This is a genomic window from Prosthecobacter debontii (genome assembly GCF_900167535.1).
Classification (GTDB): domain Bacteria; phylum Verrucomicrobiota; class Verrucomicrobiia; order Verrucomicrobiales; family Verrucomicrobiaceae; genus Prosthecobacter; species Prosthecobacter debontii.
On the sequence record NZ_FUYE01000004.1, the window covers coordinates 1 to 57,671 of the forward strand.

Sequence of the window (57,671 nt, forward strand, 5' to 3'; positions counted from 1 at the left end):
AAGCGGCGAGCGATCTCGGGTTGAGTGCCCTCGCCTTGATCATAGGCTTTGACGATACGTTCACGTAAATCCAGAGAAAGAGTGGCCATGCTCAGACTATCTCACACTCCCTCTTGTTACGCTATAGAATTATTTAATATGCTCTAGCTCAGATTCAGCAGGCCTCCTTCGCAGAGTTCTGCTTTGCCAAAGGTCTTCAGGCCGGTGTGGCCCATGGAGTGGGCGACGGTCATCCAGAGGCGGTTGTGGGCGGCTTTGTCGAACTTCAGGTTGCGACCCATCTTGAAGCCACAACCACCGCCGACCATGACGTAAGGGATGTCGTCGAGGGTGTGGCTGTTGCCTTTGCCGAGTTCATTGGTCCAGACAAGCAGTGTGTTGTCTAACATGCTGCCTTCACCGGTGGCTTCCGGGGTTTCACTAAGGCGCTTGGCCAGGTAAGCGAATTCACCGGCGAACCAAGTGTTGATCTTCATCAGCTTGGCATAGCTGTCCTTGTTATCATCGGGATCGTGGGAGAGGGAGTGGTGGCCTTCTTCAATGCCCAGCCAGCGCATCTGGGCCATGCCGACGGATCGCATGAACTGGAGGGTGGCCACGCGGGCCATGTCATTGGCCAGCGCATTGACCAGGAGATCGATCTGAATGCGGCTGATCTCGGGTGTGTTGTCATTCACCAGCTCGATGCTGGGATCGATCTGCGGCACCGGGTGGGCCAGGGCGCCTTGTTTGTCGGCGTTTTCCAGGTCCTGCTCCAGGCTACGCACGAGGCTCATGTGCTGATCGAGCAGGGCTTTATCACGAGCACTGAGTTTGGAAGACACGCGCTTCAGGTCCTGGCGCACATCGTCCAGGATGCTGACGAGGCTCTCCTTGTCCTTCATGCGCCCATAGAGCTTGCTCAGCATCTGGTGTGGATCATCCACAGGAGCCACGGGTTGGTTGCCACCTGCGTAGCTCATGCGAGTCCAGGGATCGGCCCGATCTGGCACGGCCACACCGAATTCCAGAGAGCCAAAACGTGTACGAGTTTCGGGACGGCTCTGGAGAAAGTTTTTGATCTCCTGATCAATGGAGATGCTGCTGGCCCAGCCTGCGGGGTTGCCACCACCGCCCATGATGTTGCCTTTCAGCAGTTCATCACAGGTGAGCAGGCAGCTCATGCCGCGCATGTGGTTGTCGCCATCCCCACGCACCTTGTTGGCGATGCCGTGCAGGATCAGGGTCTTATCCTTAAAGGCTTCCAGCGGCTTCAGGATGGACTTGAGTTCAAAACCATCGCCCTCTTGATCCGGCCAAAACTCGCCAGGCACGGTGCCGTTCGGAGAGAACATGATGATGAGCCGCTGCCGCTTTTGCGGCGCCGGTGCACCGGTGATGCTCGGTAGGCCTGCCAGGAAGGGTAAGGCGGTGGCAGAGATCCCGAGGTCGCGGAGGAATTGACGGCGGTTCAGAGCTTTCATCAGGGATGATCAAATGGGGGGACAACGAGCTACGCACTGATAAAGGGTTTTCTTGCAGAGGGAAGGTGGGATGGCGGGATGTCGCTCCTAAAGATGCATTTTTATGTCGCCTGCTTGACGATTCAGTGGCCGAGCTTACTCCTCCGCCTCTCCTATGCGGCTCATCTCCCTGCCACTCCTCCTCGCCGTTTTTTCAGTCGTTACTTGGGCTTCCGCAGAGGAGATTCGAGTGAAGGCGACAGTGTCCTCTACGGTTCTCGCCGATGCAGTGGCTGTGGCTGAGGCAGGTGACACCGTGATTCTAGAGGCCGGGATTTATCGGGAGGCTGTGAAGCTCTCGAAAGCGATCATCCTGCGTGGGGAGCCAGGGGCCATATTAGAGGGAAGTGATCCTTTGAAAGCAGACTGGCAGCCTGTCGCGGGGATGAACGATGTTTTCTCGGTTGAGCTGAAAAAACAGCCGGAGGGCCTGTTGGCTGCGGGGGCGTTCATCGCCGAGATCCGCTGGGATCGGGCCCAGAAAGCAGGGGAATGGCACTGGCAAACTCTATTGGAGAAAGGAACGCCGTTGAGTGGGTTTAAGCAAGTTCAGGCGCTCTGGATGTATCACCCCCAGGAGAAGCGAGCCTATCTGCGCTGGAAGGAGGGTGCATCGCCAGCACAAGCGGAACTCGCGGTGGTGCGGTCTAACAAACCCTTGATTGAAATCGGAGCCTCAGGCGTGGTTGTGGAGGGGCTGACCTTTCAAGGTGGCAAAACCGCGATCGAATTGGGGAAAGGTGCGAAAGACTGCGTGGTCCGTAAGTGCCGAGTCGATTCGTATGAGGACACGGGCATTTTAATCACCGACGGCGCATCCCAATGCACGGTCGAGAACTGTGCTTTAACACGCGGGGCCTTGGAAGATTGGCGGGCGACGAATGAAATACGCCGTGAGAACTATGAGATCTGGCGCTTGCACAAAGACGTCGGCAAGTATGACCGAGTGGGCATTGATCTGATCGAGCCAGGCGTGGCCAATCGCATCTTGAACAACCGTTTTGATCGTGTGTTTGATGGCATCTGTTTGGGGGATTATCGCGCCGAGTCGCTGGATAAACCCTTGCCTGATGCCGAAAGCGGGCGCGGAACCGAGATCGCCTACAACGTGATCGAAAATACACGAGATTCGGGCATCGAGCTGGGCACGGGCTGCATCGAGGTGAATGTGCACCACAATACGCTGCGGCACACGCATGGTGGCTTCCGGTTCAAGGTGCCACGCATCGGTCCTGTCTTCGTGCATCACAACCATCTCATCGAAGGCACACCTTTCAATCTGTGGTTCAGCATGGATTCCTCACCTGCGGAGGGTTACATCTATCACAACACCTTCGAAGGCGGAGATGACGCGGCCATCGTTTACTCGTCCTTCAATGCCATGCGGAACTTTGCGACCCCCAAGTGGCATGTGCTGAATAACCTCGCTCTTAATGTGCGCGATGGATTCTTTGAGCAACGCAAAGGCACTCCGCCACGCGACTTCACGGAGTCCAACAATCTGATAACGAAAGATGCAAGCGCCGCTGAGGATAAAGGACTCGATCTCTCCACCTACCGGAATGGGAAGCCGCTACCTGGCTGTGAGAAGGGCTACTATCACGGGCGTGCTCCAGATGTGGGTGCTGCAGAGAAGGGGCGATGAAAGTAAACATTTTATGGGTTATGCATTTGGCGGATCCGCAGCTTATTGACCGCAATCGCAAGCGCCTTTGAACAGGTTGGTCGGGCGTTTCGGATAAGGTTTGGGAGAAGTGCCAACTTATGGGAACACTTATCCGAAGTGGCACTAGGTTGGGCTCCACAGCCTTCTCTGATGAAGAAGCTGAGCCGCCTGCTGTGGTGAAGCGTCTTGCCATACTATTGTGTGCAACTGGGGGTGGGTGAGCTGGCGCTGGCATGTCCAGTGCTGTGGCGGCGAATATGATGTTCCCCCCCCATCGTCTCCTATCAGCATTGTGTTTTCTAAGTGTTCTAATCTCAGGACTGACTGCGCAAACCGTCACTTACGATTGGGATGCGGATGCAAATGCCTCCAATGGCATCACCAATGGCACAGGTGACTGGAACACGACGGGATTAAACTGGCGTGACGAACTCAATGCTAATGGGACTTGGGCGAATACTTACACGTCGATTGCTCGATTTGGTAATGCCGCGCGCGTATCGGCTAATACCGTCACTATCTACGGCACGATGAAGCTCGGCGGGATTGATTTTGCTTCATTGATAACCACCGCCCAGTCAGTTAGCGGTCAGCAATACACGCTCAATGGAGGCACCGCAGGAGTGCTGGATTTCGGAACGAATGGCGTCATTACGATGGCCGACGGCTCTTCAGGGGGCTCCCCTTTCGTGACGATGGGATCGGCACTCTCGATTCAAGGGACCAATCTGACCGTGCGTAAATCGGGCGGCACTACCACGCAGTTCATCACTTTCTTGATGACGTCGAATCCGCAACTCACCGGAACACTCACGGTGGGGGGAGCGAACGGTGGCATCTTCCTGCGCGGCAATCCAAATACTTTCGGTGCCCTGGACAAAATCGTCGTGGAAGCCAATGGCACTTTTTCAATGACCAGTGCGGGGAACTACAACAAGCCTTTCGAAATCGCAGGCTTTGGCGGTGCCAACCAGTATGGCGCGATTCGTGTGGATGCGAGTAATACCACCCTGAGCGGATTGATCACTCTGACTGCTGATGCCGCTATCCAAACCAACACGGGAGGCATCACGGGAACCCTCATCACAGGCGGCATTACGGAGGCCTCTCCGGGGCTTGGTTTCGGCCGATACGCTCCAGGGGTGGGGACAGGAACCTTTACCTTGGCTGCCCCCAGCAACTATACCGGGGCTACCACCTTGGGTCGCAGTGGATTTGCCGGTGGTATCAACATTCTCGATTTCTCCGCTGCAGCAGCCCCCGTTAACGACTTGATTTACAACAATGTCCCGACGGCGGGTCCATTGAATCTGATCGGTGGCACCGGGTCCGTCACGGTGTTGCAGGTCAATGGCAAGGCCTCGACAGCTAACTCACAGCGCTTTGGGAATGTGACCGCTAGCGGTCTGCGCAGCACTATCAGTGCCACATCAGGAGCGGGCGGTAGTGTAAACCTGACGTTAGGGAGCCTTGCACGCACAGGTAACGGTTTGCTGACGCTCATCAAGCCGCAGTCGGGCTCGATTCAAGTCGGCAATGCTGATGGCTTTCTCGGGCCGTGGGCCACCGTGATCGATACCAACGGTGAATCTCACTGGGCAAGTGCCGTGGGTGGTGAGCTGGAGGCCTTCACGGGGGACACAGACTACACCACAGGTATGGATCTGAGCACGCTTCCTGCGGATAGTCACCTGCGGGTTACGGACGCTTCGAGCGGTGCGGTGGACTTGGCCGCAGGCACCACGGGATTGGGCACGCTGACACTGACGGATTCAGCCGCACGTGCCGTAGCTCTAGGAACGGGTAAAACGCTGCGGTTGGGGGTGGTCGGTGGCATCCAAATGGCTCCTGGGGCGGGTGACCTTACCTTTGGGGAATTAGGCGCTAGCGGCAGCCTGTCGGCGGGGGGCACAGTCGCCAATGCCACCGGTCATTTGATCCTGAGCAATCAAACGAAGAATAGTGTTTTAACCATCCACTCGCCTATCGTGAACAACGGCACAGGAAGCAATGGTGCGGTTACCCTCCAAATCAATGGCGTGCCGGGATCGCTGACAGTTCTGACAGCTGCGAGCACTTATACGGGTGGAACTTCCGTTGCGGGGGGTGCTTTGGAAATCCGGCATGCCAATGCGCTCGGAACTACAGGCACGATCACGGTCCTTGAGAATGCCTCGCTACGCCTCAATGGCGGATTGACAATGACACGCAGTTTTACGGTCGCAGGTTCGGGATTGGGTGGCGAAGGCGTCTTCCGTTCCATTGCGGGCAATAACACAATCACAGGGTCGATTACCCAAGCGTCTCCGTCGAAGCTGGTCGCGGATTCGGGTTCACTAACCATCGTAGGGGCCGCAGCCACCACGGTGGTGATTTCGGGCACCCATGCGCTGACTTTTGGCGGCGCAGGTAATATCACGGTGACTGGGCGTATTTCGACCTCGAGTGGCACGACCCTGAAAGAAGGATCCGGGGAGCTGACCCTCCAAGGAAGTAACATTTCCACGGGGGCCTTTACGTTGAATGGCGGCACCTTGAACCTGGACTTCTCACCGACCACGGCCCCGACGTCCAACATTCTTTACAACGGAGTCACCGCCGGGGCGATGACCCAGAACGCGGGCGTCCTGAAACTCACTGGTAAGAGCGGAGCTTCTGTATCCCAGGCTTTGGGGGCTTACACGGTCGGAGGACCGAATGCGATCCGTGTGGTGCAGAATGGAGCGACCCAAGTCAATCTGAGCTTCACAACCATCACCCGCAGTGCGGGAGGCACTCTCGCTCTTGAGTTGCCGACGACGGGTGCCATCACCACCACCAGTGGAACCAACAACGCTTTGCTGACAGGCACGGGCGGTGTTGCTTATGCCACAGTCGGGCTCAATGATTGGGCGGCGACGACCACTGCTGTGTCGAGCGTGCGTAATATCGTTGGTTTATCCAGCTTGAACCTCTACACAGCCAGCGCTGCGAGTTCACTAGCAGCGGCAGCCAACATTGATGCTATCGAGCCTTTGACGACTCTCAGTGCGGATACTTCGGTGGCGACACTGCGCTTCAACACGGCTCAGGCCACGACATTGACTCAGGATACAACGGGTGGGCGTTATCTCACCACTGGCGGCATTTTGGTGACACCTGCTGTCGGTGCTTTTGAGACAGTGATCTCCACGGCCTTCCTGCGTGCACCGGCCTCTGCCACGGATCTGGTGATCATTCAAAACAACACGGCAGCGCCATTGCGTATCACCTCTAAAATCACCAACAATGCTGCAGCATCACCCGGGGCTACGGGGCTGACAAAGACAGGGCCCGGCACACTGATCCTGGAGTCAACGACCACTTACACGACAGGCGGGACCTACACGGGCACCACACGCATTCGCGAAGGTATTCTGCAGCTTGTCTCGGGCACAGGCTCCGCGATTACCTACCCGCTTTATCCTTCTGCCGATTTCATTCTGGGTTCGAATGATGTCAGTGCTAAGCTGGTCATTGGCAGTGGCGCGGTAGCCATGAATCCATGGGGGGGGCTGCGTATCGAAGGCACAGGGACGGCGAATGCAGTAGTCGGAGGAGCGACGGCAATGTCCTCTTTTCACCATTATGCCGATGGTGTGCATGATTTTCGCCGTGGTTTCCTGGGCGGTAGCGGTCCCAATGAGAATAATCTCAGTCTGACTCTTTCTGCGGGCACGCTACAGCTCGGCCCAGTGAACACCTTCATCGGTAAAGTCACCCTGCTGAGAAATACCGTCGAGGTTGAGAAGTTGGCGAATATCGGTGAAGCCAGTTCGCTTGGCACAGGTAGCTACAATGCAGCGGCTGCGATCATCGACATGGGCACACAGACCACGAGTTCGGTCGGTTATACGGCCAACGCGACCATCCGTTACATTGGAAGCACGGACTCGGTGACCAACCGTCCCCTCTATCTTGCCAACAGTGATCCCGAGGGAGATGTCGCCTATGCCATTGCGACGCTTGAAAATACAGGCACAGGTACCGTCAAATTCACGGCTCCCTTCACGGTGGGCGGAAACAACAAGGCGCAACTTATCTTCCGGTTAGGTGGCACAAATACAGGCGCGAATGAGATCGTCAGCATTCCCGAATTAACCGTTGCCAACCCGAAAGCGGTTCAGCTGGAGAAGAATGGCACTGGCACCTGGATTCTCACGGGCACCAGCACCCACACGGGTGGCACGATAATCTCGAATGGCCTCCTGCAATTGGGGAACGGCGGCACAGGGGGCAGCATCAATGCAGGGCCGATTATGGTGCAATCCCCAGGCGTCCTCGGCCTGTCACGGAGTGATCGTCATGAGGTCAGCGCATTGATCAGTGGGAACGGTTCGCTGACCGTCACCAATGGTGTGAGTGGTGTCTCTGTGCTGAGCAATGATAACAATGCTCTGACTGGCGGCACGCGGGTGCTTTCAGGTAGCCTGCTGGTTAACAACCCCAACGGTGTCGGCTCCCCTGCCGGGTATGGCACCATCACCGTGGCGGCAAATGCCACTTTGGGCGGAAGTGGCCGTATCGCGCCAGCGACGGGGCAATCCATCACGCTTACTGGGGGCCGCCTCAGTGTGGGCTTGGATGGTATGGCGGCTGGCCTGCTGACACTTCAGACTTCCGGCTTGGGCAGCTTATCATTGTTGGAAGATGCGGTGTTGTCCTTGGATCTGTTTGGCGGTGTTGGTCTGGGCGATAACACCGGAGATGCTGCGGCTGCGGATCGTGTCAGCATAGGCGGTGCTGTGGTGCTGGGCACTGGAGCCACGCTTCAGGTGCTCAATCTTAGCAACGTCACCACCTTCGCGGCTGGCGATTCTTGGAAGTTATTTGATTGGTCGAATCTCTCCAGTCTCCAAGGCAGCTTTACCCAGTTCGATCTGCCAACCTTATCCTCAGAGTTGGAGTGGGATTTCAGCCAACTCTACACCCATGGCGTGTTGTCAGTCGCTATGGTGCCCGAGCCTGGACGGGCCATGCTGTTGGGCTTTGCTGTGGTTGGATTCGTGATGCGTCGCCGTCGTGCTTGAAAGATCGAGAGCTATTTATTTCCGAACACCGATCTTCTCTACGGGGATGGCTTTGAAGCCGAGCTTGAAGGCAGGGGACTCGGGCTTGAGGCGGAAGTCGTCTTGGGTCCAGTCCACGAACAAAGGATCGGCGACGAGGCTGTGCTTGTCCCAGCCTTCGGCTTGCCAGGAAGTCCATTCGTCGAGAGGTTCACATTCGGTGATGCGGACGTCGTCAATGAAGACCTGGCCTTTGGGTTCATGGACATCGATGCGTAGCCAGAAGTAGGTCATCCAAGGTTTCCAGGCTGCTTCGTTTTCGCGTGGCATGCGGCCCGTGCCTTCCACTTCCTGCCATTCAGAACTGGCTGTGACGCTGTTGCTGGTGGATTGCCAGTAGCCTTCACCATTTTTAAAAGAGGCCAGAGCTAGACTGAGCTTCGCGGTAGGTTCCGTGCTTTTGACGCGCAAACGAATGCGATAGGCGGCTCCGGGTTTGATTGGAATGTCGGGGCCGTGGAAGACGCTTTTGGGGTTCTTGGGGTCATCGCTCAAGGCACAGTCCACTCGCAGAGCGCCCTCTGCGGCGACAAGTTGAACCTGTGGGTTAGGCCGATGGTTGAAGCCCCAGCCTTTCGGCGTTTTGTCAGCGGCTGCGCTATCAAAGTCTTCGCTGTAGATTGGTGCGTCGGGTTTATCGGGACCCACCTTGTTGATGCCGGTCGTGATGGGATGGCCATTGGCCCAAGCGAGATTTTGATCGATGACATTCCACTCGGTCGAGACATTGCGCAGATCACCATACTTGATGCCGGGGGCATCACTGAACATGATGTTTCGGCGCACGACGTTTCCACTCATCATGGTGCCATCAGCGCGGATAGCGTCTTTCGGATGGAGATCCATGCCGCGCATGTCTTTCCAGGCCGACTGACCCTGCACGGATTCATAACCCTTGATCATGGTGCCGATGTGACTGCTGTAGAAGCGCTGTTGCTGAGTCCAGCCATGCAAGTCGAATTGGAACTTACCGCCGAGGGCAAAGATGTTGTTTTCCACCAGGCAATCACGCGAGTTGTGCATGTGGATCGGCGTATGTGCTACGCGGAAAACGATGTTGCCGATGATGTCCAAGCCGCCGCTGTTGTCGTCGGGATAGAGGCCGAAGGTAAACCAAGGATGCTTCAGGCCTCCGGCTTCCTGGCCGCACCCCACCACGTCATGAATGAGATTGTAGCGCCACTTGCTGCCACGGCTGCTGATCCAGTCTCGGCCCCCGGTGTAAATGGCCCCGCCATCCTGAGTCTCCAGGCAGAGGTGATGCAAATGGTTATACTCGACAATGAGATTGTTCCCACTCATCTGCACGCCCATGCGTGGGCCATCGTGAATGTGGCAATGGCGAACGGTGTTATCCACGCCGTAGAGACTCACCCCGCAGGCGTTCTTGTTAAAGACCCCCATGTGATGAATGTGGCAATCCTCGGCCACATGCCCTGGACCTGTGAGTGCCTTGCGATCTCCGCCACTCAGACTGATGCCGTTGCTGCCAGTGTAGCTGATTTCGCAGTGGCAGATGCGCACGTTTTTGCCATCGCTCACACCCACACCGCTGCCGTGAAAAGCTCCCACTTGAGTGATCACACACTTTTCCACCCGACAATCCTCGGCTCGCTCAAAGGTGATTGCGCTGCCGTAGCAGCCTGTCATCGTTAAACCTCGGATCGCGATGTTGTTGGCCCCTTTGATCTTGAAAAAAGACTCCAATACCGGCAGGCGGATGTCGCTCGTCGTTGTGGTTGGTGGCCAGAAATAAAGTAGGCCCGTGCGTTTGTCATAAAACCACTCTCCAGGCGCATCCAGCTCCTCCAGCGCATTTTGAAAGTGGTAGCGGTTATGCGGATGCAGATCATACGAGCAATCTTTCTTCAGCGTCAGTAAACGTGAGTCGGCGTCCAATGACAGGATGGGCTCCACAAAATTCCACCAGCCATATTGGGCAAAGATATCGATTTCCACCTCCTCAGGGTGCGCCCACTTCCGCACATCCTGCGGTTTGACATACAGCGTGCGTTTCCACAGATGTCCGTCCGGTGCCCCTGTGGGTCCAAATTCATCCACAAAGGCCCAGCCGCCATAGAGTGGATCTTTGGCGTCGAAGTTAGGGTAGCGAGCGAGGATTTGCCGTTCCCCTTGGAAGAGCAATTGACGTGGCAGAAAGTCCTTGGGCAGCAGCTTTGCGACATCTGCTTTTAAAATCTCTCCTGCATGCTTTTCCCAACCGGAGACCTCTGGGGCTCCCGTCAGCGTGCTATCGTTTCCTATCACGGTGAGATTCGAATCTCCGGCCTCTAGCAACAAGGGCTGCGTCAGCACGGTCCATCCCGTGGGGAAAACAATCGTCGCCGGGGAAGCATCTCCCGCTTTCCGTGCCTCACGCACCTGGTGTAGCGCCTGAGCAGGTGTCAAAGTTTCTGAAACACGGACTTCCAGAGCCCAGGACAACGAAGAGCCGAGGAACAGCAGCGGAAACAAAAGGCGGAGCATAGTCCCCCCAGACATACGCGGCGAAACCAGACGAGCAAATGATGACTCAGCCCAGCCGTCATCCTATGCAATGGCCCGATAGGACAGAGAAGGTAAGCCGGACAAACTTCGGAAAAAACTAGCCTGGATTTCAGACATCTCGCCCCTCTTGAAAAAACGAGACCCACGTTCGAAACAGCGTCGGCGAGGGAGCATTTCCCCTCGTGGACTTCGCTCAAGTTTCTAGGGTAGGTTCATCTTTCTGGCGGACCGGCAGAGGCCAGTCACGACGACGGATGATGGTGTTGGCTCTAGCGCCCTGTTGGGCTTTTCCATCATTCGATTACGGAAGTTGGCTTCACCGCGGACAGGTGACTGCCGACGATCGAAAGACGAGCCGTCATTCCGGCCGACAGCTCGTCGAGTGTATCCTGATAGGCTTCGATTCGCTGAACGACTAACGCACAGGGGACGCCATTCTCTCTTTTTTGCCATGCATCCACACTGGAGAAAGAACGGTTAAAGAGATGGCCGACTTTTAGGGGACCCTCGCAAAGCCGTCCGTCGACCAGCGCGACGCTATTGTTCGTTTTTACCGCGTGAACTATGAAGTAGGGACAGCTCATTTTGCCTAGCATCGAATTCCTTTCACACCTGCCCGAGAGCGAGGTTTCGACTGTGGGTTGACGGTGGAATGGTCATGGCGGATTGAACTCGAAGCGGGGCAGGTGTTGAGAACGACGACTTGTTATCTCTTGGTTTTCTGTTGGTAGTGGTCTTCCCAGTCCGTCATCGAAATAAATTTTGGCGAATCCTCGGAATCAGGCCAATGGAACCAGCCTTCAGCCCAAGAAGCAATCCATCCAATGTCACCCAGCGACGCCCGATCAACAGCCAAATATCGGTCATAATCCCGCTTGTATTCTGGGTCTTCGATCACCAATGCCCAAAGGTCGAACTCAATGTTCTGATTCCATTCCGAGCAGAGAGTCGATTGCGAGAAATCTCGGATCAGATCCTCAAGCAATTCAGTCGGCGAAGTCGGAATCTCGTCAATACACTGCGGTGTACTCCGGAGAATGGCGGCGGTCGCCGGAAAGTTCCCAGATGCGTAGGCTACCTGAGCAGGTGTCCGCCCACTCTCCGACTTCGTCCAAGCCGCCTTCGCGTCACTAGCCATCAACCTCCGCACCTCGGGAAGGTTCGAGTCAAGAATTGCGCGGATGATCGGCTCCATTTTTTGGATAACGTCGAAGTCCTCTCACACTTGCCCGAGAGCGAGGCTTCGACGGTGGGTTGCGGTTTGAATGGTCATGACAAGTTGAACTCGAAGCGGGGCAGGTGTTGAGAGCGACGCCTTGTTAGCCGTTGTCTTTTATGTGGGTGAACTCATTCCTGTTGGCATTCATCCAAGTGACAAGTGCGATGACGATACCCTTCTGAATCGCATCCAGTTGTCGAGTCTCCTGATCCAAGCTCGCCTTACCCTCAAGGATCGCAAGGCGCTCCCGATCATCGTCGTCATTGAATGGGTGCGTCCCGTAATATGCCTCGATTGCTGCTCTACGCGGTATGGTCTCCCGAGGTGGTTCCGAATCACCAAAAAGCTTTCGTGATGCGTTCACGAGGATCTCTGCTGCTGGGTCCTGTCCGATCTGCCTCAAATCCTCGATCGTGTCGGAGGCGAAATCCCCACTGCTGTTCCAAAAATACTGATCCAAGCCACCGTTGTTGAGTTCGGCCGTCAACCACCAGAAGCGGACTGCCATCTGCCGCCCCATGTTCAGTTGATAATATCCCTTCTTCCACTCCTTCTCCACGTCCTTGTCGAAGATGTAATGGAACTGCCCGAAGCCCTCCTTCTGGGATGCGACTTTCGCCCAAGTTGGTGTGAATGGGAGATTCATTTCTTGGGCTAACAGTATAAGTAGTGTGCTGCAATATCGATATCCGAGCGATAGGCAGCGGTTATTTCCGGCCAAGAATCCGTTAGAAGGTCCGTCAAACAAAGGGGTGGGGAAGGGGCGGGTGCTTGAGTCATGGCTTTAAACTTCCTGATCATTCAGCAATGGAATCAACCGATATGGCGTGAAAATATCCAATCGATTCGGATCATTCAAAGGGTTACTGAAGATGAATAGGGACAAGATTTAAATGCGAGTGGCGCTATCGATGAAGGGGCTCAGCGTTAAGTGCCTTGTTCTTCAGCATGTGCTCACGGGCGCGTCTTTCCCCGAGAAAGAAAGCGGCGACTTATTTTACAAGGTCGTTGGCGGGAGTCGCTGCAGAGGCCGGGGCTGCGGTGAGCTTGGGCTGAGGTGCTGCCGATGCGGGTGGTAATGCCTTGGGCGGTGCCGGTGGAGCTGGGAGGTCGGGCTTGGCTGCTGTGGGGGCTGCTGGCGCAGGTTTGGGTGATGAAGTCGCCGAAGGGGGATTGTCGGCTGGTGCAGGAGTGGGTTTAACTACGGACTGCGTGGGGGCTGGAAGAGAGGTGGGTTTCGCTGCGGGAGTTGGGGCGGGTTTCGCCGCTGTCGTTGCAGGTTTCGCCTGAGTTGGTGAAGGTTTCGGTTTGGAGGCGGGTGGCGATTCTGCAGGAACTCCATCCAGGGTGGCGGTGAGGACGATGTCCACCAGGAGCTGCTTGATGTTGCAGCCGGAGTTGGCAAAGCCACGCTGGAGTTCTTCCATAGCATGGAGGCCGTAGGCTGGGATCTGCTGCTTGACGGTGTGATGGAAGAGATTGCGGATGAAGGCGCGATGACCGGCGGGATTGTCAGCGACATAATTGACGATGTCGCGTGGGCCGGTGAGGCGAATGGTCTTGCCTTCTTCGGTGGCGAAGTCGGTGGTGGAGTTGACGGGCTTGTTGTTATCCTGGGTGCGCCAGCGGCCGATGGCATCGAAGTTCTCCAGGCTGAACCCCAGGGGATTGATGCTGGCATGGCAGGACATGCAGGTGTTGTTCTTCGTCAGTTCCGTGATCTTCTCCCGCATGGTCAGCGTGGGGTCGAAGTGGCTTTCATCGAAGGCCACCGCCATGGGGGGCGACTTCAAGGACATGCCGACGATGTTGCGAGTGAGGAAGACGCCACGGTGAATCGGAGAGGTCTGCTTGCTGTAGGCCATGGAGGCGAGCAGGTAAGGATGGGTGACGATGCCGGCGCGTTGTTTCGGATCGAAGCCGACCTTTTGAAATTCCTCGCCTTGCACATTCTGGCCATAGACTTTGGCGAGGCGTCCATTGAGCAGGATGTAATCGGCTCGCAGGAGCTCACGATAGTCGGATTTGTCACTCCAGACGACCTGATCGATGAATTGAAGGAGAGATTGGCGGAGGTCGGCGAGCACATCCTGAGTGAAGGCAGGGAAGGCCTTGGGATCTTTGGCTGTGTTTTCCGCGTGCTCCAGGTCTAACCAATGATGGAAGAAGCCATGCAGCTTGGCTTTGGTTCGGGGATCACTGACCATGCGCCATGCCTGAGTTTTGACTTGATCGCGAGTGTGCAGCTTCTTCTCGGCGGCTGCTTGAGTGAGCTTTTTGTCGGGGAGAGAATCCCAAAGCATGAGGGCCAGACGATTGGCCACGTCATAGTCATCGGGTTGATCGTTTTCACGCAGATCAGGATAAAGGAAGCGGGGGGACTTGAGCGCGAGAAGGACGATCCGCTTCACGGCAAGGTCAGGACTCTTGGCAAGTTCGAAATGGCTGTCCACGAAGAGCTTCTTTTGCTCTTCGGTGAGGGGGCGACGGAACGCGGTCTCGACGAAGGTCAGGGCGAATTTCTTGAGCTTGTCGTTTCGATCTTGAGCGTCGGGTTTGGTGCCTGCCAGGCGGTCCAGGTTTTCGGAAACATGCTCCGCAGTGGTGATGGCTGCTTCGGTGGTCGCACGATCCCAATCCTTGCTGATGCTGGAGCCGCGTTCATAGCCCACGCTGCGGTCATCGGCAGGGAAGTTGGTGCTGATGATCATCAGTGGCTGAGGGCGATCCGTGCGCAGCGCGTGCTGGGGAATGATCTCCGGGATACCGAAGGGCGGCTTCCACCAGAGTTCCACGGAGGCGGAGGCTTCTTTGAATTTGAAGTGCTCCAGGATGAGGCGGTAGGCGCGGCCCCCGATGAGGTAGATGCTCTTCTTTTCTTCCCGCACTTGAGGGCCGGCACTGACCCAGGCATCGATGAGAGCTTTCTTGTCGTCGTTCACCCAGAGACGGACACCGTTTTCGCTTTTGACGATGAATTCATAAACACCGGTTTCCTCGGCCACGACGCTGCCGTCCCAGCGGTTGTTAAACTGATCGGCCACCATCTTGCTCTTATCCGGGCTATCGGCGCCGAAGTGGAAGGCGATGTGACCATCCGTGCGTTCAAAGCGGAAGGTCTTGCGCTCTTTCAGCTTTTTCTCTTCGAGTTCGCGCTGCTCGCGGAGGCGTTTTTCCTCGGCTTTGCGTAAGGCATCACGGGCTTTGGCGATGAGCTTTTCCTCGGCTTTGGCGGCCTTGAGTTCTTCCAGCTTGGTCAGCTCGGGGAGTTTCGGCTCGGGCTTCTTTTCTTCGGGAGCTGGGATTTCAAATCCGCGATAAATAGCCTTGATGCCCGTCTCTGCGTTGATGGGGCGATCAAATCCAGGCCCCTGGCGAAAGCGCCCGATGAGGTCCATGACGCTGGTGCGATACTGGGAAATGGTCAGGCGGGTGAGATCCTTCTCGGGCGGGCGATTGCGGGCCTGGGCTGCGGGCGAGTAAAAGGCCTCATACATGTAGGTGGCGACCTGCTGAGCGTCAGCCCCGACACAGGCGTCTTCGTTGTCCTCGGGCATGGTGCGCTCGATTTTGCGCGCCAAAGCTTCCAGGCTGCGATCACCGATGAGCGGTTCATCATACTTACCGACGACCCCTTCTCCCTGATCGCCATGACACTCCAGGCAAAGCTTCTCATAGATCACACGTCCAGGGTGGGGTGCAGTCGCGGCCTCGGAGGCTGGGCTGAAAACCAGGCTCAGGGTGCTGATGAAAGAGAGGAGAAGGAGGGGGCGGGGGGGCATGAACGGAGAACGGCAGCGTCCTCGGGGGATCAAGCCGAAGGTGTGCCATGCCTAGAAATACCCGCGAGCCCGAGGGCTTCTTTCAGCCGTGAAACCCTGATCGGAAGCCTCGATAGCGCCGAACAAGCCCGTTTGTCCTCCGGAATTGCCCGCGATTCTGTCAGTACTGCCCACGATTCGGCGCCGTGGGGCTTGGGAAACGTGCGCAAAGTTCGTCGGGGCGAATGCCGCTAAAGCACTCCACGAGGGACAAACGGCTTCGCAAAGTTCAGCCAGCCGTCGGGAGAGGAGCGTGGAGACTCTTCTCCGCAAACCCAAACAAGATGCGGCGTAGCCGCCACTCCTCTCCATGAGGGCGGATTGGTCGCAGCGCTGTGACTGACCCACAGGCTTGATCCGTTAGGCGACTGCGTCGCATGGTTTAGACGGCGGAGAAGGGTCTCCGCGCTCCTATCGGCCTGTTCACCACCTGGCTGAATCACTTCAATTCCGCCTCGGTCCAGAAGGCAGTACGCTCGCTGGTGGCTGCGCGCACGGCTTTGACTTGATCGGCGGTAACGGCGGCCGCTTCGTTGCCGAAATTGGCTCGGATGTAGGTCAGGACATCGGCGGTTTGTTGATCATCCAGCCCCATGGGCGGCATGGGCAGGGGCGCGAGTTGTTTAAACTCCTGGCCATTCACCTGGATAGCACCATTCAGACCATGCAGCACGATCTTGATGATGCGGGCTGGATCGCCCTGAACCCAATCGCAGCCGACGAGGCTCGGATAGACTCCAGGGAGGCCTTTGCCTTCGGGCTGATGGCAGTTCAGGCACAAGGCGTCATAAATGGCCTTGCCTGGGTGAACGACGACCGGGGCGGCGTTGGCGATCTTTTTGACGAATTCAGCATGGGTGGCTTGGCCGCCGAAGCTGAGCTTGGCCAAGACGGGGTGCCACTGCGGCTGGAGCGCTTTGACGGCTTGTTTAAGGGCGTAATCGATAAACTTATCCATGGGATGATCGAGCACTTGCGTGGCGATTTCCACCGCTTCGGCTTTGGGCACGCGGGCACTCGCCACCACGGCCTCCAGGCGAACACGCGGATGCTCATCATTGGCGCTCTTCGCCAGTAGGACCAGTGCATCTGGCAGACGATCTGCCCAGGCGCCGATGACACGGGTGCCATAGGCACGCACGCGGAAGTCTTTGGCCTGAAGCAGGCGATTCAGCAGGGCGGCGTTGGCGGTTTCGTGGGCTTCATAGATGCCGCAAACGTCCATGAGCTGATGCTCGTCGGTGGTCTTGGCGATGAAGGCATCAGCAGCGGCGAGCACGTCCTGAGTCGGTCCATCAAAGAGCAGGCGCTTGGCTTGATAACGCGTCCAGCGCTCGGGGGAGGCGAGTTGTTCTAGAAGCTGCGCAGGTCTCATCTCCGCCAAAGCGGGTTGTTTCACGGCGGCGTGGCCTTTGGCCGTGATGCGCCAGATGCGGCCATGATGGCGGTCACGACGAGGATCGGCATAGCTGGCCTGATAGTGGCCGATGACGGGGTTGAACCAATCGCACAGATAGAGAGCGCCATCGGGACCCACGCTGACATCCACGGGACGGAAGGAGGTGTCGGAGCTTTTGAGCAGTTTGGGCAACTGCGTGGTTTTGAAACCGGAACCTGCATCTTCAAAGCGATGCAACTCGACCACATTGCCGAAGTAACCGCCGATGAGAGCCGTGCCTTGGATTTCTTTCGGCATGGCTTGAGTGCCGATGATGTCAATGGAGTTGGTCTTCGGGCTGGTATCGAAGAGCATTCCGGTGGGGTGATATTCATCGGGATCTCGGATGGCGATCAAACCGGGGGTGCTGAAGTAACCGGCAGGGCGATCTCCGCTTTTGTGGAAGACCTGATTGTAATCGTCAAAGGCCACGCCCCAGCAGTTATGCCCCGCTTTGCCGCCATTGAAGTAGGCGCTCATCTTTTGCGTGCGTTTGTTATACTGCCAGACCCCGGCTTTCTCCAAGACCGCGAGCCCATTGGGGGTCTCGACGCGGGAGTAAGCATGCAGGCCCTGGGTGAACCACAGGCTGCCATCGGGGCCGTGGCAGATGGAGTTGACGAGCTGGTGGGTGTCTCCGATGCCGAAGCCCGAGTAGAGCACGGTTTTCACATCGGCCTTGCCATCCCCATCGGTGTCTTTGAGGTGCAGGATTTGATCGAAGTCACAGACATACACACCGCCATCTCCAGGCTCGACGCCCTGGACCATGGTGAGGCCTTCGGCAAAGCGGGTGGACTTGTCTGCCTTACCATCGTGGTCCGTATCTTCCAGGATGAGGATATAGTCGGAAGGTTTGATCCCCGGCAGTGTCTGCGGATAGGTGGGGGAGCAGGCGACGTAAAGCCGACCCCGCTCATCCCATGAGAACTGAGTGGGCTTGGCCACATCCTCCGCTTCCGAAGCGAAGAGATTGATTTCATAACCTTCGGCCAAGGTAAAGCTGGCGAGCTGCTGCTCGGCCGTCAGCACCGACTCCATCGGCGGCAGGGGCGGGGGAGTCGGGACAGAAGGTGGTGTTTCACCGCGTGCAATGGCGTGAATGCGGGCATCCAGGTTGGCGACCAGAGGCTTGTGGCTTTCAAAGCTCTCGCGCAGTGACGGTGCATTTGCGGAGGGTTTGCCAAACATCTGCGTCACGCGGTCGCCATAAACGAAGGACCAGTTAGCTGGGCGCCAGCAGTCAAACCAGAGGCGATTTTTCTCGACGATGGCTTCCTTCAGAGCGGTGAGATCATCGGCATCGCTGCTGGAGACACCGAGCTGTGAGGCGATCAAACGTGCCACCACTTTGAGCCCCTCAGCATTCAGATGGAGGCCGTTGTCGGTGAGGCGCGGAGCGCTGCTGTTACGCTCGGACAACGGCGTGAACAGGTCCACGTAGATGGCACCTCGCTGACGGGCGATGTCGCGGACGGCATTGGCATACAGGGCCACATCGTCATTGCGCAGTGTCAGATCAGGAGCGTGCTGAGCGGTGGGTTTTTCAAAAGGCATGGGGCCGACCAGCACCAGACGTGGCGTAACGCTGCTGAATTGGTCTAACAAGCGATGATAAGCCGAAGTGAACTCCGCCAACTTGGCTTTGCCGTCGAAGGCTTCGACTTGACCAAACTGAGCGATGACGATGCCTGCATCGGTCGCTTGCAGTTGAGCTTTCCAATCTCCGAAGTTCAGATCGCGCCACTGCTCATAAACGGTATCGCCTTCCCAGGCCATGCTGCGGAAGCGCGGCTCCTTGGCCGAGAGAGATTGAGTGAGCACGCTTTCCAGGTCGCCGGACTTCTGTTCACGGACGAAGTTGGTCTGGCCTGTCATCACGATGACTTCGCTTTTTTCAGGAACGAACTGTCCGTCTTTAAAAGGCTGGTGGGCCGTCGTGCCTGCTTCGGGATTGCCAAAGCGATTCATGATTTCTTTCTCCCCCGGGACGAGGGCATCCGGCAGCTCTTCAATCGTGATGTTACGATAGGCGATTTCCGCTTTGCATTTGCCATGAATCTGGAGAGCGATGGAGCCCTTGGGGGCAATGTCGGGTGCACGCTCGGTGTAATCCACCGTCCTCACGCCATTGACGACGAGGCGAATGCGTTCGGCCTCAGCAATGATTTCATAGGTGTTCCACTCGCCGGGCTTCTCCGCGCGTTCGATGACTTCCTTCACGGCGGTGGCCAGCATCTTTTTGCGGCGGGATTCGTCATACAGACAACCGCTGTAACCGGCGCCGATGTCCGCTTGATAACCGATCATTTCGTTCGGTGGGTTCTCGATGCGTGTGCTACGGAACTGCACGCCGCCATTCACAAAGCCTTCTGTGCCGACCAGCTTGTATTCTAGTTTGAGATGGAAGTTGCGGTATTGCTTCCGAGTGGCGAGGAACTCGTTCTGTGGATTTCCTTCCAAAGAACCACCGACGATGGTGCCATCCACAATGCGCCAGACTTTGGAGGTCTCGCCTTCCCAACCTTTGAAGGTTTTGCCATCAAACAGGGAGACAGGCTCTGCCAAAGCGCAGGTGGCGAGCAGAGTGGTGGTGAGCAACAAACGGAACAGCATAAAAGGATGGAAACAACGCACGATTCCCACCCATGCTTGCGCCGATGTCTGGATGCAAAAGCGATTTCTGAAAAGGAGGTCATCAGAAATCGCTCTCGGCTCAAATTACTTTGAAACCGTCTTAAGCAGGGAGCATGGATTTGCTCGGCGAAGCGATTTCAACACCGTTCTCGCTGAGCAGGCGCTGCACCTCGGCAATGTGCTCACGATCTCTCGTTTCCACCGTGCAGAGTACATGGACGCGTGATAAATCAGGTCCTGAGAAAGTGCGGTTGTGGACGATCTCCGTCACATTGGCCCCGGCTGTTGCAAGCACCGAGGAAAGGTGCGCCAAGCCCCCAGGGCGGTCACTGATGAGCACATCAAAACGGTAGATGCGGCCATCGGCGGCAAGCCCACGCTCGATGACTCGGCTGTGGGCGAGGGGATCGATGTTGCCACCTGAGAGCAGCAAGACGACGCGTCTGCCTTTCAAGTCGGGCAAATGGTTGCCGAGCAATGCGGCGAGACCTGCGGCTCCGGCACCTTCGATGACGCATTTATCGAGCTCCGCCAACCGCAGCATGGCGAGCGCCAGTTCTTCTTCACCCACCAAGACCATGCGATCCACGAGAGGTGCGGCGATCTCCAAAGTGTGTTTTCCCACTTCCGCAACGGCAAGACCATCCGCCAACGTGTAACGTGTGGTGATGCGAGTGGGTTTGCCCTCCGCCTTACCTGCCGCGAAGCAGGCCGCATGGGCAGGCTCGACACCGATGATTTGCAGATCCGGTTTAAGCGCCTTGAGCACCGTCGCAACACCCGCCAGCAGGCCGCCCCCACCCACAGGCACAAGGATGGCTTCGGCATCGGGCACTTGCTCCAGGATTTCAAAAGCCATGGTGCCTTGACCTGCGATGACCTGCGGATTGTCAAAAGGATGAATGTAGGTCAGTTGATCCGCCTCCGCCAAGCGATTGGCCTCCGCACGTGCCTCGTCAAAGGTATCGCCATGCAGGATCACCTGGGCGCCGAATTGACGGCAGCGCGACACTTTGACCAAAGGGGCAAAGCGTGGCATCACGACGGTGACGGGGACTTTGAGGGATTGTCCATGCCAGGAGAGGCCAAGAGCGTGGTTTCCTGCGGAGGCGGCGATGACACCGCGTTTGGCTTGTTCATGCGTCAGTTGAGCCAGGGCATTGCGAGCCCCGCGTTCTTTAAAACTGCCTGTGCGTTGCAGATGCTCCTGTTTGCAGAAGATGCGCATGCCGGTCAGATCGCTGAGTGCAGAGGACTCGACACAGGGCGTCCGAATGATGGCTCCATTCAGACGCAGACGTGCGGTCATGATCTCGGAGAGCGAGACGGAGGATGGAGCGGCATGGGGATCTGGATTCATGGCATGTGGGGGGATAAACAAAAAAGCCCCGAGTCGGTGAAACTCAGGGCGGCGGATTGAAACGGCGTTTGGAGATCAATGATGCACGTTTAGGCCTGCCCTGATGAGGGCCCAATAATGATCGGAAGGATCGACATGGAGATGGCAGAAACGAAATTCATCGAACGCGGGGAATGTCTGCGATAAAAAAAGCCTGTCAAGGAGGCTGACAGGCTTTCATTGTTTTTGGTTATGCTGACCATGCTTCTGTTAAAGGTGGCCTTCATGGGCACGAAACAGAGGCCAATCCCGATGAGTCAACGCCCTACTGGAACGGCCCGTTGAACTTCGTTGGGCAATTCGGAGGTCTTTCCTGATTTAGGTTTTTTCTCGCTTGGGACGGAATACCAATTGAGCTGAGGCACGCTGGCCAGTTGGACCCACTGCTGAGTACCTAGTTTTACCCATTCCAGATCCACAATGGCCCAGACTTGCGCTCCCCAAGGGATACGATCCCGGAGATCGCGACCGAGTTGGGAGTCTTTTTCAACGAAGATGGTCGTGAGATAAGGGTTTGGTGGGGCAGGCCCGATGCGGAAAGCATCTTTATTATCCGTATTGGGCACCTTGTCCTCAAAGTAGTGGGTCCGTGTGATGCCCACATGGAATCGAGCCGTGCCTTCTTGATACCCTTCAAAGAACTTTTCCAATAGACGGTCTTTGAACTCCACGAAGGACAGCCAATCCACTTGGAAGCCTTTGCTAGTTTCTTCTAGCATGACTGGAACGGGGTATTCCCAACCACGACTCTCCACCCCGAAGACGGCATGGGCTCCCCCGCCGATCTGGGGTTTGGGATCAAAGCGAACGAGGCCGACGGCATCCACCCGCACGGGGCCGGAGGGCTGGGCCTGATAATAGCGCTCCATGAGGGGTTTCATCATGTCGGCGGCGAGGGTGTATTTCAGGCGCTCTTGCAGATCCTTCGCGGTGAGGAAGCGCATGAGGGCATCAGCTGCCGGTTTAGCTTCATCAGTGACTTCAATCTTTAACTCCCGAGTCGCGGATGAAGGTGGCGTCACGTTGGCTGTGGTTTCCGAGTCGTTTGCATTGTTTTGTAATGCTGATGACATGGCCTTGGGCGGAGTGCCTGCGAGCGGGCCGGAGGGTGTTGCGGGCTTCGGTAAAGTAGCGTTGGGGGGCTGCGTGGCGGCGGAGTTCCCTTGAAGAGCGGCGATCTCTTCAGGAGAGGCTGGTTCTGCACGAGGTGGCTTCGGCTGAGTGGGATCAAACGAAGACCTGGGAGCTGGGGCCGTATCGGCCGTTTTGGGATCTGAAACTGACGGGGACGGAGTGTCTGGGGAGGATGCGGTAACCGATTTAGGGGCGGGTTCTGCGGAACTGGCCGTCATAGGGCTCGGGTCCGGCGTTGGGAGCTTGATCTCCAGGGGCTTGTTCTTAGCCGGCATGTAGCGATTCACCACTTGCATGATCGGCTCCCGGAACATCCACCCTGCGGCGGCCACGAATCCTCCAAGAAAAAGAACAGCGAGAGCGAACATGAAGATGTTCGAACCGCGTTTAGGCCGCTTGATGGCTCGTGGCGTGAAAGAGGGCTGGCCTGAGGAGGATTCCGAGGGTGTCTCTGGCAGCTTGAGAGCTCCGGGGGCTGCGCTGGAAGATGGGGCCGCCGCAGGCACGTCGCGGGCCAAGAGGGAATTTTGCGGTGGATTTGCACCGCCATGCGCTCCGAGCGTAGGCAGGGTGGGGGAACCCGGAATCAGAGAACTGTGGGAAGGGGCACCACCTGTGCGCGAGGGGAAGAGTGGCGAGCCCTGTCCGCCTGGGCTGAGGCCAGCAAAGTCACCCCCTGGCGGCATGACGGAAGCGCCTCCAGGGGAGGATGGGAAGAGGGGGGACCCTACAGCAGGTGGCTGAGCGCCGAAGCCGGAGGGCGGCATGCCTGCGGGTGGGGTAACTGATGCTCCGCCGCCCCATGGCGTTGCGGACGGCTGTGAATTCCCGGTTTGAGGAGGCACTCCCTCAGCACGTCGCGGTGGTAAGAGGCCTGTGTTCCCTGAAGCTGTGGGTGCCGTCGAGAGACCATGCGTGGGAGGCATGGAGGGCAAGCCTCCAAGCAACGTCTGCCCGAGCCCTGGCTGTTGAGCGGGCGGTAAGGGAGGCTCCGGCGCCGTTGGTGCCGATCCGCCAAAAAAGCCACCCCCACTTATGGCGGGGGCAGGATTCTGACTTGGCGGCATACTCGCCGGCGGTGATGAGGGTGGTGTCATCCCTATGGGACTCAGATGCTGCGCAATCGAATGCGGCATCGGCATGACCGGATTCAAGCTGGCGAGAGACGGAGGCGTAGTGGCGGGGGATGACGAGCCGAGTGGAGAAGCCGGGGGCGGACTCTGGCGCGGGGTCGGGCTACTAAAGAGGGATGCAGGAACTGCCGTCGCGGATGGTGGCGCGCTGGGAGACGTGATGGTCTGTCCGCAGACGGGGCAGGGGCCCGTGACTCCTGCCATTTGGGCTGGCACGGTGAGCACGGTTTTGCACGCACTGCACTGGAACTGGAGCACATCCGGGGTCATGAAAGAATCAGAGGGAATTTCTCAGGAATAAGAAAAGTATCGCCGACCACGAGCCTCTCGACAAGTGAGGTTTAGTGATTGTTTAAAAAAACTAGAATTTCATGAACTGATGAGATGTCAGGCGGTACGACAATAAAAGTTATACCCCATAGTTCTACACATATAAACATCTTTGATTGTTAAAATGTTAACATTTGCTAAATAAATGCAAATTCTCCATGTCACAGAACACCTTCCGTGCCAGCACTAAAGAACGAGTGCAACGTCGGGCAGATCGCTCGGCGTTGACCACTTTGAAGAGGCACCCGAAAATCCAGAAGCATGAGAAAATCAAAAAACTGAAGCGATTGATCGCGGTGCTGTTGTTATTTCCCCTGGGACTGGTGACAGCGCTGACGCTGGTAGAAATGCTATCGCGTGCCGTGTTCCGACTGGAGTTCTGGCGTTCCGAGGAGGTGATATTTTTCATGATCGGAGCCGTGGCTTGGACGGTGGGGTATGTCACAGGTTGGCGTCCTGTTCGGAGTTATGTGTTCGGCCATGAAGTGAGTCATCTCTTGGTGGCACGCGCTTTCGGTGGAAAGATTTTGGATTGGGACTTCTCCGCGACCGGAGGCTATGTGGAGACGAATAAGTCGAACACCTGGATCACCCTGGCTCCTTACCTCTTGCCCTTTTATTCATTGGTCGTGCTCATCCTTTTTGGAGTCGCTGGGATGGTATGGAATCTCCACGGCATGCATCACCTCTCTCTGGGAGAAACGGCGCTGCGTTTTAAACCCGTCTGGTTTTTCTACATCTTACTCGGCCTGACGTGGTGCTTTCATGCCACCTTCACCTGGAAGACGGTGGTGATCGAGCAGAGTGACCTGCAGCGGAATGGCGAGTTCTTTTCTATGCTGCTCATCTTTCTCGTGAATGTGATGTTGATCATTGGGTTGTTCATTGCCGCCTCGCCGACGCCAGGATTGGGATTGATCGAAGTGGGGCGCTGCTGGCTCGGCACTGCAGGTGCGGTGTGGAGCTTTTTTATGGGGCGGTTTTAATCCAGCTATTTTCTTGCTGGCAGTGGAGCGGGGCCACGCTAGAGACACGAGAACATGACCGAACCTGAAGATGTCCTCTCCGTCACCCAGCTCACGCGTGAGATTCGCGATGTGTTGGAGGGCCGCATCGGCAGCGTGTGGGTGGAGGGGGAGATCAGCAATCATCGACTCCAGAGTAGCGGGCATCAGTATTTCACCCTGAAGGATGCCGGTGCTCAGCTTGCCTGTGTGATGTTTCGCGGATCGGCCCGTACAGGGGTGAGGCTGACGGAAGGGGCGCAGGTGCAGCTCTACGGAACTATCTCCGTCTATGAAGCACGTGGTCAGTATCAGATGGTGGTGAAGCAGGCCCAAATGAAGGGCCAGGGAAGCCTCCAGGCCCGGTTTGAGGCTTTGAAAAAGAGTCTCTATGAAGAGGGGCTCTTCGATGCCGAGCACAAGCAAGCCATCCCCAAATATCCGCGTGTGGTGGCGCTTGTAACCTCACCCACGGGGGCGGCGATTCAGGACATGCTGAATATCTTGACTCGCAGGGCTCCATGGATTCACGTCATGGTTTATCCGGTGCGGGTCCAAGGCCAAGGCGTGGAACGAGAAACGATTCAGGCATTGAGAGTCCTGAATGAAGCTGAGCGGCACGGGATACCACAACCGGACACGATCGTGATCGGACGGGGCGGCGGTAGCATAGAAGATCTCTGGGCCTACAATGAAGAGTCTCTCGCGCGGGCTATCTTTGACTCACGGATTCCTGTGATCTCAGCCGTGGGGCATGAAATTGATTTCACGATTGCCGATTTTGTCGCCGATCTGCGTGCGCCTACACCCAGTGCGGCAGCGGAGCTGTTGGCTCCAGATCGCGCGGAACTGATGAGGCATTTCGAGTCGCTGTCTCGACAGATCAGCTCGCGTATGGACTACACGCTCACGCATCATGAGCAGGTCTTGGATTTCATGGCTCGCGGTGCTTTGAAGACGGCACCCGAGCATCAGCTCCAAGCCGCTGAGCAGACGGCGGATGACATCGAGTATCGGATGAAAGATGCCTCGAGGCTGAGCTTGCAAGACCTACTGGATCAGCTCGTTGAGCGGCAGCAAGTGCTGATGGCTCATCATCCGCGCGTGCTTTTGAGTGAGTCTGAGCATCGGGTGGCGCAGCAAGCTCAACGGTTGCAACAGCAACTGATTCATCGGTTAGACCGACTCGAAGATCGAGTGAAAGCACGCACGGATGTGCTCCGCAATCTCGGTCCTGAATCGATCCTGGCTCGAGGCTTTTCCTACACAACCAATGAAGAGGGCAGGGTATTGCGCGACGCGGATGAAATTGCGGACGGGCAGGTGCTGATCACACGTCTTCAAAAAGGCGAGGTGAGAAGTATCGTTCAATGAGAGGACGATTTTTTTTGAAAGGTTGCGCAACCGATTTGAGCCTTCTGGGTTGGAGTGAGTGCTGTCGATAACACTCAGCCTATCCAACTATGAAATCATCCAAGACCCCTTTTTGTTTCCTGGGCCTACTCTCTCTGAGCGCCAGTCTTGCCTTCGCTCAAGAAGGTGCCCCCAAAGGTCCGCCTCCTGAAGGCGAAGGCCGCGGCGGTGGCCGTCTCGCCGAGTTTTTGAAGCGGGCGGATGCCAATGGTGACGGCAAGATCAGCAAGGAAGAATTTGGTGCGATGTCTCAGCGCGAAGGAAACGACGAGCGTTTCGCCCGCATGGACACGAATAGCGATGGCTACGTGGACCAGGCTGAAATGGCCTCCGTGGCAGAGAAGATGCGGGAAGGCATGCGCGGTGGGCGCCCAGGTGAAGGTGGCGGTTTTCGTCGGCCCGATGGGGAGGGCAAGGAAGGTGGTTTCCGCCGTCCACCGGGCGGCTCTCCCGAGGGAGGAGCAAGACCTGATGGAGAGCGCCCACAACCCCCCGAAGGCGGGCGTCGTCCAGAAGGTGGCCCTCCAGGAGGCCCCGGCGGCCCACCCATGGACGAAATCTTTGGCCGCATGGATAAAGACGCAGATGGTTCCGTCAGCAAAGAAGAGTATGTGGAATTCTCCAAACAGGAGATCGAAACTCGCTTTTCTCGGGTGGACGAAAATGCCGATGGCAAACTCACCAAAGACGAGATGCGAGCTGGAATGGAGCGGATCCGCAATATGATGCGTGGCCCAGGCGGGCAGGGGGGGCCAGGCTTCGGACGTGGTCCAGGTGACGGAGATCGGCGCCCTGGTGGTGAAGGTGGTCCCCGTCGAGGGCCCGATGGCGGTGGTGAAGGCGGCTTCCGCCGTCCCCCTTCACAAGATGGTGACAAAGCTCCAGGTAAGGAGCGCCCAGAATTCGAAGGAGAGTCTCCCAAGAAGGAGGCTGACGCGCCCAAGAAAGATGCGGCCTGATTTTGATTCAGTTAGGTGTTTGTAGCCAAAAGGCGGAACTCCCCAAGGGTTCCGCCTTTTTCTTTTTTGATTCCCTTTTTGGCAGGACCCGCTTTGATGGTCCTCGGTCTTTGCACCTATGATGCGCTTCATTTCCCTTTTGCTCGGTCTACCTCTCATCCTTCAGGCGGTAGATGTCGTTGTAACAAACCCGGCTGGATTGGAGGCTGCGATTAAAGCTGCGCAACCTGGAGATCGCATCGTGCTTAGAGAAGGCGAGTGGCCGGATACCGTGGTGAAGTTTAAAGGGAAAGGAACTGTGGATGCTCCGATCACCCTGCGGGCTAAGGTGCCAGGGAAAACCATTTTTACAGGTGCCTCGGCGTTACGCATCGGTGGGGAATATTTGATCGTGGAAGGACTTTGGTTTCAGGACCCGAATCCGTCGGTGGGTGACACCCTCGAGTTTCGCATTGATTCAAAGACTCTGGCATCGAACTGTCGCCTAACAGGATGTGCCGTGACTTTGAATTCAGATGTGGGGAGCAAAGAGGATAAGGAATCTCGCTGGGTCGGGCTCTATGGGGAAAGCAATCGTGTCGATCACTGCCTGTTTCAGGGCAAGTTAACCAAGGGCACGACCCTCGTTGTGTGGTTGGGGGATAAGAATGTGGGACGGCATGTGATCGAGGAAAACTATTTCGGTCCACGTGAGAAGTTGGGTAAAAACGGGGGTGAGACCATTCGTGTCGGCGATAGCAAAACATCCATGCAAAGAGCGGACTGCATTGTGCGGAGGAATCTCTTCGTGAAATGCAATGGCGAGGCTGAATGCATCTCGAACAAGTCCTGCAGCAATCTCTATCAGGACAACTCCTTTGTGGAAGTCAGCGGCACCTTGACGCTTCGTCATGGCAATGGTTGCACGGTGGATGGCAATGCTTTCTTTGGCAATGGAGCTAAAGGAACTGGCGGTATCCGGGTGATTGGAGAAGATCACGTGGTGAAGAACAACTACCTCGAGAGTCTGACGGGTGATGAAGTGCGTTGCGGGATCACTTTCATGATGGGGTTACCCGATTCTCCGGCCAATGGCTATTTCCAGGTGAAGCGGGCGCGCATTGAAAACAACACCCTGGTGGATTGTGAGCATCCGATCTTGATCGGATTGGAGGGGGATAAAGTGCCAGGAGTACCTAACCTCCCTCCCCTGGACACGACATTCGAGGCAAATCGAGTGTATTGCCCCAAAGCACAGGTGGTGGAGGTAAGGTGTGATCTGTCTGGCATCACGTGGAAGGATAACCAATTGTTCGGAAAGGAGCTGGGTATTCCTGAAACAGCTGGAATCGAGTGGGGACATGAGCCAACAGTTCAAAAGCGTCAACCCATCGCCCGAGATCAAATCGGCCCTACTTGGTGGACTGAATGAGGTGACTCAATTCACCGGTTTACGTATCTGCCACTGCTTGTTGCTCCACTGGAGGTTCTTGGCGGTGGCATTCGGGTAAGCCCAAGCCGCATCATCCGCAGAGTAGAGGATCACTCGAGTTTTGCTGGCGGCCATAGCGATCGCTTGCGGCACATCAAGGACCTTGAGCACATTCAGATAGGTTGGGCTCTGCTCATGGCTGGTGGGCACATCGTGCAGATCCAGTCGGGTGATGCCGTCTTCATACAGGGAAGCGTAAACGCCATGAACGGCCATATCGCGATGGGCTTGAAGCCAAAGCGGCGTCTTGTCCATACCAGGGATTTGCTTGAGGCCTTGAATGGCACAACGTACATCCCAGACACGCATGGAATCCAGCGTTTGACCGAGGAGATAAAAGCGTCTCAGGCGTTGGGTCTGAGCTTTGACACTGCCTATCCATTCCGTGGGACCGATGCCGCGTGGACATACATAGGCCATGCCCCACTTGAAGGCTTGGAACATTTTCTTCTCGCTTGCCAAGGCGGCCTCGTCGCTTTGTTCGGCTCGGGGGCCTTCAAATAAGGAGGCGAACTTGCTGCCGTAGGTTTTTTGAAAGTCCTGCCAGCCGTCTTGATCCAAGACATTGAGCGCGACGAGTTCGAGATCTTCAGCTCGCAGTCCGGCGCGATGCACGAGGTGGAGACGCAGACGGAAAGACGAATCTGGATTGAAGTCATAAGCTGTCATCTGAAGCCCTTCGTTTTCCAAACTGTTGTCTTTGGTAAGTGGGACTGCGGTGGAGGTTTGAGGCCATCCTGCAAAGACTTTTTCAGTCAGCGATTGCATCCAGCTTTGCCGTTGTTTGTCCCACGATTCGGCATTCGCGGGTGGTGTAGGGGGGGCGGCCTTCGCGACGAAGGTTTGGTCGATGGTTGTGTTTTTCTCGTCTTTGGGCAGTTCGGTAAAGACCTTCAAAACTTCAGGCTGCAGAGATTTTTTGGCTCCTTCGTCCAGCACGGCCATCGGGTCGGCTCCTTTGAGATGACACTCGAACCAATGGAAGGCGCCCGTGTTCAGCGGCTGGAGGTCTTTATGGGGACCTTCGGCGATCTGCAGGCCAATGTTCTTTTCTTGGCCTAACAAAGAATAGATTCGACGAACGTTTTGATAGATGTTGAAGACGCCGTCGATAGGAAAGATATCGTCCTTGTCGGTGTTGCAGATGAGCAACGGACGCGGCACTACTAACGCGACCATGCGATCATAGTCCCACCGGTAGGTGTTCACATAGAACATGCAGTCGCAGTGGCCTTCGATGCAACCATCCACCACATGATTGCGCATGGTAGTGACGCCTGCCGTGGGCGCGGCCGCTTTAATGCGCTCATCCAGAGCGGCCACCCACCAGGAGTAAGCTCCGCCACCACTGCGTCCTGTGACACCGAAGCGGGTTTTGTCCACTTCAGGGCGGGTTTCCAGATAATCTAACGCGCGAATACTGGCCCAAGCTTCCAAGCCCGCGGGCGTATAACCACGTGACATCCACCACCAGCGCCCTTTGCTATAGGTGCCATGATGTTCGCCACGGATCTCCCCGAGCTGGACGGTATCAATGATAAGGCAGGCATAACCGTGACGGGCAAACCAGATACCATGATGATGATAGCCCGTTTTGTTGCCTAAGCGCACGCCATCCTTTTCAACCACGGCATGGCCGCAGACATAGAGGATCGTGGGGAGTGGTTTTTCGACCTTATCAGGCAGGTAGAGATTGGCCGTGACATAGTAGCCGGGGACGGCCTGGAAATGCATCTTTTCGATGACATAACCATCCCCCTTCAGTTCCCCAGTTTTAGTTGCTTGAAGCGGTGTGCGTTCTGGCATCGGCTCCAGGCCGAGCATCTCCGCCAGTTGTTTCCGGTATTCAGGGGCTTTGCGCTGCCAGTCCTCGACGGTTTGAATGTCCTTGAGTCCGCCGGCTTCCTCAATCTCCGCGGTCTGTTGCCGCATGTAGCCATCCAGCATCCTGGCACCTGGAGAATCAGGCGTCTTTTCAGGAAAGCGACCCGCGTGGAGCGAGAGCGGAAGGAGAAGCAAACAAAGGAGCGACTTCATAACGGGCAGAGAAATTCAAAGCGACGACCTTGGACGAAGCTAAAACGTCGAAGGTAAGCAAGGCTTTGGAATTATACTGCTGACGAAGTGATGATCTTGTCGCTCGTCCCGATACCGTGATGATGTCTCTAGAGCAAAGCTGCACGCCTGGCCCTCACAGCTCGTTCAATGAGCGCGTGAATTCGACCTCAATAGAGGAGAGTACAGCTGTCTTAGACAATGAACGTGGGACAGGTTAATCCGCGTTATCGATCAGCTTGGCGAACTCATCGAAGAAATACTTCGCATCGTTCGGGCCAGGAGCAGCTTCGGGGTGATACTGCACGCTCATGACGGGGGCTTCGCGATGGCGCATGCCTTCGACGGTGCCGTCGTTGAGGTTGATGTGTGTCACCTCGACATTGGATGGCAAGCTAGCTGGATCGATAGCGAAGCCGTGGTTTTGGCTGGTGATGGAGACCTTACCGGTGCGGAGGTCTTTCACAGGCTGGTTGCCCCCCCGGTGACCAAACTTAAGTTTGAAGGTCTTACCACCGTAGGCGTGGCCGAGGATCTGGTGGCCGAGGCAAATGCCAAAGACAGGCTTCTTGCCGATCAGCTTGCGGACTTCCTCATGGATGTAGCCCAAAGCGCCTGGATCCCCAGGGCCGTTGGAAAGGAAAACGCCATCGGGATTGCGGGCCAGGACCTCTTCGGCCGAAGTGCCGGCTGGCACGACCGTGACATGGAAGCCGCTCTGGCGAAGACCGCGCAGGATGTTCCGCTTCATGCCGAAATCATAAGCCACGACGTGATACCGTGCGTCGGGCAGGGGATGGAAGGCTCCTTCAGCACCACCTTCGCGGTTCTGACTCGGGCTGGGGATATCCCATTGGCGGCTGAGTTGGCTCTCGGGGTCCCACTGATAGATGGAGGGGGTGGTGACTTCTTTGACGAAATCACTGCCCGACATTGGGGCGCTTTCCTGAGCCAGTTTGACGGCTTCCGCCACGGTGCCGACCTCGGTGGTGATGACGGAGCGCATGGCACCCAGGGTGCGCAGGTGCTTGGTGAGGGCGCGGGTATCGACGCCTTGAATCCCGGGAATGTTGTATTGCTTCAGGTAGGCATCGAGAGACTGGCTGCTGCGCCAGTTGCTGGGCACCTCGCAGAGTTCTTCGACGACGAACCCACGCACATGAGGCTCATTGCTCTCATCATCCAGCGGATTGACCCCGTAGTTACCGATCATCGGATACGTCATCGCCACGATCTGGCCACGGTAGGACGGGTCCGTCAGAACTTCCTGATACCCTGACATGGAGGTATTGAAGCAGATTTCGCCCGTGCGTGTGCCGGGTGCGCCAAAGGATTCGCCTTCAAAATACCGTCCGTCTTCGAGTGCCAGGATTGCTTTCATTAAATGGGAAACTTGGGCACCTAGCCTGATTGCGAGACGAATGCAAGAGGCGGTTGCAGGTTCATGTGAACTGCTCGGTGTTCGGATACACTTCGGTCTTGCAGAGTCACGGGCTTGGAGATTGAATTCGGCTAATGATTTCAGGCTTGATCGCTGGTTCTTTACGCCTCGCGACGGGGGCTCTCGCACGCTGGCACGGCTGTGGTCCGGAACTTCGCCAGCGCATCTATTTTGCCAATCACACCAGCAATCTGGACGGGCCGCTTCTCTGGGCAAGCCTGCCCCCCTTACTTCGGCAAAAAACCCGGATGGTCGCCGCTCATGACTACTGGAGTGTGGGGAAGCTCCGTCCCTGGTTGGCTCAGCAGGTCTTTCGAGCGGTCTTGATCGAGCGGAAACGACCTACGGCGGACTGCAATCCCCTGGATGTGATGCTGGAGGCGATGGGTGAGGATCACTCCCTGATTATTTTCCCCGAGGGCGGACGCCAGACCAGCCCTGACCCGCAGCCTTTCAAGGCGGGCCTTTATCACCTAGCGCGGCGGCGCCCTGAGGTGGAGTTGGTGCCGGTATTGATGGAGAATTTGAACCGCATCTTACCCAAGGGCGAGATCTTGCCCGCCCCCCTGCTGGGGAGTCTGGTTTTCGGTGCTCCGATTCGACTGGAAGCCGGAGAGACGAAACCGGACTTTTTAGAGCGGGCGAGGCAATCTGTGATCTGTTTGCGAGAGAATTGCCGCTGATATGAAGGAGGAGTCTGCATGGATTCCGAGTGATTTGATTGACTGACCTGAACCCTTATGAACTTGGATCGCGAACTTGTATGGCTCATCACCGGCGTGGTCGGTGTCCTGGTGGTGGCGTCGGTGCTCGGGCGCCTCTTAAAACGGCGCGCGCAGACGGAAGGTGCGAAGGCGACGCTGGAAAATGTGATGGCCCGCACGCGAGCCTGGTGGGGCATGGTGATCATTTTTACCTTGGCCGTTTTGATCGGTAAGACGGGGACGACCGTTTTATTTGGTCTTCTGTCCTTCATGGCGCTGAGGGAGTTCATCACGCTAACGCCGACCAAACCTGGTGATCACCGCACGCTGTTCTGGGTATTCTTCGTCATTACTCCCCTGCATTACTGGTATTTGCTGGATGGCTGGTATGGCATGTTTTCCATCTTCCTGCCGGTTTATGCCTTTCTCTTCGTGCCCATGCGCAGTGCACTGGCGGGGGATTGCGAACGCTTTCTAGAGCGCACGGCCAAGATCCAATGGGGCCTTCTCATCTGCGTGTATTTGGTGAGTCACGCGCCGGGACTGCTCATGCTGGATCTCAAAGACTATGCGGGCCAGAATGCCAAGTTGCTGTTCTGGTTCGTGATCGTGGTGGAGATCAGTGATGTGCTCCAATATGTATGGGGTAAGACCTGTGGACAGCGTAAGATCGCCCCAAGTGTGAGTCCGAATAAGACCTGGGAAGGTCTGCTGGGTGGTGGCCTCAGCACAGTGGCTATCGGTGCCCTCCTGCATTGGGCTACCCCTTACACCGCACTTCAGGCTGGTGGAATGGCGGCCCTAGTGGTGGTCATGGGGTTCCTCGGCGGTCTGGTCATGTCCGCCATCAAACGCGACGTCGGCGTGAAGGATTGGGGGCACGCCATTGCTGGGCACGGAGGGGTTTTGGATCGCCTGGATTCTCTCTGTTTTGCCGCCCCTGTGGTGTTTCACTTCACCCGGTATTTCTACAGCGTCCAGGAGGTGACGCAGGGGTTTTGAGCCCGATGAAATCAAAGAAAAAGGACTCGCCTGTGAGGCGAGTCCCTTTCGAAGCGACAAACGATTTTGTGGCCTAACTCATGGTTAGGTGGTTTCAAGGCCACGAGCCATCACCACTTTACCTGTGCGCACGGTCTCAACGATCTCGAATTTGCTCAGGAGGCGAACGGCGGCATCAAGCTTATCGGTGTTGCCGGTGATCATGGCGATGAGGCTGTCGTCCTGGAGATCCACGGTTTTGCCGGCGTAATGCTCCACGATCTGAAGGATCTCGGTGCGCTGCTCTGGACCGGCGGCGATTTTGATCAGCACCAGTTCCTTAGCCACGGCGTCGCGGTCGGTATGCTCTACGCAGTGAATCACGTCGATGAGCTTATTCACCTGCATGATGATCTGGTGCAGGCCTTCTGGATGACCGCTGATGCCGATGGTCATGCGGCTGAAACGTGGGTCCCGGGTTTGGGACACCACGAGGGATTCGATGTTGAAACCACGACGGCTGAAAACCGCGCAGATACGGCCGAGAACGCCGGGCTGGTTGTTCACATACACGCTCAGCGTGTGGATGTTGATGATATCGGCCTGGGGGGCGGGCTTTTTATCCGTGGTGGCTGGGATGCGGTCGCTCATGGGACTTTGCTGTGCTGTTTGTTTCTGAAATGGACGAAGGGAAGGGAACTGAAGGAATAACGCTAAGCTAGGCGGCTTTGACGCGGGCTTTGAGGCGCTGACGACTCATCTTGACGTAGGTCGGGCTGGCCTCGATGCCGAGCCAGCGGCGGCCTTGCATCTCTGCGGCGACGGCGGTGGTGCCACTGCCGAGAAAGGGGTCTAGCACGACATCATCGACCTCGGTGCTGCAGGCGACGAGCTTACGAATGAGACGAAGCGGCTTTTGACTGGGATGGCCGACCTTTTCCTTGCTCAAGCCTTTGAGACTGGGAACGCGCAGGATGTTGGTGGCAAACTTACCTTTGTTGAGATGCTTTTTACGCGCCTTGAGATCTTTGTAACGAGGATCCCGGAGGTAAGCGTGAATCGTCTCCGCATCATAAGGAATGCGCACGGCATCCTTGATGAATTTGGCCTCCTCACCTTTTCTCAGCACGAGGATCATCTCATACTGAGGGGTGAAGCTGTCCCGCCGCTCATTGTAGCCGACCGCACGATCCCAGATGATGAGATCATGAAACCGATGCTGTTGGGTGAGGCGGGACATGAGGTGGAGAAAGATGTGCTCGCGTTTACCTAGCTGGCCAAAGATGAAGCAGAGGCCGTCATCGCGGAGGACGCGCATGGACTCATCCACCCATTGCTCGCACCAGGCGAGGTAGGCTTCGGGAGTTTTCCATTGAGTGTCCCAGGCTTCATCTTCGAGGACGTTGTAGTAAGGCGGGTCGGCGATCACCGTCTGGGCAAACGCATCAGGGAGCTTCTTCAGCTGTTTGAGCGCGTCGCCTTTGATGACGGTGTTGAGCTTCATGTGGGGGAAAGGCGGGCAGGCGAGTGCCCGCCTCACTGAATCACGTGGAACCGGTAGGCTTTTCCATCTTATGCTTCGGTGCTTCGATGATCATGTCTTCCAGCGCAGCGCCGGCAGGGATCATTGGGAACACGTTTTCATACTTGATGCACTCAGCCTCGATGATGCAGGGACCATCGTTGTAGTCGAGGGCCTGCTGGAGCACGCGCTCCACATCAGCAGGACGGCGGATGTGCCAGCCCTTGATGCCGTAGGCTTCACCCAGCTTCACGAAGTCAGGGTTACCCACGAGGTCCACACCGCTTTCCCGGTTTTCAAAGAACAGTTCCTGCCACTGGCGCACCATGCCCAGGTAGCTGTTGTTCAGCACCAGGATCTTGATCGGCAGTTTGTGGATGGCTGCGGTGGCCAGTTCAAACAAGGTCATCTGGAAACCGCCGTCTCCGGAGATGGAGACCACGAGTTTATCCGGGCAAGCGAGCTGGGCACCGATGGCAGCAGGGAAACCAAAGCCCATGGTGCCAGCACCGCCGGAGCTGATCCAGTGGTAGCTCTCATCGTTCTTGTAGAACTGAGCGGCCCACATCTGGTGCTGACCCACGTCGGTGGTGACGATCGCCTTGCCTTTAGAAAGGGTGTAAAGCTCATCGATGACCTGCTGCATGCGCAGACCACCCTGCTTTTTGTAGCTGAGCGGGAACTTCTTCTTGTAGCCTTCCAGAGTCTCCAACCAGCTTGTGGTTTCCAGCTTCTCGATGTGAGGAAGCAGAGCGCTGATCGCTGCCTTGGCATCACCTTTGATGGCCACGTCCACCGAGATCATCTTGTTGAACTCAGCCGCATCGATGTCGATGTGAATGATCTTGGCATTGCGGCCAAACATGTGCGGCTTGCCGATGATGCGGTCATCGAAGCGGGAACCGATGTTCAGGATCAGGTCAGCTTCCACCATGGCCTTGTTGGCATAGGCGGTGCCGTGCATACCCAGCATCCCCAGGGAGAGCGCGTGAGTTTCTGGGAAGACACCTTTACCCAGCAGGGTGGTGGTCACCGGTGCGTTCAGACCTTCGGCCAGCTGACGCAGTTCTTTGTCCGCGCGGGCGATCATCGCTCCCTGACCGGCGAGGATCACGGGGCGCTTGGCTTGGGAGATCAGGTGAGCCGCTTCTTCGATCTTCTTGGTGTCGATCTTGAAAGCTTCTTCGGGATGGTAGCCGGGAAGGTCGATCGGGGCATCATAATCACCCGTGAAAGGAGCTTGGCTCTTGTCTTTCGGAATGTCGATCAGCACGGGGCCTGGGCGACCTGTGGTGGCGATGTGATAGGCTTCTCGGGCAATGCGAGGGATCGCATTGGTGTCCTTCACCAGGTAGTTATGCTTCACCACTGGGGCAGTGATGTTAAAGATGTCGGCTTCCTGGAAGGCATCTTTACCCAACATCCAGCTCACGGTCTGACCGCAGAGCACGATCATCGGCACGCTATCCATCTGCGCGGTCATCAGGCCTGTGATGGTATTGCCAGCACCAGGGCCAGAAGTCACCAGCACCACGGCAGGCTTACCCGTAGCACGAGCGTAACCATCCGCCATGTGGACAGCACCCTGCTCGTGACGCACGAGGACGAACTTCATGTTCGTCTTCATGGTTTCCAAGGCGTCGAAAATCGGGATAGCTGCGCCGCCCGAATATCCGAACACATACTCAATGCCGAGGTCGGCCAGGGTTTTGATTAGCGCCTGTGCGCCATCCATTTGGGGTGTGCTCATGTGGTTGTGAGGTGAAAATTGCGATTTCGAGGGCTATTGTGTGGCCGATTATTAAAATCGCAAATGAAAATGTGCTGTTTTGAGTGTATTTGGCGATCTGTTAGTGTTTTATTGAACTGAAAATTGATGTTTTTGCTGCGTTTATGGGGGTTGGATGCGGTTTGAGGATTTGAAAATTGAATATTTTGATGGGTTTGCGCCTGAGGAAGTAAGATGGGTGCAGAAGTTGGTGAGGATTCATGAACGTCTCGCGCAAGGGTCCGAACTTTTTCAAGTGAGTCCTTGAGGGAATTTCTCAATGTGGCTACAAGCGGGTCCCGATGAAAAATATTCTCACCCTCCTTAGCCTTTGCACCATCCTTTGTCAGTGTAACTCCACACGCTATACGGGAAGCGCTCCCAATCCTCCCCTGACGAAGCTGGCCATTGTGAAGAATGACAAGTTGCACATGTCAGGCATGCAGCCGGAAGTGGTGAAGCAGGTGCAGGCCATGGGCATTGCCACGACATTGGTGGACGCTCCGCCTGCCACTGATGAGCCGTATATGACCTTCACCGCCAATTGGAAATGGGACATGGCGATGTATTTGAAGTATTTTAAGGCCGAGTTGTTTCAAAACCAACAAAAGGTGAGTGGAGTGGAATACAAGGCAAGTGGCATGGACCTGAGCAAGTTTGGTCATACCGATGAAAAGATCCGCCCGATGCTCAGAAAAGTGTTTTTGGGGGTGAACCCTCCGCCGAAGCTTCGCGAGGCTGCGCCATCAATGCGCTAGCGGATAGGGCCAACGTCATCCGATTTTCAGACGACGGCCTATCAGGGCCGTCGTTTTGTTTTCAGGATCACGCATGAAATCTTCATGAGTTGGTTATTATGACTTTGTGAATGCCTTACCTCCACCTCCTCAGCCAGCACCTCCAAATCCCGGCTGCGATCGCTGTGGGCAGGCGGAGGCCCATCAGATCGGTGATGTGTGGATTTGTGACGACTGCTACATTGCCAGTGGATCGTGCTGCGCTGGGGATGATCATGAGGAGTCGTGATTGAATGATAGACTCAGAACGGGGGCGCGTTTGATGGCCAATTCCCCCTTTGAATGAAGATTCGAGTTGTTTGTCTGTGCCTAGCCCTTGTCGGGTTGGATTGCTTATCAAGTCCTTGCTTTGGTCAAGAGACTGACCCGGATCTGCCGCAGCCCCTGGAGGCGAACTTTGCGGATGCACTGGTGGCGGAGTCTCCCTTCACACGTTACGTCAGTCTGGAAGACACGTTGCAGCTCACGGGCGTGGCCTATGTGGGTGGACGTCCCGTGGCGACAGTCTTTAATACCAAGACCAAGGAAAGTATCTTGGTCTTTGAAGAGCCGAATGAGTTGGGGTGGCATCTCACGGGTATAGCAGCAGGCACCGACTTGGCGAATACCCAGATCGAAATGATGGTGGGGCCGGAAACGATTACCATGCATTACCATGGGCAGTCCATGAACCCCGAGGGTGGGAAAGAGGGCAAGACTCGGCTCGCAGGCAGCGATGGCAAGAAGCCGAAAAAGTATTCCTCGCTACTGGGTGAAAACGGCAAGGAGATGTATGCCTCGCTGTCTTCAGATGCGCGGAACAAATTCCGTGACGTTTTAAAATCCCACATGGAAAAGCGTCCAGATGAATCAGCCCAAGATCGAGCCAGCTTTGCCCAAAAGGTTTTTGCGAAGATTAAGGAATCAGATCGCGGCAGTTCCAGTAGCAGCGGCACGAAGGCTCCGAAAACGAGCAAGCCTGCCAAGAAAAAACAAGGGGCCTAAGCTGAGCAGGCTGATTGGCCTGTTCAGCGTCAGTGGATGGAGACCTTCACACCAGCCCGGACTTTCGAGGCTAAGCGGACGATGTCCCAATTGGCAAGACGCACACAGCCATGACTGGTGCTGCGGCCAATGGTATCGGGCTCACTCGTGCCGTGCAGCCCGATGCCGCGTTTGTTTAAAGCAATCCAGACGACACCCACCATGTTGTTAGGTCCGGGTTTGATGAGATAGGTCTTCTCGCCACGCTCACCCGTTTTGAGAAAGGACCGGTCATAACGAAAGTCGGGCAGGCGAGCGATACCGCGAATCTTCCATTCTCCCTGTGGCGATTGTGTCTGCTCAGAGCCGATCGTCACGGGATAGGCGGCCACCAATTTGCCTTTTTCAAAGAGCTTCAGCATGCTGTCAGAGGTATCCACCTTCACGGCGAGATCCGTGGCAGCAGGTGGGGGGGGCTCGGTGGAGTCAGCTTGGGATTCCTTTTCCTTGGGCTCCTCAGAGTCCTCACGGCTGAGTTCCATGAGATCGAGCAAAGGCATATCTTTAACCGCGGTCACATCAAATGCCTCGACATTCGGCACCCGAATCACATCGCCGACTTTTAAGGTCTCTAGCTTGTCAGGATTGAGCTCCCTGAGGAAATCCAGGTCGCTGTGAAACTTCTCCGCCAGGGCTTCGCTCAGGCTGGCATAAGGAATCCAGTCCAGTTTCGCGATCTCAGGAATGGTCGAGGGGACTTCACCTACGGTTTTGAGGTCGGCTTCAGTCACGTGGTAGTCGATGAAGACGGGCGAGATTTTGGTCAAGTTCATGTCCGTTAGATCGGGCAAAGGAAGGCGTGCATTCTCTGTGGTCTTGGAACTGGCCGAGTCCGAATCCTCGGCTTTGAGCACAGGCAACCCTTGCGATTGACGATAAAGGGTGAGCGCCTTTTCAGTGAAGCCCCCATAGCGACCATCAATCTTTCCAGGACCGAAGTTGGCTCGATCCAAAAAGATTTGCAGTCGAGTCGTTGCCTCGATTTCAGAAGTCGCCGCAGGGGCAGGCGCGTCGGTCTCTAAGGCCGAGACAGGTAGCAGGGAGATCAGCGATAGCAGGCAGAGACCATGCGGGAAAAAGAGTGCGAAAGAATTCATCCCTGGGATTCGCCCGCTCAAGCTGACTTGGATGTGGAATGAATCTCGCGCTTGGCAGCATGCAGACAGTCGGCCAGTGTAGAGGCGAGTCCACCGTCAACGTTCCATGAGGAGTCAAAAACAGAACAATCGTCCGCCACGTCCCTTTAAACTTAAAAACGAGGGACGGGGTTGGTCAGGTGGCGGCGGCTTCATCCCAGGGGGGAAACCAGCGATCAAGAAGGCGAAGCCTACGGACCCACTTCCGCCTTCAGCTTCGGCTGCGAGTACAGAAGATAAGCCTGTAGAAGGTTCATAAGTTTCGCCAACTCTCATTCTGCGCTCTGTTCTTGCGCAGGTTTCGTCATGCAGGCACGTATTAGCTGCATGTCACTTTTCTCCTTCGTCCTTTCCTCGGCGCGGCATTATTGGCGCGGGCATTTGGGCTTGCTGCTGGGGGCTTTTTTAGCCTCGGCCATCTTGAGCGGGTCCTTGCTGGTGGGGGACTCCGTGCGGGCGAGCCTACGGCGTGTGGCAGAGCTGAGATTGGGCCGGATCCACGCAGGTGTGTTGGGGGGAGATCGCTGGTTTACGGAATCGCTAGCCGAGCAGGCTCAGGCTGCACCAGCCATCATGGCGGTGGGCTCCACGGCTTCGTCCAATGGCAAGGTGCGTGTGAATGGCACGCAGGTGCTCGGGGTGGAGGAAGCTTTCTGGAAGCTGAGCACAAGTGGCAAGGTCATTGCTTTAGACAAAGGCCAAGTCGCCCTGAATGAACCTCTGGCAAGAAAGCTGGAGGCGAAGATCGGCGATACGATTCTGGTGCGTCTGGAGCGGCCCAGCGCCATCTCGCGCGACGCGCCTCTCTCCGGCAATACCAACGAGGATGTGTCCCTGCGCCGAACCGTTGGTGCCATTGTGAGTGCTGAGGATTTCGGGGCCTTCCAATTGGTCGCTTCACAAATCACTCCCGATTCGGTGTTTGTGCCTTTGGCCGATCTGCAAACGCAGGTGGAAATGGAGGGCAAGATCAACACGCTGCTTTCAGCCTCACCTCAATTCACCGCAGAATCTGCGGCTCTTGAGCAAGCCAAGACGTTGGGGGATTTCGCTCTCAAGCTTAAGACTGTGGATAGGCCGCGAAAGGAGTGGGAGGTGAGCACGGATCGGGTCTTTATGGACGATAGCATCGCCACCGATTTGCTGAAACGGGAAGGCAGCTATGGGGTGCTGACGTATCTGGTGAATGGGATCACTTCGGCCAAAGGAGGCACACCCTATTCGATGATTACCGCGACCGATGCGCTGGCGGTGAAGCCCGGGCAGATCGTGATTACCCAATGGCTGGCGGAAGACCATGGACTGGCTCTGGGGGATCGCGTGGAGATTCGTTACTTCATCGTCGGCATCGGGCGCGAGCTGAAGGAGCAAACGGCGAGCTTTCAGGTCAGTGGCATTCTCCCCATGGACGATCCGAATGTGACACGGGCTTGGACACCGGATTTCCCGGGGGTGTCCGACGTGGACAACTGTCGTGACTGGGATCCCGGCATCCCGATGGATACCAAGAAGATTCGCGACAAGGACGAAAAGTATTGGGATGACTATAAGGGCACGCCGAAGGGCTTTATCAGCTTAGCGGATGGTCAGAAACTGTGGGGTAATCGCTTTGGTGAACTGACATCGATTCGCTTTGCCAACAGCGGCCAGGACGAAGCGGCCTTGAAGACAGAACTCGCGGAGGGTTTGTCGCTGGCGGACATCGGACTCAGCCCGAGGGACTTCAAAGGCGAAGCCTCAGCGGCAGCGAAGGGCAGTGTGGACTTTGGCGGCTTGTTCATTGGCCTCAGCATGTTCCTCATTGGTGCAGCGCTGATCTTTGCCGCACTGCTGTTTCTGTTCACGCTGGAGCGGCGGGCGTCTCAGGTGGGCCTACTGCTCGCGGTAGGATGGACACCGAAGCTGGTGCGGCGTTCCTTGTTAGGCGAGGCAGGCGTCTTGGCCATGATCGGTGCTCTCCTCGGAGTCTTCGGCGGTGAGGTCTATACCAAGCTGGCTCTGCAAGGGTTGAGCGGTGCCTGGGCAGGAGCCTCGCAGGGATTACCCCTGATCTATGCCGGCAGTGTCGCCACGAAAGTTGGCGCTGGAATCGGCGCCGTCGTGGTGGTGCTGATCACGCTATGGTGGGCCAGTCGCAAGCTATTCAAAGCACAGGCTAGAGACCTTCTCGGGGCGTGGAGCGCGGAGGATACAGAGGTGCCTGTAAGAGTCGCTGGCTGGAAGAAAGTGCTGCCGGTCGTGTGGCTGCTGGGAGCGGTGAGTCTGATGCTGGCTGGCACCCAGGCCACCGCAGCAGAAGCTGTGGCAGGGATGTTTTTCGGCAGTGGTTTTCTGCTGCTGATGGCAGGCTTGTCCATCGCAAAGCGGTGGATGCAAAGATCGTTAGGTTTGGCCCAATCCTTGTGGCAGATCGGTCTGCGCAATATCTCTCGGCGTCCCTCCCGCAGTCTGGCGGTGATGGGCATGATGGCTGGCGGGATCTTCCTGGTGACGGCGGTGAATGCCTTCCGCATGAGCGCTGGAGATGTGGATCAACCGACTTCGGGCACGGGCGGCTTTGCCCTGATTGGGGAGTCGTCTCTACCCATTTATGAGGATCTCAATACCCAGGCGGGGCGAGATGCCTTCAGTCTAGATGAGGAGATCATGAAGGGCGTGGCCATTGTGCCCTTCCGGGTACGGATGGGTGACGATGCGAGTTGCCTGAACCTGAATCGTGCCCAGAAGCCGGTGTTGATCGGAGTGGATCCTGCCAAATTGGAGGGGCGCTTTAGCTTCGCTGGAAAAGGCGGCTGGGAGAGTCTCAAGACACCGCTGGAGGCCATTGCCGATCAGGCGACCGCCATGTGGGGCCTCGGCCTGGGGGTGGGTGATGCGCTGGATTATGGAGATGCTTCCGGCAAAGACATCCAGGTGAAGCTGGCGGGCATGCTGGCGGCGTCGGTGTTGCAGGGGAAGATGATCATCAGCGAGCAGGCTTTCCTCACGACCTATCCCGATGCGGCGGGCTATCGTTTCTTCCTCATTGATGCACCCGCAGGTAAAGCTGAGGAAGTCAGTGCTCATTTGACCCGCCAACTCCAGCCTCGTGGTCTCGCTTTGGAATCGGCCAAGGCACGTCTGGAGACCTTCATGAGCGTGCAGAATACTTACATCGGCATCTTTACCGTGCTGGGTGGCCTGGGCGTATTACTTGGCACCGCAGGCCTGGGCATTTTGGTGGCTCGCCATGTGCTGGAGCGCCGGGGTGAATTGGGGCTGATGCAAGCGGTGGGCTTTCAGGCAGGATCGCTGCGTCACTTGGTGTTAGGTGAGCACGTTGTATTGCTGATCGCAGGCGTCATCCTCGGCGTCTTGAGCGCACTCCTCGCCGTCTGGCCCAGCCTTCAGCAAGGTGGCTCCTCTCTTCCCATCGGCTTCCTCGGCAGCCTCATCGTGGGCATCGTGCTATTTGGTGTCGTGATCTGCTGGATCGCTGTGTCCAGTGCCGTGCGCGGACGGTTGATTGATGCCATTCGGCGAGAGTAGTGAGGCTGTCGGATGCAAAATTCAGTCGAGCCTGTGTTGATACCCAAAGAACAGATTCGACAAGCCCCTCGAAAGGACGGCAAGCTTGTGGAGTTCTTCTCCAGGGAGAACTTAATAACCTGAACCTATTCCTCATCATGCCAGCCATTGCTAAAATGACCTGTTCGAACTGTGGCGCCGAGATCAGCACGATGAACATGTCTTGGGGGCGTAAGTACTGGCTTTTTACCATTCCCCTCATGCTCTTGGGATTTCTCCCTTTGATCAAGATGACCTTCTTTAAAGGGGATGTGGTCAAAGACCTCAAGATCACGGAAGTGACAAAACGACAGGCAGGAAGTGGACTGGAGGTTCTGGGACTGATTACCAACGAAGGGAAGCACAAGTGGTCCAGTGTGGTGGTGGAGGCGGAGTTCTTTGATGCCTCAGGAGCGTTTCTGGATGAGTGGACGGAGACGTTGCGTTCGGACATTGCCCCGGGTGCTCAAGAGCACTTTAAGGTGACTCTGCGGAATGCAGATCTGAAGGATCAAACCGGCGATGTTAAAATGGTGGTTAAGATTGCGGGCGGGTATTCAGCACCCTTTTAATCATGGGCTATCCGTGTAGATGAATTCACCTTTATGGGAATTTCCTCTTCGCTCTCTTCCGATTTTTATTCTGGCCTTATCGGGTGTGGAAAGAGTCGCTGGAAAACTCTCGTGTTGGCGTGTCTGAATCGGACCGTGAAGCCCTGAGGTTTTGGAAGCGATTTGGGATCATTGCGTCGGTCCTGGTGGTGCTTGGAATCATCGGAATCGGGCTCTACGTGGGGCTAAGGTTTTTTGTGAGAGGTTGACCACTCTTGGCGGCGATGGAACCCGTCCAAGTGGGCGCAATTCTTGCGCAAGCAAACGCAGGGTTGATGTGGGAATGGGTTTTGAGAGTGACGTATTGATGGTCTGTTCAGTCGGTTGATGTCATTCCTCCCCCTCATTTCTATTTCTTTTTGCCCCAAGGCTTGGTCCGTGATTCAGCGCATACCGTGCTGGAAGTGGATCCATCTTCTGTGGGTGCTGGCGCTCACCTGCCAACTGCACGCGGGACCGACCGATCCCGAAGGCACCGATACGGAAAAGGAGCCGCCCATCTGGAAGATCCATCAGGACCCCGTGGCACGACTGTGGCAAAGTGCCGAGGAAAAGGGGCAACCTCTGGAGGCCGTGTCAGACATGGCCTGGCTGACGAGGGTGCTCAAGGACCTGGATATCCCTGTGGACTCTCAGGTGCTGGTGTTTTCCAAGACCAGTCTTCAGAAAGCCCATATCAGTCCGGCAAGACCCCGCGCTTTGTATTTCAATGACGAGTGTTACATCGGCTGGGTGCAGGGTGGAGAGATGGAGGTGGTGGCGGCTGACCCTGAGGAGGGCTTGCAATACTATCTCATTCCACGCCCCTTCATGAAACCGGCCCGGCCTGAGCCGGTGGCTTCGGATCAATGTCTCAGCTGTCATGTGGGAGGAAATCTCCAGATGCAGTCGGTGCATACGCGGGAGAATGGATACCCCATCCCAGATGCCGACCACTTTGTGACGAGTTATGAGAGTCCCTTGGCAGAACGCTGGGGAGGCTGGTATGTGAGCGGGCACCATGGCCAGGACCTGCATATGGGCAATGTGCTGGCTTACAAGCGCGGGGGGCTCGTGCGACTGGATCGTCAACGTGGAGCGAATGTGGAATCGCTCGAAGACTGGGTGCACACCGAACCCTATGCCGCGAGCACGAGCGACATCGTCGCTCTGATGGTGCTGGAGCATCAATACGTGATGCATAACACGCTGCACGAAGCGGGACGCTCGGCGCGTCGTGTGCTGAATCCCCCGCCCGATGGCCCAATTTACGAGGCGGCGGCTCAACGACGCATCCTGCGCAAACGTGCCCGCGAGATCGTGGAGCGTTTGTTGTTCGTCGGGGAGTATGCTCTCCAGTCGCCCGTCTCAGGCAGCGAGGCTTTTCAAACCGCCTTCAAGCGTAATCAACGCCCAGATTCCCGGGGGCGTTCGCTGAAGGATTTCAATCTTCAAACCCGACTGTTTGAACATCGCTGCAGCTACATGATCTACTCAGGCAGTTTCCAAGGCTTACCTGAGCCGTTGAAACAAGCGGTGTATGCGGAACTCGATGAGGTTTTGAACGGTGACCCCGCCGATGACGAGGCCTTCGCTTTTTTGCCGCGAGACGAGCGGGATACGATCCGCCAGATCCTCATGGAGACGGACTCTGGGGCGAAGCGGTACTGGATGATGGAAAGTGATCAGAGCGGGGAGTGAGGTTCTGATCCTTGAAAGGATTGAAGAGAAGTAGGCGAATAGGGTATGAAAAAGAAGAATGTCTCTAAGGTCATTTGAAGTGCCTAGTGGATGAATCCCCTGCCTTATGAATCGTCGATCACTTGGATTTTTTGGATTACTTTGGGTCAGTCTTGCTTTGGTAGTGTTAGCGTTTCCTTGCAATGCCACTGACGTGGAGGAGGAAGGTTCTGTACCTGAGTTTTACAGCTTACCACAGTTTCTTGAAGCAGACCCGAGTCTGGAATTGCCGGGTGGTGAAAAGTCCATGGAAGATATTCTTCATGGCGAAGGCACGGTCACCGAGTTTTTACTGTCCAGGCAGGTTCGACTATGGAGGAAGGCTCCTGACGGGCCTGATGATCTCTATCAAGAGTTTGAGAAAACGAATTGGTCGAACGAATTGAGTCAGTCTTCAAGGTGGGTGAATCTGACTGATGAAGAGTGTCAACAGTCCATGAGTCTTGTGACGGAGTTTAATTATTATGGACCTGATCCTCTTTGTGGCCCCTTCAAGCCCAGTCTCGCGATGTGAATTCGTGGTTTCCTTGGGGAAGAGCTAGTTTTAATCGCTTGTTTTTCATGTCACGAAGTCCACCTGATCCGGAGGTTTAAGGATGGCAGCGCGCCAAAGAAAGTAGCTGTAGAAATGTCACCAGAGCTCGAACAATGCCTGTTTGATCTGGCTTTTAAGGCGTATCCCCAGGATGAGGGCCTAGCTAAGTTTAAGCTCATAAAACGGCGAAGAGGAACGCGTCCAGTCGCTGAGATGCTCGCAGATCCTTTTCAGACGTTTTCACTCCGCCGAGGAAGCGATGAATCCAAGGTGGAGACATCAAAAAATTTTGTTACCACGTTGGGCGTTGAGGTGAACGCATTAAGGCCGGACCCATTTGTTCATTTGAAGCGGGACGAGTGGCCTAACATTAAGCCTCATGTGGCCTTCAATCATTTGTTTCAAGAACCTTTGATGCTAGCGAGACTCGAAGGAGGCTATCTGGCTTCTTTTGAAGCGGGTGAGTTTGGTGGTGGTTTATTTTATGCTCAAGAAGAAGACGAGGGATGGACACGTTTAATTGTGGGCCATTTTCAAGACATTCAGATCTTTGATCAGGACCATGTGTTGGTAACCGGAGGGCTGGAACATATGTGGGTGAATGGTGGTGAAACCTACCTGCTGACTCGGACTCGCCAGGGCAAGTGGAAATCAAGGCATGTATTCAGTAGTCGCGATGGTATGCCACGACTGGTGGGGTTCTGTGATCTCAAAGCTTTGCTGGGGAAGGAATCTCTATTCCTGTACGTGCTAGCTGTGAACTCCCCAAGCGGATTTGAATGGTTCCTGGGTGTGGATAAGACGGGGACAGTGCATGTATTGGGGGAGCGTGAAAAATGAACTGGCCTAACAAAAAAGGCAGACCTAAGTCTGCCTTTTGAGGAAGTGAATAAATGGTTGGGTCGCGCCTTTCGCTTACTTGGCGAAGGGGCTGGTGGAGAGCTTTTTAAAGTCTTCCGTGATCTTGGCGACGGCGTCTTTGGGGCCAGTGAGCTTGATGAAAACGGGTGCATCAGGGCCTGGGATGATGGCGCCGAGCAGGGTGTAATCGGCCTTGGCCGTCTTGGGGCCAAACATGGCTCCATCCATGTAGGTGCCGGTGGCGGTGACGAGGGAGACTTTGGTGCCATTGGCATCCAGTTCTTCGGTCTTGGATTCGGGAGGACTCTCAAACTGGCCGAGCCAGCGGTTGATATTCGCCTGGGTGTCACCGCCTTGACCAGCACCGAAGTAGTAGAAGATGGCTTCAAGTGGCTTTTCAGCGCCTTCCACAGTGATCTGGAGTGTGGCGGCACGCATGGGGCTGCTGGTGGGCACGGAGGTCCAGCCGGAGGCGGGGAGGGTGAAGTTCAGGTTGCCAGCGGAGATCTTGGTGTCTTCGGCACGGAGGCCGGAGGTGAGGCAAAGCAAGGCGAGGGCAGTGAGCAGGCGTTTCATGGTGGGAAGCGTAGGTTGATCGGTATTGGACAAAAAGAAAGGGCGGACCGGTGAGTCCGCCCTTTCGATGAAAAAACTTATTTGGTGACGTGCATGACGCCCTTCATCAGCAGCCAGTGGCCGGGGAAGGTGCACATGTAAGGATAGTCGCCGCCTTCAGCAGGAGCGGTGAACTCGATGGTCTCGGTGCCGTTGGGCATGACCAGCTTGGTGTGAGCGATGATGTCATCCTTGGCAGTGTCAGGGATGTAGCTCTTCGCCATCGCCTGGGGGTCGGTCATCATGGCGTTGGCCTGGGCGCCCACCGCCTGGTCCTTACCCGGCTTGATGAGGAGGAAATTGTGAGGCTGAGGGGCGACGCTGCCGGTGTTATTCAGCGTCAATTTGACTTTTTGCCCAGCTTTGACGCTCAGGTCAGTCTTATCATAACCGAGTGGATTGGTCGCATGGGGCTTCAGTTCGATCTCTGCGACTTCGGCATCCTGAGCGGAAGCAAAGTTAAGCGCAAGGAGGGTAAGTGCGGTAAGGACGGCGGTTTTCTTCATGGATGGATGAGGGGAATACGCTAATCGGGCGTGGACGGGCAGGCTTTTCAACCTATTTTGTGATAGATGGCCTGAACTTTGCGATTTACGTCAAGGAAAGACTTGGACGACGTATAGCGTATCAATCTTGCCCTCCTTGACATGAATCCCTTTCACGAAACCGCTACCGCCTCCCACCAGATGAGCCGCCGCCATGTGTTGCGCGGACTGGGAACCATGATGTCGCTGCCGTTTTTGGAATCGTTTGGTGGCCGAGCCTTAGCGGCTACGGCGGCCAAGGCCCCCGCTAAAGCTCCGCTGCGTGCCGCTTGGCTTTACATTCCTAACGGGGTGAATGTGAAGGATTGGTTTCCGACCGGCGAAGGCAAAAACTATGAACTCAGCGCAACGCTGAAAGAGATCGAACGGCACCGCAATGACTTCATGGTGGTATCGGGTTTGGCTCAAGATAAGGCGCGTTCCCATGGCAATGGTGGCGGTGACCATGCGCGTGCCACTTCCACCTTCCTCACGGGCTGCATGCCGAAAAAGACGGCAGGTTCAGATATCCAACTGGGCGTGTCTGTGGACCAGATTGCGGCCCAGAAGATCGGTCATTTGACCCGCCTTCCTTCCTTGGAACTCAGCACCGACGGCCAGCGCAGCTCAGGGCGCTGTGACAGTGGTTACTCCTGTGCTTATCAGTTCAATCTGGCCTGGAAGAATGAAACCATGCCGATGGCGCCTGAAATGGACCCTCGGTTGGTCTTCGAGCGTCTGTTCGGTTACGGAGCTTCCGGCGCACGCGGTGCGGACGGAGCCCGCCGCCAGCGTCTGCAGAAAAGCATTCTCGATACGGTGTTGGCGGAGGCGAAGTCTCTGCAAAACAAGGTGAGCGGCAATGATCGCCGCAAGCTGGATGAATACTACAGCAGTGTTCGCGACATCGAATTGCGCATTGAGCGTGCTGAAAAATTCACCTCCACTCTGCCCAAAGATTACCCCGTGCCTGAGGGCATTCCTGAGTCCTATGAGGAGCACATCCACATGATGTTTGACCTCTTGGCGCTGGCTTTCCAGACGGATACCACTCGCCTCTGCACCTTCATGCTGGCGCATGATGGTAGCAATCGCAGCTTCCCACAGATCGGTGTGCCCGATGCTCACCACTACCTCTCTCACCATGAAAATGATGAGCAGAAGCTGGAGAAGATTGCCAAAATCGACCGCTTCTACATGCGTCAGTTCGGTTACTTCCTCGATAAGCTGAAGTCCATCAAGGAAGGCGAGGGCAACCTCTTGGACAACAGCATGATCGTCTTCGGCGGTGGTATCGGGGATGGCAATCGCCATAACCACGACAACCTGCCGATTCTTTTGGCGGGTCATGCCAGCGGCACTTGGACACCTGGCCGACGTGTCGTCCTTCCCGGCGAGACGCCGATGACCAACCTGTATCTCTCCATGCTAGACCGTCTCGGTGTCCGTGCGGAGCGTGTTGGTGACAGCACCGGTGTTCTCGACGTGAGCTGAGCCCAGGGCTGGAGAGGTGAGTGAATTCCAGCCGTCTCCAAATCCAACTACCTACAAGTAACCGCCAAAGTTTGTAGGAATTTAAGATATCCGTATATTTAACGAGAGAGGCCGTTGCATGATTGCATCTCCGGTTTTAATAATCCATGCTCATGGCGGCTCTCGACTCCGACTCTCCGACGGCATCGGCCCCTTTGCAGGAGCTTCTTTTTCCTCCTGAGGGGGCGGAGTCTCCGTCCCTACCGCTATTGCCTGTTGAGTTGGGAAATGCTGCCCGAGCCCTTGAAAAGGCCATGGCAGATCCGATGCAGGTCTCTGCGGCCTATTCAAATTTTTGCGCAGCCGCTTATGTGAAACCAGAGTGGGCTGGAGCGGCGAGTGATTACCTGACGACTCTTTTTGCTGAGCGTGAAGATGTCTTGGCTGAGATGACGCGGGTGCCGGACTTGATCATTGAATTGGCCTCAGGGCATTACACACTGACTTTTCTGGTGGCGTCGCATTGGGCCGAGAAAGCGGATTTGGCACGACTGACACGATTGGGCGAGGCTCTGGTCGCGACTCAATCGAAGATGAATTGCCCTGAGGTCGTGGAGCTGATGATGGCTCTAACCACGTCTTTGGCGATTAGCCGTTATTCGCGAGCCGAACAGTTGCTAGCCGCAGCAGAAGCGAGTGCAGGTGCAGATCAACAAGAAGCTCTCGCTGAAGCACGGTTATGGTTGGATGCGGGGCGGTCCGTGAGGGCCTGCAGCCAAGAAGTGCGCGATTTGTGGGACTATCGATTGCGGCGTTCTCGCACCGCATGGTCTTGGTCGAGCCCGCAGGAGAGTGATGCGTTAGCTCAGCTCGCGGAGTGTTTGGACCCTGCGACACTCTCTGCAGAGCTTTTCAAAGCGGTCGTGCCTAAGTGCTGGTGGGACCTATTCATCAAGCACCACCAGGACATGGCGGAAGCGGCTGCGGTGCAGTCCAATTTAAGATCCCCATCATCGCCTCCACCGCTCCTGGAGACAGCACACGAGCCCAAGCAGCCCATCATCCGTCGCCAAGTGGTGATCTGGCGTGCCATCCCCTTTTTCATCGGCGGTCTGGTTGGGGCCTGGGCTTTGGTGATGGGGATTTGGTTAGGCCCTTTCGATCTTGTGCGTCCTTCCACGGATGGAGACCGCATGGTGACACCACGATCCGCAGCCGATGGCAAGGCTTCGGAAGGCGTGATGGCTAAACCGGATCATCCCAATGCGGTATGGCGTCAGCAACAGGCGACATTGATCGCCGATGAAAACCCGGATTTCAGACGGTTGGCGGAGAAATTAGAATCGGGAGGATGGGCGCGGCACGAGACCCTCCTTCGCGGTCAAACGGCGGAACTGCCTCAAGAAGATCCGGCCTACCAGAAATTCCTCCTCTGGCTGCACCTGGACCCGCCTTCGGATCCAGAGATTCGGAGCCAGATCCCATTGTTACTCGCGGAACTGCGTCAGGATAGCACGATCATCGAGCTGTGGGAGAAGCTGATTTATTCAGGTTCCCCGAATGCCAAGGACATTCAGGAAGCCGCCTTGCGCACGCAGCATGATAAGAAAGAAGAGTGGTCGCCGACCCAACGCGCCGCTTTGACCAAGATCGCAGCGGCGGCTGTGCCTTAACGCACACGCATTGTTTAAGCTGCCGCCTTGCGTGCCGCCAGGATGAGATCAGTGAACAGCTTCTTTTGCTCCGCGAGAGCGGCCACACGGTCGGCAGGTTTCGTGCGCGCCTCCAGCAGGACCCAGCCATCGTAGTCCGCATTCACCAGCAGCTTGGCCAACTTGTCATAAGGATACTTGCCTTCATTGACCTCGCGGATGTGTGTGGTACGCCCCAGGTAAGGCTGCACTTTGGCAAAGTTGGCCTCGATGCCTTCACCCTCCAGATCTTGCTCGTTGGAGTTCCAGCAGACACGCACATTGTCGCGGGCCGCCACTTCCATGATCGTTTGGATGTGACCCAGATCACACACCCCACCATGCACTTCCAGACGGATTTCCTGGCCAAACCCCAGCGCGTAGTCACCCAGCTCGGCCAGGGATTTGCCAATTTGTTCCAGCGTCTTCTCCACAGGCACCTCCTTGGGCAGGGCATTGGGTTTTACCTTCACCCCGCTGCCGCCGATGTCGTGGCTGAGCTTGATGTATTCCTTGGCGGAATCCATGTGCTTCTTCAGCGTCGCCGCATCCGGGCTGTGAAACTCCGCATTGGTGCCCATGCCGAGCGCGATGACCTGAGCTTCCTCGAACTTCTGCCGAACGGCCTGGCGTTCGGGCAGGCTGAGCGTTGGCTCCACCGCATGGGCATGTTGCACCCGCAGCTCCACGCCGAGCACGCCTGACTCCTGGCAGTTCTGAATCAGCGTCGGCAAATCCCAATCCGCACCCCACATGTAAGTCACCAGGCCGAACTGAATGTTTTCTCCTTTGTAACTGAGCGGTGAATCCTGCGCTGCGAGCAAACCGGCAGCGCTCGAGCCTAACAACGTGGAGAGAAAGTGACGGCGAGTATTCATGGTGAGGTCAATAGGGGGAGGAGACTCAATCAGACACAACGATGCTAGCTGAGAGAAGTCTTCAAGAACATCTAAATCAAAATCAGGGTGATGAGAGTGGCTCCCCTGAAATAGATTCAAAGCATGATCTGTCTTCGCTTTTGGGGCTGGAGTTTGATGTTGTTGCTTGGAAGCTCCTGTCTGGGGCCTCGTGTGCGGACGGAGATCGTCGAAGCACACCCTGCTTTTCTGCGAGGCGGATTCAACGGCAAGAAGGTCTTTTTCGCTCCGATGTTACCTCAGCGAAAGCTGTCCAACATCCCGAATGAGGTGCAGTTTCATCTCATGCAGAGCGAGCTGGAAACTCGGTTTCAGGAGAAGCATCCGCACACGCAGGTGATCGTTGCGGACGAGCTGGAAAAAGCCGTTGAGGGGATCAGCCTGTCCAAGCTCATCGCAGACAGCGCCGTGATTCCCATGACCGCCATCCAGCTGCAGCATCTGCGGCAACGGGGCGTCGATTATCTCTGGGTGTCTCTGCTTCAGAGCAATGAGGAGGGCAATGATACCAGTGAATGGACGGAGGAAACGATCACGACTGCGGAGGATTTCGAGGGCAATGAGACGAAGACTTCCGTGACGACCTACACCAGCGGAGCCCATGCCTGCCGGAGAATGGTCGTGGCCTGTTATCTCTATGAGGTGGCGAGTGGCAAGAGGGGGTGGGCCGCCGTGAGCCGTGATCAACGCTGCCATTTAAACTGGGTCGAGTCGAATCGCGACTATTTGCCAGCCCCGGCCTTTCCCAGTGCTCCACGGGAAACCGAACTCATGGAAAACATCGTCAAAGATCTCATGAAGAAGCTCCCTTGATCGAAGATGCTTGATCAGAGGTCGAAGGGGCTCTCAAGGCCGTCCTCAAACAAAACTCCCCATCCGGCGATTCACCAGATGGGGAGGACGTGGATTAACGATGATGATGCGTCTGTGGCAGGCTCTTCTCAATGCGCCAGGAACTCGTCCAGCGCGGCTTGAGTGATGCGATACTGCGTGCCGATCTTTTTGCCTTTCAAGTCACCTGCCTCGATGCTGGCGATGACATCGCCCTCACTGACGCCGAGCACCTCTGCCACCTGAGTGGGGGTCAGGATGCCTGCGCTAGCCACGGTGGCCGCGGCAGCTTGCACCGGAGCGGCAGCACCGGGGATCGGTGGCGGAGTGGCTCCTGCCGCAGGTGTCGCTTGCGGTTGATTGGGATTGAAAACGCCTTGGGCAAACATCTGGTTAGCCATGCCAAAGCCCATCGCGATCTCTGCGGCGGCACCGGCAGGGCCGCCGCCTTGACCTTTGGCCATGCCCTCGGCCATCTGGAACTTCACATAGTCGTTCAGATTGCCAATGGCGCTCATGCTGGAGCGTTTGTCGATGGCCTGCTCCACCTCCGGTGGCACGCTGGCGTTTTCCAGGATGAAGCTGGTGATCTCCAGGCCATACTTCGCCATCATCGCCGGATTGATCAGCGGCAGCAGCGCCTCGCCCAGTTCGCTGTAGCGGGTGGCCAGATCCAGCACCGGCACCTTGGCATTGGCTAGGGCATCGGTGAAGATGCTGACGATGCGGCTGCGCATGGTATCGGCAAATTCATCCAGGCGGAAATGATGATCCGATCCCGCTACTTCCTTCAGGAAGATCTGCGGATTGATGATCTTGAAATCAAAGGTGCCAAAGGCCCGCACGCGCACGATGCCAAAGTCCTGATCCCGCATCATGATCGGGTTACTCGTGCCCCACTTGTTGCCCGTGAAGAGGCGCGTGGTCACGTAGTAGATGTCCGCCTTGAAGGGCGACTCGAAGCCATACTTCCAGCCCTTCAGCGTGGACAGGATCGGGATGTTATCCGTCGTCAGGGTGTGTTTGCCCGGACCAAAGGTATCGCCGAACTGACCCAGGTAAACGAACTGCACCACCTGCGACTCGCGCACGATGAGCTGAGCTCCGTTTTTGATTTCCTTATCTTCATCCGGAAAACGCCAGGAGAGCGTGTCGCGAGAGTCGTCTGTCCACTGGATGATTTCCAGGAACTGTCCTTTGAGGTAATCCATCAGGCCCATAGTCGTTGGTAGGTAAAAAGGTTGGTGATTCGGTTGAGAGGAATGGGAAGTGTCACTTCTTCGCTTCGACCAGCTTCGATACTTGAATGTCCACGTTTAAGATCGTTTTGCCATTCGACGGCTGGAGCACATCGCAGCGGGACACTTGGCCCGTGACGAGAAACTCCGCCCCCGAGCGAAATTTGGGCAGCTCACTGACGGCTTCTTGTTTGATGTAAAGCGTCACACGACCCTCGAGATACAGCCCAGCGGCTCGCAGGCGCTCGACTTCAGACTGAACGCGCCAGCCTTTGACATTGCCCTGATTGGGGAAGTCCCACTCCTCGGCCTTATCCAGCTTCACCCGCAGCGTGGCCGCTTTCGTCGCCTCGGCCGCCGAGAGCTTTTTGGAGACCTCCGCCAGAGCAGCTGCATCGCGTCCGCCGCGCAGTTTGCCCAGCTCCTTGTCCGGGATCTGGCTGAGGATGTCCTCCAGCGTGCGCCCTTCCTTCCCAGACTCGGCCGCCGACATCGAGGGGACACCGAGGCTGAGCAGAACCATCAAACCTGAAGCGCGAAGGAATCGTTTCATCGGAGTCATGGGGGAGAGTAAACGTCGAAAGGGCAGGTGCGAGCCAGAAGTGAATCGATTGAAAAAGAAAAACAGGACGTTTAAAACGTCGCGTTTAGTGCTTCAGCAGCCACTCCGTCGTGCGCGGGTTAAAGTCGCTCAGGCACTCCCAGTGGAAGGCATGGCCCGCATTGTCATACAGATGCAGGTCGGCTCCAGGGATCGCCGCCGCCACTTCCTCACCCATCCATTTCGGCGTGAAAACATCGTCCTTACCGCCGATCACCAGGGCAGGGCACTTCACCTTCTTCAGCTCGCTGATCGTGTTGTGCGTGATCGCCGCCGCCGCTTGAGCCTCCATCGCATGCACGGGCTGGGGGGCTGGATTCAGCGCCGCATCCTTCAGGCCCTGCTGCATGTTGTTCCAGCAGTCATCGTTATCAAACCACGGCTTCGTAAAGATCAGCATCTGCACATAGTGCATGAAATCCTCCGGGCGCATCGTCGCCTTGCACTTCATCATGTGCTGCCAGGTGTAGAGGCCAAAGCGATCCTGCCGCGCCCAGGTGCACATCAGGATCATGCTCTTCACCTTCTCCGGATGCCGCAGCGCCAGTTGCTGCGCGATCACCGATCCCAGGGAGCAGCCCACCACACGCGCCTGCTTGATGCCGAGTTGATCCATCAGTCCGGCGTAATCATCCGCCATCATCGCCGTGGTGTAGGGGCCCTCAGGCTTATCGGTCAGACCGACCCCGCGATTGTCACCCAGGATGCAGCGGAAATGCTTCGACCACTCCGCCGCATGCGCTTCCCACACCCCGCCAGGAGCCGTCACCCCCATGATGCAGACCAGCGGTTCCCCGCTGCCGCGTTCTTCATAATACATCTGGATACCGTTGGTGCTGACGTGAGGCATGGTGGTGAGAGATAAACAGGAATGGAGGTTGAGAAAAAGCGTCCGCATCCCGAGAAACCCCTCCGGACACCGACCCCTCAGGATTTAGCGGAAACGGCCCCCCACGCCAAGCAAAAGTCTCAGGGAAATCCAGGCCCCTCATGTCACACTCACCCATGCGCAGCCAACCCCGCCCTCAGGTTCATCACGCCTCATCCACGCAGACATTCGTCAAACTCATCCTTGGAAAACCCGCACCCATTCACACCCCACCATCATCCATGCATGGATTCCTTCGAGGCATGCATGGAAAAAGAGAAACCATCCCTGCCCCCCTTTTCCTCACTCACGATTGCGTTGAATCCATGCATCAACTCAATCGATCCACTCACCGATTTTTCATTTCTGGGGTCAGGAAATTTGTTCCTGAGTGGATGAAGTGAATGTTTGTTCGTTATATTGAATTGAAAATCAAAGTGTTAGATCTGTTTGGTCTGTTGTTAGTCGCGCTAAGCGACTGCGGAATTATTTTACCCGTTTTAAAACAATCAGAGACTCACGAAGGGGCAAACCAACGTTGCCAAAGCTACTTTGTTGCTGACCAGCTGCACGTAGTGAGCGGAGGACGTAAACCCCATCGAGATCGAAACCAAGTTTTACCCCGAGATCAGCAAGAATGAGGTCAACTGGAATTTGGACGCCGCCATATGCCGACGTGCTTACAACCAGCCAAGCTTCGGCTCCAATTTTCAGAACACGATGAGCTTCTTTCAATACACGATTCATATCGTGGAAGTAGGCTTCAACCATGGTAGGCAGCTTTGAACTCCACAAACTCTGCGACTCTTTTAGCTCGTCTAACGGCCCTTTGAGAAGGCTGCTGTTGACATTAGTAGCCCCCCCCCAATCAACTTGAACGTGAGATCGAAGTGTCCGAAGGCGAAGCTTTCGCAGTTCTTGATTGGTGCTGACATACCCGCCTAGAAACAACTCCGGCCGATACACGTCAGAATAATCAAAGGAATTCAAGTAAGGTGGTGATGTTATAAATAGATGAAAGGACTTTGGCGGCAGCTTTTGAAGTGCGTTTCGAGAGTCACCCGACCTAATGACAGCTTGTCCTTCTTTTTTCAGTGGTGCCATCTCAGCATCCTCTCGGAACTGAATGCAATTAGCCCTGAACTGTTGGGCAAAATCCCTGGCAGCAAAATCCCGCTCCTTCCAATCACGAAGGTAACGCAATGCCTTGCCATCTTTTCGTGCGTTACAGCAATCCATCGCGGCTCGCATTGCGGCTAATCGAAATGCAGATTTGAATCCACAGTTCATTTCTTCGAGTTTCTCCGATACCGACTGAAACCCTCGAATTACTTCGGTGTTGAATAACCACTTCTCGACGCCTTTTGTCTTGGTAAATGTGCTTTGCCCCTCAAGGGGAGATTTAGATCTAGCCTTTGCTGCAAGAATAGATAGCTCATCTAACTGTTTCCAAAACTTGGTCGCCCGGGGACGGGTGGTTGAACACTTAACCC

General features: G+C 56.2%; 40 protein-coding genes (1 of these 40 running past the window's edge). 19 read left to right on the forward strand and 21 right to left on the reverse strand.

The genetic code is table 11. The annotated features are described in order from the left end of the window. Nucleotides 1-143: 143 nt before the first annotated feature. Nucleotides 144-1,463 carry a DUF1552 domain-containing protein gene (locus B5D61_RS06785; protein WP_078812581.1) on the reverse strand — a complete coding sequence of 440 codons (1,320 nt, stop codon included), beginning with the start codon at nt 1,461-1,463 and terminating at the stop codon, nt 144-146. 154 nt (nt 1,464-1,617) lie between these two features. Here B5D61_RS06785 and B5D61_RS06790 point away from each other — a divergent pair, with 154 nt between their 5' ends. Together B5D61_RS06790 and B5D61_RS06795 are read left to right on the forward strand one after the other, a co-directional pair. Next, entirely contained in the window at nt 1,618-3,147 is a 1,530-nt protein-coding gene (locus B5D61_RS06790) for a right-handed parallel beta-helix repeat-containing protein (RefSeq protein WP_078812582.1), read from the forward strand. A 278-nt stretch (nt 3,148-3,425) separates the two neighbouring features. Then, entirely contained in the window at nt 3,426-8,216 is a 4,791-nt protein-coding gene (locus B5D61_RS06795; protein WP_217698933.1) for a beta strand repeat-containing protein, read from the forward strand. A 15-nt stretch (nt 8,217-8,231) separates the two neighbouring features. Here the strand turns inward: B5D61_RS06795 and B5D61_RS06800 are convergent, their stop codons facing one another. The 7 genes from B5D61_RS06800 to B5D61_RS06835 form a co-directional block, all read right to left on the reverse strand. Beyond that, complete coding sequence (locus B5D61_RS06800; RefSeq protein ID WP_176159265.1) at nt 8,232-10,742, reverse strand: right-handed parallel beta-helix repeat-containing protein; 2,511 nt, start codon at nt 10,740-10,742, stop codon at nt 8,232-8,234. A 727-nt stretch (nt 10,743-11,469) separates the two neighbouring features. Beyond that, the gene (locus tag B5D61_RS06810) at nt 11,470-11,958 is read right to left on the reverse strand and encodes a hypothetical protein (protein WP_078812586.1); all 489 of its coding nucleotides are present in this window, start codon (nt 11,956-11,958) and stop codon (nt 11,470-11,472) included. 124 nt (nt 11,959-12,082) lie between these two features. Further along, nucleotides 12,083-12,628: a DMP19 family protein gene (locus tag B5D61_RS06815; protein WP_078812587.1), complete on the reverse strand. Its 546-nt coding sequence runs from the start codon at nt 12,626-12,628 to the stop codon at nt 12,083-12,085. Between the two features lie 346 nt (nt 12,629-12,974). After that, nucleotides 12,975-15,764 (reverse strand): DUF1592 domain-containing protein, encoded by a 2,790-nt coding sequence (locus tag B5D61_RS06820; RefSeq protein WP_078812588.1) that lies wholly within the window; start codon nt 15,762-15,764, stop codon nt 12,975-12,977. Nucleotides 15,765-16,242: 478 nt separating this feature from the next. After that, nucleotides 16,243-19,857: a PVC-type heme-binding CxxCH protein gene (locus tag B5D61_RS06825; RefSeq protein ID WP_078812589.1), complete on the reverse strand. Its 3,615-nt coding sequence runs from the start codon at nt 19,855-19,857 to the stop codon at nt 16,243-16,245. Between the two features lie 121 nt (nt 19,858-19,978). Further along, nucleotides 19,979-21,238, reverse strand: a complete 1,260-nt coding sequence (gene ilvA / locus B5D61_RS06830; protein ID WP_078812937.1) for a threonine ammonia-lyase — start codon at nt 21,236-21,238, stop codon at nt 19,979-19,981. 296 nt (nt 21,239-21,534) lie between these two features. Beyond that, on the reverse strand, nt 21,535-23,178 hold the full coding sequence (locus tag B5D61_RS06835; RefSeq protein WP_139373111.1) for a hypothetical protein: 1,644 nt from the start codon (nt 23,176-23,178) through the stop codon (nt 21,535-21,537). Nucleotides 23,179-23,551: 373 nt separating this feature from the next. Between B5D61_RS06835 and B5D61_RS06845 the strand changes: the two genes are divergently transcribed. The 5 genes from B5D61_RS06845 (at nt 23,552) to B5D61_RS06865 (ending at nt 28,661) form a co-directional block, all read left to right on the forward strand. Further along, complete coding sequence (locus tag B5D61_RS06845) at nt 23,552-23,845, forward strand: hypothetical protein (protein WP_078812592.1); 294 nt, start codon at nt 23,552-23,554, stop codon at nt 23,843-23,845. Nucleotides 23,846-24,032: 187 nt separating this feature from the next. Continuing rightward, nucleotides 24,033-24,860, forward strand: coding sequence for a hypothetical protein (locus B5D61_RS06850; RefSeq protein ID WP_078812593.1), 828 nt, complete (start codon nt 24,033-24,035; stop codon nt 24,858-24,860). 54 nt (nt 24,861-24,914) lie between these two features. Continuing rightward, nucleotides 24,915-26,252, forward strand: a complete 1,338-nt coding sequence (xseA, locus tag B5D61_RS06855; RefSeq protein WP_078812594.1) for an exodeoxyribonuclease VII large subunit — start codon at nt 24,915-24,917, stop codon at nt 26,250-26,252. Nucleotides 26,253-26,341: 89 nt separating this feature from the next. Next, nucleotides 26,342-27,250, forward strand: coding sequence for an EF-hand domain-containing protein (locus tag B5D61_RS06860; protein WP_078812595.1), 909 nt, complete (start codon nt 26,342-26,344; stop codon nt 27,248-27,250). Between the two features lie 118 nt (nt 27,251-27,368). Further along, nucleotides 27,369-28,661 (forward strand): polysaccharide lyase 6 family protein, encoded by a 1,293-nt coding sequence (locus tag B5D61_RS06865; protein ID WP_078812596.1) that lies wholly within the window; start codon nt 27,369-27,371, stop codon nt 28,659-28,661. Between the two features lie 6 nt (nt 28,662-28,667). Here B5D61_RS06865 and B5D61_RS06870 read toward each other — a convergent pair whose 3' ends face one another. Next, nucleotides 28,668-30,758 (reverse strand): alpha/beta hydrolase family protein, encoded by a 2,091-nt coding sequence (locus B5D61_RS06870; protein WP_078812597.1) that lies wholly within the window; start codon nt 30,756-30,758, stop codon nt 28,668-28,670. A gap of 235 nt (nt 30,759-30,993) precedes the next feature. Then, entirely contained in the window at nt 30,994-32,157 is a 1,164-nt protein-coding gene (gene carA / locus B5D61_RS06875; RefSeq protein ID WP_078812598.1) for a glutamine-hydrolyzing carbamoyl-phosphate synthase small subunit, read from the reverse strand. A 134-nt stretch (nt 32,158-32,291) separates the two neighbouring features. On the opposite strand from carA, the gene B5D61_RS06880 reads away from it, so the two are divergent. Together B5D61_RS06880 and B5D61_RS06885 are read left to right on the forward strand one after the other, a co-directional pair. Continuing rightward, on the forward strand, nt 32,292-32,900 hold the full coding sequence (locus B5D61_RS06880) for a lysophospholipid acyltransferase family protein (RefSeq protein WP_078812599.1): 609 nt from the start codon (nt 32,292-32,294) through the stop codon (nt 32,898-32,900). Nucleotides 32,901-32,957: 57 nt separating this feature from the next. Then, nucleotides 32,958-33,923 (forward strand): phosphatidate cytidylyltransferase, encoded by a 966-nt coding sequence (locus B5D61_RS06885; protein WP_078812600.1) that lies wholly within the window; start codon nt 32,958-32,960, stop codon nt 33,921-33,923. 84 nt (nt 33,924-34,007) lie between these two features. On the opposite strand, the gene ilvN is transcribed toward B5D61_RS06885, so the two are convergent. The 3 genes from ilvN to ilvB all read right to left on the reverse strand — a co-directional run bounded on the left by ilvN (nt 34,008) and on the right by ilvB (nt 37,174). After that, complete coding sequence (gene ilvN, locus B5D61_RS06890) at nt 34,008-34,553, reverse strand: acetolactate synthase small subunit (protein WP_078812601.1); 546 nt, start codon at nt 34,551-34,553, stop codon at nt 34,008-34,010. Between the two features lie 67 nt (nt 34,554-34,620). Then, the gene (locus B5D61_RS06895; protein ID WP_078812602.1) at nt 34,621-35,406 is read right to left on the reverse strand and encodes a DNA-methyltransferase; all 786 of its coding nucleotides are present in this window, start codon (nt 35,404-35,406) and stop codon (nt 34,621-34,623) included. Between the two features lie 40 nt (nt 35,407-35,446). Then, nucleotides 35,447-37,174 (reverse strand): biosynthetic-type acetolactate synthase large subunit, encoded by a 1,728-nt coding sequence (ilvB, locus tag B5D61_RS06900; protein WP_078812603.1) that lies wholly within the window; start codon nt 37,172-37,174, stop codon nt 35,447-35,449. Between the two features lie 320 nt (nt 37,175-37,494). Here ilvB and B5D61_RS06905 point away from each other — a divergent pair, with 320 nt between their 5' ends. Together B5D61_RS06905 and B5D61_RS06910 are read left to right on the forward strand one after the other, a co-directional pair. Next, nucleotides 37,495-37,950: an Sbal_3080 family lipoprotein gene (locus tag B5D61_RS06905; protein WP_078812604.1), complete on the forward strand. Its 456-nt coding sequence runs from the start codon at nt 37,495-37,497 to the stop codon at nt 37,948-37,950. A 321-nt stretch (nt 37,951-38,271) separates the two neighbouring features. Next, on the forward strand, nt 38,272-38,973 hold the full coding sequence (locus B5D61_RS06910; RefSeq protein ID WP_078812605.1) for a hypothetical protein: 702 nt from the start codon (nt 38,272-38,274) through the stop codon (nt 38,971-38,973). 29 nt (nt 38,974-39,002) lie between these two features. Here B5D61_RS06910 and B5D61_RS06915 read toward each other — a convergent pair whose 3' ends face one another. Further along, nucleotides 39,003-40,109, reverse strand: coding sequence for a L,D-transpeptidase family protein (locus B5D61_RS06915; protein WP_078812606.1), 1,107 nt, complete (start codon nt 40,107-40,109; stop codon nt 39,003-39,005). Between the two features lie 366 nt (nt 40,110-40,475). Here B5D61_RS06915 and B5D61_RS06920 point away from each other — a divergent pair, with 366 nt between their 5' ends. The 5 genes from B5D61_RS06920 (at nt 40,476) to B5D61_RS06940 (ending at nt 47,399) form a co-directional block, all read left to right on the forward strand. Further along, a complete protein-coding gene (locus tag B5D61_RS06920; RefSeq protein ID WP_176159267.1) occupies nt 40,476-43,676 on the forward strand; it encodes an ABC transporter permease in 3,201 nt (1,066 codons plus the stop codon). Nucleotides 43,677-43,813: 137 nt separating this feature from the next. Further along, on the forward strand, nt 43,814-44,266 hold the full coding sequence (locus B5D61_RS06925; RefSeq protein WP_078812608.1) for an FxLYD domain-containing protein: 453 nt from the start codon (nt 43,814-43,816) through the stop codon (nt 44,264-44,266). A 366-nt stretch (nt 44,267-44,632) separates the two neighbouring features. Continuing rightward, nucleotides 44,633-45,985: a hypothetical protein gene (locus B5D61_RS06930; RefSeq protein WP_078812609.1), complete on the forward strand. Its 1,353-nt coding sequence runs from the start codon at nt 44,633-44,635 to the stop codon at nt 45,983-45,985. Between the two features lie 106 nt (nt 45,986-46,091). Then, nucleotides 46,092-46,538, forward strand: a complete 447-nt coding sequence (locus B5D61_RS06935; protein WP_078812610.1) for a hypothetical protein — start codon at nt 46,092-46,094, stop codon at nt 46,536-46,538. Between the two features lie 114 nt (nt 46,539-46,652). Further along, the gene (locus B5D61_RS06940; RefSeq protein WP_078812611.1) at nt 46,653-47,399 is read left to right on the forward strand and encodes a hypothetical protein; all 747 of its coding nucleotides are present in this window, start codon (nt 46,653-46,655) and stop codon (nt 47,397-47,399) included. A 75-nt stretch (nt 47,400-47,474) separates the two neighbouring features. Here the strand turns inward: B5D61_RS06940 and B5D61_RS06945 are convergent, their stop codons facing one another. Continuing rightward, nucleotides 47,475-47,996 (reverse strand): hypothetical protein, encoded by a 522-nt coding sequence (locus B5D61_RS06945; protein WP_078812612.1) that lies wholly within the window; start codon nt 47,994-47,996, stop codon nt 47,475-47,477. Nucleotides 47,997-48,073: 77 nt separating this feature from the next. Continuing rightward, on the reverse strand, nt 48,074-48,541 hold the full coding sequence (locus B5D61_RS06950; RefSeq protein WP_078812613.1) for a plastocyanin/azurin family copper-binding protein: 468 nt from the start codon (nt 48,539-48,541) through the stop codon (nt 48,074-48,076). A gap of 141 nt (nt 48,542-48,682) precedes the next feature. On the opposite strand from B5D61_RS06950, the gene B5D61_RS06955 reads away from it, so the two are divergent. Together B5D61_RS06955 and B5D61_RS06960 are read left to right on the forward strand one after the other, a co-directional pair. After that, on the forward strand, nt 48,683-50,053 hold the full coding sequence (locus tag B5D61_RS06955) for a DUF1552 domain-containing protein (protein ID WP_078812614.1): 1,371 nt from the start codon (nt 48,683-48,685) through the stop codon (nt 50,051-50,053). 152 nt (nt 50,054-50,205) lie between these two features. Continuing rightward, nucleotides 50,206-51,705 (forward strand): hypothetical protein, encoded by a 1,500-nt coding sequence (locus tag B5D61_RS06960; protein ID WP_139373113.1) that lies wholly within the window; start codon nt 50,206-50,208, stop codon nt 51,703-51,705. A gap of 14 nt (nt 51,706-51,719) precedes the next feature. On the opposite strand, the gene B5D61_RS06965 is transcribed toward B5D61_RS06960, so the two are convergent. Next, nucleotides 51,720-52,601 (reverse strand): sugar phosphate isomerase/epimerase family protein, encoded by an 882-nt coding sequence (locus B5D61_RS06965; RefSeq protein ID WP_078812616.1) that lies wholly within the window; start codon nt 52,599-52,601, stop codon nt 51,720-51,722. A gap of 123 nt (nt 52,602-52,724) precedes the next feature. Here B5D61_RS06965 and B5D61_RS06970 point away from each other — a divergent pair, with 123 nt between their 5' ends. Beyond that, nucleotides 52,725-53,453: a hypothetical protein gene (locus B5D61_RS06970; protein ID WP_078812617.1), complete on the forward strand. Its 729-nt coding sequence runs from the start codon at nt 52,725-52,727 to the stop codon at nt 53,451-53,453. Nucleotides 53,454-53,581: 128 nt separating this feature from the next. Here the strand turns inward: B5D61_RS06970 and B5D61_RS06975 are convergent, their stop codons facing one another. The 4 genes from B5D61_RS06975 to B5D61_RS06990 form a co-directional block, all read right to left on the reverse strand. Then, nucleotides 53,582-54,691 carry an SPFH and helix-turn-helix domain-containing protein gene (locus B5D61_RS06975; protein ID WP_078812618.1) on the reverse strand — a complete coding sequence of 370 codons (1,110 nt, stop codon included), beginning with the start codon at nt 54,689-54,691 and terminating at the stop codon, nt 53,582-53,584. 52 nt (nt 54,692-54,743) lie between these two features. Further along, a complete protein-coding gene (locus tag B5D61_RS06980) occupies nt 54,744-55,262 on the reverse strand; it encodes a hypothetical protein (RefSeq protein ID WP_139373114.1) in 519 nt (172 codons plus the stop codon). Nucleotides 55,263-55,356: 94 nt separating this feature from the next. Then, nucleotides 55,357-56,160: an alpha/beta fold hydrolase gene (locus tag B5D61_RS06985; protein ID WP_078812620.1), complete on the reverse strand. Its 804-nt coding sequence runs from the start codon at nt 56,158-56,160 to the stop codon at nt 55,357-55,359. Nucleotides 56,161-56,664: 504 nt separating this feature from the next. After that, nucleotides 56,665-57,671, reverse strand: the 3' portion of a protein-coding gene (locus B5D61_RS06990) for a site-specific DNA-methyltransferase (protein WP_078812621.1). 274 nt of this gene lie beyond the right edge of the window; 1,007 of the gene's 1,281 nt are visible here — the last part of the coding sequence; its start codon lies off the right edge, out of view; the stop codon is at nt 56,665-56,667.

What these genes read in the sequence shown, in the direction of transcription:
- B5D61_RS06925 (WP_078812608.1), top strand. Translation starts at nt 43,814, where the DNA reads ATGCCAGCCATTGCTAAAATGACCTGTTCGAACTGTGGCGCCGAGATC.
- B5D61_RS06835 (WP_139373111.1), bottom strand. Translation starts at nt 23,178, where the DNA reads ATGCCGCCCTCCGGCTTCGGCGCTCAGCCACCTGCTGTAGGGTCCCCC.
- carA (WP_078812598.1), bottom strand. Translation starts at nt 32,157, where the DNA reads ATGAAAGCAATCCTGGCACTCGAAGACGGACGGTATTTTGAAGGCGAA.
- B5D61_RS06975 (WP_078812618.1), bottom strand. Translation starts at nt 54,691, where the DNA reads ATGGGCCTGATGGATTACCTCAAAGGACAGTTCCTGGAAATCATCCAG.
- B5D61_RS06790 (WP_078812582.1), top strand. Translation starts at nt 1,618, where the DNA reads ATGCGGCTCATCTCCCTGCCACTCCTCCTCGCCGTTTTTTCAGTCGTT.
- B5D61_RS06870 (WP_078812597.1), bottom strand. Translation starts at nt 30,758, where the DNA reads ATGAAGTCGCTCCTTTGTTTGCTTCTCCTTCCGCTCTCGCTCCACGCG.
- B5D61_RS06795 (WP_217698933.1), top strand. Translation starts at nt 3,426, where the DNA reads ATGATGTTCCCCCCCCATCGTCTCCTATCAGCATTGTGTTTTCTAAGT.
- B5D61_RS06920 (WP_176159267.1), top strand. Translation starts at nt 40,476, where the DNA reads ATGTCACTTTTCTCCTTCGTCCTTTCCTCGGCGCGGCATTATTGGCGC.
- B5D61_RS06885 (WP_078812600.1), top strand. Translation starts at nt 32,958, where the DNA reads ATGAACTTGGATCGCGAACTTGTATGGCTCATCACCGGCGTGGTCGGT.
- B5D61_RS06915 (WP_078812606.1), bottom strand. Translation starts at nt 40,109, where the DNA reads ATGAATTCTTTCGCACTCTTTTTCCCGCATGGTCTCTGCCTGCTATCG.
- ilvN (WP_078812601.1), bottom strand. Translation starts at nt 34,553, where the DNA reads ATGAGCGACCGCATCCCAGCCACCACGGATAAAAAGCCCGCCCCCCAG.
- B5D61_RS06935 (WP_078812610.1), top strand. Translation starts at nt 46,092, where the DNA reads ATGAATCGTCGATCACTTGGATTTTTTGGATTACTTTGGGTCAGTCTT.
- B5D61_RS06850 (WP_078812593.1), top strand. Translation starts at nt 24,033, where the DNA reads ATGTCACAGAACACCTTCCGTGCCAGCACTAAAGAACGAGTGCAACGT.
- B5D61_RS06905 (WP_078812604.1), top strand. Translation starts at nt 37,495, where the DNA reads ATGAAAAATATTCTCACCCTCCTTAGCCTTTGCACCATCCTTTGTCAG.
- B5D61_RS06845 (WP_078812592.1), top strand. Translation starts at nt 23,552, where the DNA reads ATGACCGGATTCAAGCTGGCGAGAGACGGAGGCGTAGTGGCGGGGGAT.
- B5D61_RS06880 (WP_078812599.1), top strand. Translation starts at nt 32,292, where the DNA reads ATGATTTCAGGCTTGATCGCTGGTTCTTTACGCCTCGCGACGGGGGCT.
- B5D61_RS06985 (WP_078812620.1), bottom strand. Translation starts at nt 56,160, where the DNA reads ATGCCTCACGTCAGCACCAACGGTATCCAGATGTATTATGAAGAACGC.
- B5D61_RS06980 (WP_139373114.1), bottom strand. Translation starts at nt 55,262, where the DNA reads ATGAAACGATTCCTTCGCGCTTCAGGTTTGATGGTTCTGCTCAGCCTC.
- B5D61_RS06965 (WP_078812616.1), bottom strand. Translation starts at nt 52,601, where the DNA reads ATGAATACTCGCCGTCACTTTCTCTCCACGTTGTTAGGCTCGAGCGCT.
- ilvA (WP_078812937.1), bottom strand. Translation starts at nt 21,238, where the DNA reads ATGAATCCAGATCCCCATGCCGCTCCATCCTCCGTCTCGCTCTCCGAG.
- B5D61_RS06815 (WP_078812587.1), bottom strand. Translation starts at nt 12,628, where the DNA reads ATGAATCTCCCATTCACACCAACTTGGGCGAAAGTCGCATCCCAGAAG.
- B5D61_RS06865 (WP_078812596.1), top strand. Translation starts at nt 27,369, where the DNA reads ATGATGCGCTTCATTTCCCTTTTGCTCGGTCTACCTCTCATCCTTCAG.
- B5D61_RS06955 (WP_078812614.1), top strand. Translation starts at nt 48,683, where the DNA reads ATGAATCCCTTTCACGAAACCGCTACCGCCTCCCACCAGATGAGCCGC.
- B5D61_RS06895 (WP_078812602.1), bottom strand. Translation starts at nt 35,406, where the DNA reads ATGAAGCTCAACACCGTCATCAAAGGCGACGCGCTCAAACAGCTGAAG.
- B5D61_RS06970 (WP_078812617.1), top strand. Translation starts at nt 52,725, where the DNA reads ATGATCTGTCTTCGCTTTTGGGGCTGGAGTTTGATGTTGTTGCTTGGA.
- B5D61_RS06940 (WP_078812611.1), top strand. Translation starts at nt 46,653, where the DNA reads ATGTCACCAGAGCTCGAACAATGCCTGTTTGATCTGGCTTTTAAGGCG.
- B5D61_RS06785 (WP_078812581.1), bottom strand. Translation starts at nt 1,463, where the DNA reads ATGAAAGCTCTGAACCGCCGTCAATTCCTCCGCGACCTCGGGATCTCT.
- B5D61_RS06950 (WP_078812613.1), bottom strand. Translation starts at nt 48,541, where the DNA reads ATGAAGAAAACCGCCGTCCTTACCGCACTTACCCTCCTTGCGCTTAAC.
- B5D61_RS06800 (WP_176159265.1), bottom strand. Translation starts at nt 10,742, where the DNA reads ATGCTCCGCCTTTTGTTTCCGCTGCTGTTCCTCGGCTCTTCGTTGTCC.
- ilvB (WP_078812603.1), bottom strand. Translation starts at nt 37,174, where the DNA reads ATGAGCACACCCCAAATGGATGGCGCACAGGCGCTAATCAAAACCCTG.
- B5D61_RS06960 (WP_139373113.1), top strand. Translation starts at nt 50,206, where the DNA reads ATGGCGGCTCTCGACTCCGACTCTCCGACGGCATCGGCCCCTTTGCAG.
- B5D61_RS06820 (WP_078812588.1), bottom strand. Translation starts at nt 15,764, where the DNA reads ATGCCCCCCCGCCCCCTCCTTCTCCTCTCTTTCATCAGCACCCTGAGC.
- B5D61_RS06810 (WP_078812586.1), bottom strand. Translation starts at nt 11,958, where the DNA reads ATGGAGCCGATCATCCGCGCAATTCTTGACTCGAACCTTCCCGAGGTG.
- B5D61_RS06825 (WP_078812589.1), bottom strand. Translation starts at nt 19,857, where the DNA reads ATGCTGTTCCGTTTGTTGCTCACCACCACTCTGCTCGCCACCTGCGCT.
- B5D61_RS06860 (WP_078812595.1), top strand. Translation starts at nt 26,342, where the DNA reads ATGAAATCATCCAAGACCCCTTTTTGTTTCCTGGGCCTACTCTCTCTG.
- B5D61_RS06945 (WP_078812612.1), bottom strand. Translation starts at nt 47,996, where the DNA reads ATGAAACGCCTGCTCACTGCCCTCGCCTTGCTTTGCCTCACCTCCGGC.
- B5D61_RS06930 (WP_078812609.1), top strand. Translation starts at nt 44,633, where the DNA reads ATGTCATTCCTCCCCCTCATTTCTATTTCTTTTTGCCCCAAGGCTTGG.
- B5D61_RS06910 (WP_078812605.1), top strand. Translation starts at nt 38,272, where the DNA reads ATGAAGATTCGAGTTGTTTGTCTGTGCCTAGCCCTTGTCGGGTTGGAT.
- xseA (WP_078812594.1), top strand. Translation starts at nt 24,915, where the DNA reads ATGACCGAACCTGAAGATGTCCTCTCCGTCACCCAGCTCACGCGTGAG.